Origin of the sequence: Rickettsia endosymbiont of Orchestes rusci (genome assembly GCF_964030945.1) — a bacterium.
Taxonomy (GTDB): Bacteria; Pseudomonadota; Alphaproteobacteria; order Rickettsiales; family Rickettsiaceae; genus Rickettsia.
The window spans coordinates 115,344-171,299 of record NZ_CAXIQG010000002.1; the positions used below are offsets into that span (position 1 = coordinate 115,344).

A 55,956-nucleotide genomic window follows, 5' to 3' on the forward strand; every position below is an offset into this window, starting at 1 on the left:
ACCTGCGTTGTTGCATGGATACCCAAAACGTCTTCGGTGTTATTCCCTCGAAAGCGTTGTTGCATGGATGGTTAAAATCGCTTAAAACTTGTCATATCGTGGCTTGACCCACTACTGTACGAATGTTGAAAAAAGGCTGTGTCATTCCGTGGCTACGACCACGGAATCCAGCTTATAATATCATAAAAAGATTCTAAAATAAGTCTAATATGGCTTTATTTTCCTGGATGCCGTGATCAAGTCACGGCATGACACAGCCTTTTTTCAACATTCGTACAGTAGTGGGCTTGACCACGGTATCCAGAAAAAATTAAAAAGCCTGACTGGATGCCGTGGTCAAGCCACGGCATGACATCGCGGTACTTTTTTCGATCCATGCAACAACGCCTTCGCTCGCTCGCAATGACGATACAACTATTGACACAGTATTACCTAAATTTGAATATTCCTATACGGCAGGTATAAATTTTTTACTTCCTGCGATAAGCCAACCGAGTTTTGCCCCTGACGATCATACATTTCGGCAATATGCAGCATAATTCCATGTTTTACCGAATGAGGAATATTGTTATCGTCAAAGCCGCTAATATATTCTACGGTCAGCTCCTTACTCGCCAATTCCTGCTTTAACCTTAAAATACCATTATCAAAAAAATAGCTACTAGCCTCTTGCTCTTTCCCTTGTATTGTTACCTTCAATATTTCTTTTATAGGCTGATATTTTAGAGCAAAATTATTTTTACCTTGAATGTTACAAATAAATTTTACATATTTTGAGATAAAATTTAGCTTAGTAAAATTTTCTGCTGCCGTGATTGCTGCATCAATTAGCCCTAATATTAAATCATCGTCATAACCGCCTTCAATTCGCATATAATTTTTTACTTGTTCTAAACTCCATATTTTTTGCGGAAATATTTTAATAATTTGAAAATTATTTTTGTGAAACATAGCGAATTCAACTCCTCCTTTGATGATGTCATTCCCGCGTAGCAATAGCTTTGTTGCATGGCTCGATAAAAGCAGCAGTATGTCATTCTAGCTAAAAGCGGGAATCTAGAAAAAACACTTTTAAGTCATTCTGAATTTATTTCAGGATCTCTTTTAATAGATGCTGAAACAAGTTCAGCATGACAAAAGAAAGCCTGGATTCCCGCTTTCGCGGGAATGACATCAAGAGCGGTTTTAACCATCCACGCAACAATGCCGCCACGGGGTGACAATTTAACCAAACAACCCAAGCTTAATAGCCTCAGGATTTACTACGTCGCCCCCTACTCTTTTTACTGCATAAAATTTAACAAAAGGCTTTTCAGTATAAGGATCACGCATAATATTAATGCCGCTGCGATCGACTATTTTATACGCTGCTTTAAAATCACCGATCGCAATAGCGCATGTATCTTTGCCGATCGGTTTCATATCCGAACAGCAAATAACCGGCACACCGAAAATAGTTTGTTTAAACGAATCGGAAAGTGATTGCTGCCAAATAAAATGCCCGTTATTATCTTTTAGTTTTTGTATTTCCGATAATGTCACACGATTCATTAACAACGTCGCATTCGCTAAATATTCTTCCTTAAGAGAATTAATAAAATCTAATAATTTTTCCAGAGTGACTTTGTTACCCATCTTAAATTTTTCTATTTTGTTATGGTCAGGCGATAAGATGCCTTTCGGTTTTTTTACTCCGTCACCGTTAATAAAAGCGTCATTCTCCATTTTGACAAAACTATCACGCAAACGCTCCGTTAGCCAATTTTCTACCCTAATCGTTGCATCGTCAAGCAATGCTTGGCTTGCTTTCGGCTGCGCATAAAGCTCATGCACAAAAATTCTTTGTTGTTTTAATTTTGCTGACGACGTTTCTTCTCTTAACTCCACATCACCGACCCAGCCACTGGTGAATTTGCCGTTTTCGCTTATCACGTCAAGGGCACTGGTAGAAATTGTTTCAATTGAAGCTATTTGCCTCATCGGCGAACGAGCATTAATCTCGCTAATAATGCTATTATATAAAGTTTGCAATATTAGCACGCCGCCTTCTTCGGCATTACTATTTAAAGATGATGATTTTTGCATTAGCAAGTCTTCGTTTCCTTTGCGTATATAATCAATAAAAGCAGTTTTATACTCGGTATCTTCGATATTTAAGCCGGTCGGTCTTGCTAGAAAATTTTGTATATTATGCATTTTTTCTTGCAACTCATTAATTTTCCGGGCATTAATTTGATCGGTGATTACATCTTTGGTTACTATATTTTGCTCCATATTATCCTCTTGTTTAGTGATATATAAAATTTTAGCATTATGGTTGGCAGGAAAAGTTACGATACTTACCTCCACAAGCTCCGCTTCGGTAATTACTCGTTGCTTTACTTCCTTATAATTTGACATTTTCACGTAAAACCCAATAGATAAGCCGTCTATTGCTCCTTGCTTTATTAACTCTATTGCTTCACTACCGGCTTTGACTTTATTGTTAATTACGGCTTCCATCTTTAGACCGTAATCATCTTCCGATAGATACGTAATAACCCCTATCGGTTTTTTGCTATCATGCTGCCAAAGAAATCTAACATTACTATGATTTACTGAAGCAAAAGCTCCTTTAACGATTAAATCGTTATGATGATCCGCAAGATTATAAACGCTTGCATAACCGACAATTACCACTTCATTATCGGTAGCCGACTTTATTATCATATTTTGGAAAGTTTGATTGCTATATATTATTTTTTTCATATATTACCTTTAATTGTAAAAGTGGCGTTGTTGCATGGCTCAAATTTTTGCAAAGTGTTTCGGTGTCATACCGTGGCTTGACCCACTACTGTACGAACGTTGAAAAAAGGCTGTGTCATGCCGTGACTTGATCACGGCATCCAGGAAAATAAAGCCATATTAGACTTATTTTAGAATCTTTTTATGATATTATAAGCTGGATTCCGTGGTCGTAGCCACGGAATGACAGAATTTTTACCTCTTTATTTAAACGTTCGTACAGTAGTGGGCTTGACCACGGTATCCAGAAAAATCTTAATAAAAAGACTGGATGCCGTGGTCAAGCCACGGCATGACACCGTACTTATAATAACCATAATACGGTAAATTATTAGCCATGCAACAAGGCTTGCAGCGGCTCGCAATGACGGATTTAGGTATTTTCTGAGCCATACAAAAAAAACCGTAAAAGCTAAAGATAATATATATGAAAAATGGATAGCACTAAGTGGTACAAGCAAAATACGTAAAAAATAGTTTGTACTTTGATATATTACATTATATTAATGGTATATACTGCTAATAAATGAAGGGTTAGAAATGTCACCCCGTGGCTTGACCACGGGATCCAGCCTTTTTATTAAAGGTTTTTCTGGATTCCCTGATCAAGTCGGCGTTGTTGCATGGCTGTTGTAAAGATGATTAGGAGTTTGTAAAAAAGGAAGAAAAAGAGAAGAGAGATTGAAAGAGTATAAAAGAGGTTGAAAGAGTAGAGTAGTTGCGCTATTAAGAAAGTATGATGAAAAAGTACAGACAACAGCGCAACTGGTCGTTATATAACCAGAAATTAAAGAAAATAGCAAGAATAGAATTTTTTATTTCCGAAGAGGCAATCGAAGGATGGCATTATAGAGGATATCGGAAGCCTGGAGGTAAAATAATATATAGCAAGCATGTAATAGAGTTATGCTTGTTAATGAAAGAATTTTATAAGCTAGCTTATAGGCAAACGGAAGGATTTGTAGAGTCAGTGTTAGAGAAGCTGGAAGTAAAATTAGCAATACCCGACTATACGACACTATCAAGAAGAGCTGGGAGTCTAAAGGTAAAAATACGAGACAAGAAGCAGCTAATAAATAGTAGAAAAGAAAGTATAACGGTAGCAATAGATTCAACAGGATTATCATTATATTGGTCGAGCGAATGGAGAAGGTTGAAACATAAAGAGAAGAAGCCCGGCTATGAGAAATGGCGGAAGCTGCATGTAGCAATTAATGTAGAAACTGGTGAGATATTAGAAGGGAAATATACAAAATCAACGGTTAATGATTGTGTAGAACTAGCGTCTCTTTTAGAAGCAATAGAAGAAGATATAACGGCAGTATGTGGGGATATGGCATATGATAGTGTGGACTGTCGGAAGGCAATTAAGCAATCAGGAGCAAGGCAGCTGATACCTCCAAAAAGAACAGCTAGAATATCTAGTAAGAATCGAAATATTAAGAAGGAAGATAGAGAAAAATTACAGGAAAGAGATGAAGCAATTAATTACATAAATTATAATAGTATAAACGGAGACAAGAGCCTTGCTCGCAAGTCTTGGAAGGAGAAAAGCGGTTATCATGCTCGCTCGTTGGTGGAGACTACGATGTGGCAAATCAAGAGTCATTGCCGCGATCGTTTAACCAATAAACGTGAAGATAGTAGGGCAACTCAGGCTAAAATTAAGTGCAAAGTTATCAATTTTATTAACGCCGCTTAACTTTTAGCGCCTCTTCCTTAACGAAGAGACTACTCTACTTGCGAGCCATGCAACAAAGCCGATCAAGTCACGGAATGACATCGAAGAAACTCTTAAACTCAAAACGCCCCTTAATAAAAAATCAAAACAATGCTCCTAAAGAAAATTTTTAAAGATTATCGATTATTTGAAATATTAATTTTAGGAGTAATTAGCGGGATGCCTATTGCTATAATTTTTTCTACGCTGGGAGTATGGCTTAAAGAGTCGGGAATCGACATTGCCGTTATTACCACCTTTGCCGTTGCAAGATTATCATATTCTTTAAAAGTATTTTGGTCGCCTTTAATCGATAGTTTTAAAGTGCCTTTGTTAAGTAAATTCGGTCACAGAAAAGGCTGGCTTATATTATGCAGTAGCCTAATCGCCCTAGTGTTAATTACTATGAGCAGCGTTAAACCCTCGGCTTCTTTAACTTTACTATATTTTTTAACGATAGCACTAGGATTTTTATCCGCCACATTTGATATTGCCGTTGATGCTCTTCGTATTGATAAGTTTGATCAAGAAACACAAAGTTTAGCGAGCGCAACTGCCGTACTCGGTTACCGAATCGGTATGCTTATTACCGGTGCCGGTGCTTTATATTTTACAGAAATAACCGGTGATGATTGGCAAGCAACATTTCTTGGGATGGGTATCATTTTTGCTATTGCAACAATTTTTATAATAACCGTAAAAGAAAAAGAATTGTTAAGAGAAAAAATTAATATTATTTCTTTTACGTCCTGGGTATACGCGGTAATTAATCCTTTTAAAGAATTTTTTACTCGAAAATTTGCGGTAACTATCCTCTTAGCGGTAATATTTTTTAAACTAGGCGATGCGATGCTTGGCGCTGTTGCCTCGCCCTTTTACATAGAACTAGGCTATACAAAAGGACAAATAGCCGTAATTGTTAAATTTTACGGACTGCTTGCAACGCTAATCGGCGGTTTTGCCGGCGGGATTGTAATGTATCGCCTTGGAAATTTCAAAGGGTTAATTATTACCGGCATAGCCCAAAGTCTTACACATTTTGCATTTATCTGGCTTAATCACCAAACGCCGTCTTTTGAAGCATTACTAGTTGCTATTTCTATAGAAAATTTTGCTTGTGCTATGGGAACTACTGCATTAACTGGCTATATCGGCAATTTATGTAATAAAAAATATTCCGCTACACAATATGCATTACTTAGTAGTGCTGCCTCTTTATGTAACAATACGGTCACTATTTATGCCGGCAAATTAGTAAATATACTAGGATGGGACGGGTTTTTTATATTAACTATAATTTTAGCCTTGCCTGGGCTTGCTATATTAGTTTATCTTAATAAGAAAGTAGAGTTGAGTTAATGTCATTCTAGTTCCTTGATCACGGCATCCAGTCTTGTCATGCTGAACTTGTTTCAGCATCTAATTAAAATATCCTGAAATAAATTCAGGATGACTATAATTTTTTACAAAAAAAAATTCTATGTTAAAAAAAACTTTATTATCTTTTATTGTTTTTATCGTAACTTTTATTGCGCCGATAAGCGAAGCGAAAAAAACTATCAAAATTTCGCCGAAACCCCCTATTCAAACTAGCTTAGTAGTTGATGCAAAAACCGGCAAGGTTTTACATGCTCAAAATGCTCAAATCAGAATTTATCCCGCTTCTCTAACAAAGCTTATGACTTTGTACTTAATGTTTGAAGCAATCGAAACCGGCAAGTTATCTCTAAATAAAAAATTAGTCGTATCAAAAAAAGCTGAAAACATGGCTCCGTGTAAACTTGGGTTAAAAGCCGGTGAGACTATTACCGTAAAAGAGGCAATTATAGCTTTAATCGTGAAATCCGCTAATGACGTCGCAGTAGCCGTAGCGGAGAATATGAAAGGCTCAGAAAAAGATTTCGCTCATTTAATGAATGTTCGCGCACATCAATTGGGCATGAAAGATACTTATTTTAAAAATGCTTCCGGCTGGCATGATCCTTTGCAAAAAACTACGGCCAGAGATCTTGCAAAATTAGCATTGGCATTACAAAAAAATTATCCTTCATTCTATCCTTTATTTTCAAAAACCAGTTTTGTTTTTAGAGGTAATACGGTATATGGTCATAATAAAATTACTCAAAATTATCAGGGTGCCAACGGATTAAAAACGGGTTATCATACCCCTGCCGGTTTTAATTTAGTAACTACTGCCTCTAGAAACGGCAAATCTTTAATCGCCGTAGTTACCGGCAGGAAAACTGCCCTTTCTCGAGATAAACAAATGATCGGGTTGTTAGATCAACATTTTAACGTTGCTCCATCTAAGCCTTCTATTAAACTTGCCTCTAATAATAAATCCAAAGCTAAGAAACTAGGAAAGAAAAAAGTTATACGTAGTTAAAAGTGTATTAGCACCTAGAACTGTGTCACCCCGTGGCTTGACCGGCGTTGCTGCATGGCTTGATCTTCCCCCGTCATTGCGAGGAGGGCATTGTTGCGTGGATGGTTAAAATCACTTAAAACTTGTCATCTAGTTGCTTGACCCACTACTGTACGAACGTTTAAATAAAGAGGTAAAAATTCTGTCATTCCGTGGCTACGACCACGGAATCCAGCTTATAATATCATAAAAAGATTCTAAAATAAGTCTAATATGGCTTTATTTTCCTGGATGCCGTGATCAAGTCACGGCATGACACAGCCTTTTTTCAACGTTCGTACAGTAGTGGGCTTAACCACGGTATCCAGAAAAAATTAAAAAGCCTAACCGGATACCGTGGTCAAGCAACTAGATGACAGTTTTAACCTTTTTCACAACAAATTCTTTATTTGTTCTTGTTGCAATTTTTCTTCTTGCTCCAATTTATCTAAAAATTTTTTATAAAAATTATCCGTTACATATGTAAGTTCCATATCAAAGCTAATCTCCGGGGCTTCAAGTATTATTGAACAATCACCGTCCGTAAAAGCAGCGCTTTTACTTCCTTCCGGCTTTATATCTTTTTTTATTAACGTATATTTACTTGTTAAAGCAGTATAAAATTCTTCAAATTTATTTTTATCGATTGTTAAAATTACGGCTTCTACAATGTTAAAATCATTACATATTACTAAAACCTGCGATATCTTTTCTAAATTAATATCTTTAATATCTATAAAATAATTATATCCTTGCCAATAATTAGATTCTTTTTTAGTAATTTTATATTTTTTCATTATGTCGGTTATCGTTGCTTTATTTAATTCGAGTCCGATAGGAACAGGTATTGCATAAGAATTTATATAAAAAAATATAACAAATACAAAAAATGAAATTTTAACAAACATGTGCATAATAGACTTATTTTATGCACCTTAAATAACATAAGTAATAGTAATTTACAATTAAAAATTGCTTAAAGAGTAATAATTAAAATTATTATTAATGAAAAAATGAAATTTTTGGTTATTATAAGTAGGTGTTGTTGCATGGATCAATTTCACTTCGTCATTGCGAGGAGGGACAAAGTCCCGACATGGCAATCTGGTTTTTGTCATGCTGAACTTGGTTCGGCGTTGTTGCATGGATGGTTAAAAACGCTCTCGGTGTTATTCCCGCGCAGGCGGGAATCCAGAAAAATACTTTTAAAGTCATCCTGAATTTATTTCAGAATATCTTTTAGTAGATGCTGAAACAAGTTCAGCATGACAAAAATGGATTCCCGCCTGCGCGGGAATGACATACTGCTGCTTTTATCGAGCCACGCAACAACGCCTTATAAGTATGACTCCGGATAAAACTTAATAAGCAGCCTATAAATATTATTTGCTATTTTTACTAAGATTCAGTAGGTTCTCTGACGGTTATAGATCATTTGATACAGCTAAATTCAGAAAGCTTCAGACAAGAGGAATTTAAGGGAGAGCTAAGCTACCGTACTAGAGTACGTGAGCACAGGCGAATCCAGAAAAATTCGCTTGTATCAAGCGATCGAGATGACGCTGTAGTTATTTTTGGCTTTTTTCATGATAATCTTTAGTATAGTTTTCTTTAAAACCATTTCCGTATTGCTAAGCGTAGTAATAGGCTTTTTAGCAGGTAAATACTCAAATGTTGAGAAAGATAGTATTTCTTCTTTATTATTCTATTTTATCTCACCTATAGTATTTTTTACCATTCCAGCTAGTACTACCCTTACACTTTCTGCCTTAAGCGTTACGGTCGTGACGTTTATCATTGCTACTTTGCTATCGCTATTTTCTTATTATTTCTTCGGTAAATTCTGGCAAGATCATACACGTAACATTATAGCATTATCGGCAGGCACGGCAAATGGAGGTTATTTTATGCTGCCGATAGCTGCCGCTCTATTTGACGATTATACTTTATAGGTATCTATATGATGGCGGTAATAGGCGTGAATATTTATGAATCTTCGATTGGGTTTTATATTTGCATGCGAAGTTTTGCTAATACTACGGATAGTATTTTAAAAGTAATAAAACTTCCTATTTTAAACGCTTTTTTATTAGGATGCTTATTTAGTTTTTGCGGTCTTACTTTACCGGATTTTTTAGATGATTTTTTGTATAATATGAGAGGGGCCTTTTCTATACTAGGCATGGTTATGGTCGGTCTTGCCCTATCAAGCCTTAAAAAATTTGAAATAGATATAAAATTTACTCTTGCTACTTTCACGGCAAAATTTTTATTTTATCCACTCGGCGTAGGTATTTTTATTTTATTTGATCATTTTATTACCGGATGGTATAATAATGATCATTATAATGCTTTAAAGCTGCTTTCTACGGCACCGCTTGCCGCGAACACTATAGTTATAGCCAACTTACAAAAATTTTATCCCGAGAAAGTGGCAGCTACAGTTTTTTTATCTCTACTTTTCGTAGTAATATATATGCCGACTATGGTAAGTATATTTTTAAATAATTTAAATTAACCTTTTAAAATAAGATTTTAAAAATATCGGTAGCATAAATGCAAACAAATTCAATCAAAATCGGTCCTTATATTAATTGGCTATCTGCGCAATATATTCCGCCGCACAAAATTTCTTATCTTGAATTCGGTAACCATAAAAACCCTAACATAATAGTGTGCGCACATGGTTTAACTAGAAATGCTCATGATTTCGATAAAATTGCCGAAGGGTTAAGTAATAACTTTAGAGTGATTGCTTTAAGTTATCCGGGACGCGGCGATAGCGAAAATTTTGAAATGAATAAGCATTATAATTATCATGTCTATGTTAAAGATACTTTGCTTTTTCTAAAAAAATTAAATATCAAAAGACCTATTTGGCTTGGCACCTCAATGGGTGGTATAATCGGTATGGTACTTGCAAGTAAATATAAGAATATTTTTAAAGCTATGATATTAAACGATATCGGTCCGTTTATTTCTTCAGCTCCTTTGGTTAAAATCGGCAAATATGCTAAAAAAACTGTTATTTTTGATGATTTAGATAGTGCAAAACAACATTTAAAGGTTATTTATTCCCAAATCGGCATTAATAACGAAGAAGATTGGAATTATCTAACTAAATATAGTGTTATCCCTACACTCGGCGGCAAATATAAAATGAATTACGATTCCGGCATAGTTCATAGCATGGCAATTGATGATACTAAATCAAAAGATGTTAATATGTGGATGATATGGCACAGAATAGTATGCAAATTACTAGTTATTCATGGAGTAAAATCTGATATTTTGACCAAATCCACTATTGAAGAAATGCAAAAAACAAAAAACTTTGATCTTTATGAAGTAAGCTATGCAGGTCATACTCCTTCTTTAATGAATGTTGATCAAATTAATTATATAAAATCATGGTTGGAAAAGGTTTAGTATACTCTATGGTTATTATAATATGGTTGTTACAAGTACGGCGTCATACCGTGGTCAAGCCCACTATTGTACGAACGTTGAAAAAAGGCTGTGTCATGCCGTGACTTGATCACGGTATCCAGGAAAATAAAGCCATATTAGACTTATTTTAGAATCTTTTTATGATATTATAAGCCGGATTCCGTGGTCGTAGCCGGCGTTGTTGCATGGATCGAAAATTGCCATGAAAAGGGTGTCATTCCCGCGTAGGCGGGAATCCAGCTTTTTTTGTCATGCTGAACTTGTTTCAGCATCTATTGAAAAAGATCCTGAAATAAATTCAGGATGACTATAATTTTCTGGATTCCCGCCTGCGCGGGAATGACACCGAGGGCGTTTTTAACCGTCCATGCAACAACGCCGTCGTAGCCACGGAATGACAGAATTTTTACCTCTTTATTTAAACGTTCGTACAGTAGTGGGTCAAGCCACGGTATGACACCAAACGTTTTACAAAAATTCAAGCCATACAACAATCCTAATAAAACAACAAAATACATATTATGACAATTACAACTAAAATATTAATAATAGGTTCAGGACCTGCAGGACTTAGCGCAGCAATTTATACGGCAAGGGCAGCCTTAAAACCGATATTAATCCACGGCAGTCAACCTGGCGGGCAGCTTACTATTACTACCGATGTTGAAAATTATCCAGGCTTTGCGGAAAGCGTGCAAGGACCGTGGCTTATGGAACAAATGACGCTGCAGGCAAAGAATGTCGGTACTGAGATTATAACCGATTATGTTGCAAAAGTTGATTTATCGAAAAGACCTTTTTTAGTTTTTACCGGCTCAGGCACGGAATACGAAGCAGAGAGTATAATTATTTGTACCGGTGCGGAAGCGAGATGGCTTAATATTCCTTCAGAAAAAAAATTTCAAGGATTTGGCGTATCGGCTTGTGCTACTTGTGACGGGTTTTTCTTTAAAAAGCAGGAAGTAATAGTAGTAGGCGGAGGCAATAGTGCCGTTGAAGAAGCATTATATTTAACTAACCATGCAAGTAAAGTTACCGTAATACATCGCCGTAACAATTTTAGAGCCGAAAAAATATTACAAGAAAGGTTATTTCAAAATCCAAAAATATCGGTGATTTGGGATCATATCGCCCATGAAATAATCGGTAGCGAAAATCCAAATGCGGTCACGGGTGTAAAAATTCAAAATGTTCATACTAAAGAGATAAGCTTAATTAATTGTAGCGGGGTATTTATAGCTATCGGTCATAAACCTAATACTAATTTATTCAAAGGACAAATTGAAATGGATAGCGATGATTATATTATCACTAAACCGAATTCAACTAAGACTAATATAGAAGGAGTTTTTGCCGCCGGCGACGTACAAGATAAAATTTTTAGGCAAGCGGTTACCGCCGCAGGAACCGGTTGTATGGCTGCCCTTGAAGCAGAAAAATTTTTAAATAGGTGATGTTATTTTCGTATAATATTGGTGTGTGGATACCCCAAACGTCATTGCCGCGCTCCTTTTAGTCGCGGCGTTGTTGCATGGCTCGAAAATTAATAAAAAACCCGTCATTGCGAAGCCACGAAGCGGCTGCGGCAATCCAGGCTATCCCGAATGTAATGAGGGATTTAATTAGAATACTAAACAAGTTTAGTATAAAAATATGTTTATACTTGATTGCCACGTCGGCATAAATGCCTCCTCGCAATGACGATTCTGGTAGCCATGCAACAACGCCTTTAGTCGCTCGCAATGACGATTTTGGGTATTATGAAGATAACAAAGACTAATTTTGAAAGTAAAAATATAAAATGGCACGCAATAAAGTTAATAATGAATCAAAAATAGTAAATCTTTCTAATAAGGAGGAAGATAAAGCCCTACCTGTACCTAGAACTTTACCGTCAAATGTTCAAGCCGAACAAATGCTACTCGGAGCAATTTTAACTAATCACGATTCTTTAAACTACGTATCGGAATTTTTGCGCGTCGAACATTTCTTAGAGCCTATTCATCAAAAAATTTATAATGCAATTGAAGTAATTACCGAAAAAGGCTTAATAGCCACTCCTATAACTCTTCGTAGCATGCTACACCAAGATGTTTTATTTCAAGAAATAGCAGGAGTCGAATATCTTACCAAGCTAGTGACCCTGGCGATGATGGTAATAAATCCGTTAGATTACGGCAAAATAATATATGATTTGGCGTTAAGACGTAACTTAATCCAAATCGGTGAAGAAGTAGTAAATAACGCTTATAATGCTTCTTTAGATTTGGATGCGCCTCAGCAAATTGAACATGCGGAAGTAAAGCTTTATAATTTAGCAAGTGAAGGAATAAATGAAAAAAGCTTTATAAAAATAGGTACGCCTATTTCTGAGTCGTTAGCTAGTATTAATAGAGCTATGAAAAATAGCGATCACGTAATAGGCGTCCCTACCGGTTTGAGTGATTTAGATCAAACATTATCAGGGTTTCATAATTCAGATCTTATAATTCTTGCCGGTCGCCCTTCAATGGGTAAAACGGCATTTGCCGTAAATCTAGCAATTAATGCCTGCAAAGCAATGCAGTTAAAAAATACCAAACAACAGGAAGAAATGCAGTCCGTAGGTTTTTTCTCGTTGGAAATGTCTTCGGAACAACTTACCACGCGTTTGCTGTCAATGCATACGGAAATTAATTCTTCTGCGCTACGTACCGGACATCTTAACGAAGAGAATTATAATAATCTCCGCACTGAGGCGGCAAAATTATCTGAATTACCGTTTTTTATCGATGATAGCGCAGCTTTGTCAATTTCCGCTATTCGCACACGCGCAAGGAAAATGAAACGAAAGCATAATCTTGGAATATTATTTATAGATTACCTGCAATTAATTAGAGGAGTCGGTAAATCCGAAAATAGGGTAAACGAAATTTCAGAGATTACCCAAGGTTTAAAAGCAATAGCCAAGGAGTTAAATATACCGGTTATCGCTTTATCTCAACTATCGAGAGCCGTGGAGCTTAGAGAAGATAAAAGACCGATGTTATCAGACCTTAGAGAATCAGGAACGATTGAACAAGATTCGGATATAGTAATGTTTATTTACCGTGAAGAATATTATTTAACAAGAAAAGAACCGTCTGTAGGTGATGTAAAACACCTTGAATGGCAAGAGAAACTTAATAAAGTTTATAATATTGCCGATATTATAATAGCCAAACATCGTAACGGCAGAGTCGGCAATGTGCAGCTTCATTATGATAGCCAATATTCTAAATTCAGTAATTTAGCAAAAAATCTTTAAGCACTATTATTTAAATCTTGGAAACTAACGTAAGTTGCCGGTTAGACTTTCGCTGTCATTCCCGCGCAGGGGCGTTGTTGCATGGATCGAATTTTTGATGTCATTCCCGTAAAAACGGGAATCTAGCCTTTCTTTTGTCATGCTGAACTTGTTTCAGCATCTTATTGTAATTAAGTAGAAGCGAGCATCAAGAGATTCATGGGATAGGCTCAGTATTTAAAGAAATATTTGGTAAATAAAAGAGGTGAAATTATGGAAAAATATGATTATTTAAAGAAATATATAACAAATGAAGATAATAATAGTGAAGCTAATACATTTTATATTATTTCAAAAGAAGAAGTACAAAAAGAAGAAATAAGAATAGGCTTTAGATTTCCGGATGCTTTAAAAGATTTTTGGTATGCAGTAGGATATGGGTTTTTAACTGCATCAATTAACAATGATCATACTTCAGACTATATTAATAGAATATCTTCCCCCGATCAAATAGCCTCAATAATTCTTGAGGAAGAAGATGCACCAATAATTCCTGGGGTTTCTGAATATTTTGAAGAAGGAGATATACCATTTTTTGAGATAATGATCTGTCAACAGTTTTCCGGACAGTTTTTTACGCACATTTTTGTATTTTTTCGTATTGTACTGGTGATAGATAATCGTTAGCAGAATGCATTCTTATACGATTATAAAATACCTCTATATATTCAAATATAGCATGTTTTGCTTCCTCCCTAGTTTTAAATTTATGTTGATAAATTAATTCTGTTTTTATAGTATGAAAAAAGCTTTCAGCAACAGCATTATCCCAGCAATTTCCTTTACGACTCATACTCTGTATAATACCATGTTGTTTTATAAGTTTTAAATGATTATCAGAACAATATTGGCTACCTCTATCAGTATGCCAAATAAGCTTTTTAGGTGGTTTACGTTGCCATATTGCCATTAGCAAAGCATTATTAACTAAATCAGCTTTCATATTACTATTCATTGACCAGCCTATTACTTTTCTAGAAAATAGATCAATAACTGTTGCTAAATATAACCATCCTTCTCCAGTTGGGATATAGGTGATATCACCAACCCAATAACAATTAACATTAGAAACTTTAAACTGTCTATCCAATAAATTAGGAGCAACTTGCTTATTATGCTTAGAATCAGTAGTTGCTTTAAATTTATACTTAGTTTTACATACTAAGCCAGCTTCATTCATTAGTCTTGTAATTCTCCTACGACTAACAATTATGCCTTGCCTCAACAAAGCCTTTTTAATGGGTCTAGATCCATAATTTCGTCTACCTTCCTGAAAAATAGCTCTAACCTTACAGGTTAATTCTCTATTTTCTTTATCCCTATTGCATCCAGGGTTATTTAACCACTCATAATAACCGCTACGTGATACCTTCATACATTTGCACATAATTGCAATTGAGAAATCATCTTGATGCTTCTTTATCCATGCATACCTTACAGGGACTCTTTTGCAAAGTACGCTGCAGCCTTTTTTAGTATATCACGCTCCTGTGTTACTATCACCAGCTCTTTCTTTAATCTTTTTAATTCATCATACAGATGTTCATCTGTTCTTGTTATTGATTCTTCAAATTGTTTAGAATATTTATCTATCCAACTATATAAAGTATTCTTACTGATACCTAATTCTTTTGCAGTCTGAATAACAGGTCGCTTCGATTCAGTTGCCAATTTAACTGCTGATTCTTTAAATTCACTAGAATACATTTTTGTTTTTGTCATACTGTATTTCCTTTCTGTTAATATTGTCTCATACTAACTGTCCGGAATACTATAGCCACATCAATAATGAATAGTTCCTGTTTTTTAGTTATGAAGAGAGATACTGATAAACCGGATATGGTATATGATATGTTGGGCGGTGAAATAGACCATTTTGAGAAATTTATTTGGCGATTATATCATGAATCTCCTATTTATTATGAAGCAATAATAAGTAAAAACTTAGATAATTTAGAGAAAAAAAGTTAGTACTCCACAATGCAGAGGGATTGAAAAAAGAGAATATATTGATGAATACGCAGTCAGGTCAAGAGCCTTATGGTCTGGCGATAAAGCTAGTTGAGATTTCCGGTCCTGTGAGCTTTAATAATAGCGGCATAATAGATCCTGAAATAAATTCAGGATGACGTTAAAAGTATTTTTCCGGATTCCCGTTTTCACGAGAATGACATAGAATATGCTTTAACCTATCCACGCAACAATGCCTCCTCGCAATGACGATGTTTTTGTAACGATTCCAATCTACTCAACAAGGCTGAACTAAAATAACATCGAAAGTAATTCTAAGCGGTAACTCACATTAAACTAATTTTCTTGCACAAATTTATTATTTGCTCACTATATTTTTGTTTACGTAAATATCGACTTTTTAGCTTTAGATTCTTAAAATCTTCTGCCGTTACCGGCAATGCTTGACAAAGCTTTATTAAATCTTCATCTATAATAAAATGTCTACGAGGAATATTTATTTGCTTTACTTGCTCTTCACGATATCTAGCAAGAATTTGCATTTTAGCAATAAATTCGCTTGATTCTCTTCTAAATCTAACTTTTTGCCAAGCATCTGCAGGTTTGACAAAATAGTTTTTAATATTAAGTAAATATTGCAGTTGAGTATTATATTCTTTTATTAAATTATTTTCGGTAATTATCTTATATAATTCTTTATAAATTACCTCCAGATATTCTAAATCCTGCATTGCGTAATTTAACATTTCTTCTTTTATCGGACGTTTTAACCAATTGGATTTTTGACAAGTTTTATCGATTTTTACATCATAAATTTTATAGCAAAGATCATCATAGCTTAGTTGCTTACCGAAACCGCAAATATCGGCGGCAATTTGAATATCAAAGATATTACAAGGCAACACCCCGAATAAATAATAAAAAATCTCCAAATCTTCGCGAGGAGCATGAAATAATTTAAGGATTTTATCGTTAATTAATATCTGATTAAAAACGGCAAGGTCTAGGTTACTTAAGCCGTCAATTATAGCGCTATAACTTCCGGCTTTAACTTGAATAATACTTAACTTAGCATAATAAGTATTACGGCGTGAGAATTCCGTATCAATACTTATTATATCAATATTAGACAGCCTAGCGCAAAACTCATCTAATATTTTTTGATTATCAATAATCAGCATAAATTTGGGAATTTATTAAGAATCGGTATTGCGTGAAACCGAGAGGATTTGAACCTCCGACCTAGCGATTAGGAATCGCTCGCTCTATCCAACTGAGCTACGGCTTCTTACACACATTTTATAACATAGGCAGTAGAGTCAAACAAGGGATATTTGTTAATAATAAATATATTCGTTATTTTGCATATTTTAGCTTGCTTTTTAGTTAGTTGTTTTTTATATTCAAGTTTCGCTTATTATTTAAGTTAAGCGGGTGTAGCTCAGGGGTAGAGCGCTACCTTGCCAAGGTCGAAGTCGAGGGTTCAAATCCCTTCACCCGCTCCAGATATTTATTTAGTTCGTATTATAATTATTATAAGGTGTCAAGCCACGGCATGACACCGAGCCATATAAGCCACCTATCCCTTTCCTATGTAAAATTTTCGTTTATTTTCCCTTGCATAAAAACTATTCAGAAGCTATTTTTAACATACTAAAATTTAAAATATGTAGAGGGAAATATGTCGTCTAACGAAACTAATACAGCAAATAATAGCGATATAATAGAAATACAGGAAACGGAAGTCGTGCCGGTAGAAACGGCACAAGCTCCGTCAGGATGGACTAGCTTGATCCCGATGGTGTTAATTTTCGCGGTATTTTATTTTTTATTACTTCGCCCGCAAGAAAAACGCCGCCGTCAAAGAGAAAGTTTAGTTAGCGACGTAAAAAAAGGTGAAGAGATTTTAACAAATAGCGGTATTTTCGGAACAGTCAGTAAAGTTAACGATACGGATAATAAAATTGAAGTTGAAATAGCTAAAGACGTCCATATTAAAATCTTAAAAAGCGCAATTGTTGATATTACCAGTCGCCCGAAAGAAATTAAAACCAACAAGAAAGATATTAATAAAAAAGATAAGAAGGTAATCAGTGCAAAATCTTCCTAAAGGGAAAATTTTTCTTTCTATTATATGTACAATAATTGCGATTATCTGCGCTTTGCCTAATTTTATAGCGGTAAATTCTAGATTTTTACCGCATAATACGGTGAATTTAGGACTCGATCTCCGAGGCGGAGCGCATCTATTATTAGACGTAGATTTTGATAGTTATTTAAACGACTCGATGGATAATTTAGCCGATACTTTACGAAAATCTTTTCGAGAAGATAAAATAGGTTATAAAAATCTTACAATTAGACAAAATATTCTGCAATTAGAATTGCGTAACTCTGAAGAATTGAAACTAGTCAAAAACATCGTTAATAAAATCGATTCTGAAATTACTATTGACTATGAAGATAATAAACTTAAGCTTAGCTATAGCGATGCAAAATTAGATCATCTTCTTAATGAAGTAGTCGATCAATCTATTGAGGTTGTTCGGATGCGGGTTGACAGTACCGGCACAAAAGAACCTACCTTGCATAGACAAGGCGATAAGCATATATTATTGCAAGTACCGGGCGAGGAAGACCCGACTCACTTAAAAAATATCTTAGGCAAAACGGCAAAACTAACTTTTCATTTAGTCGATGAAACGGCAAATATAGAAGAAGCGGTTAAGGGGCATGTGCCTAGCGGCTCGATTTTAGTGAAAGGAGAAAGCGAGAATAATCAAGAATATTATGTAGTTATCAAGAAAAAAGCTATTTTAGGCGGTGATCAACTGACTAATGCTTCAGCCTCTTTTAATCAAAATTCACAGCCGGTGGTGGCTTTTTCCTTCAATAATTTAGGTAGTAAATTATTCGGCGAAATAACTAAAAATAATGCCGGTAAACGTTTGGCTATCGTGCTGGATAATAAATTACTTAGCGCACCGGTAATAAATGAGCCGATTTTAGGCGGTAACGGCATAATTTCCGGTAATTTCACCGTCGAATCGGCAAATGAATTATCCTTATTACTTAGAGCCGGTTCACTCCCTGCCCCGCTAAAAATAATAGAAGAAAGAAGTATCGGTCCGAATCTCGGCGCTGATTCTATCGAAGCCGGTAAAAAAGCCGGGATTATCGGCTTTATTGCCGTAGTAATATTTATGATTTGGTCATACGGTGTGTTAGGACTGTTTGCTAATATTGCCTTAAGCATTGCAATGCTATATATTTTAGCATTATTGTCTCTTTTTCAGGCAACATTAACGTTACCCGGAATTGCCGGCATAATATTAACGATCGGCATGGCAGTTGATGCTAACGTATTAATTTATGAAAGAATCAAAGAAGAGCTACGCAAAGGAGCTTCAAATCTTTATTCAATCAAAATAGGTTTTGAATCTGCTTTTGCTACTATTCTTGATTCCAATATTACGACCTTGATCGTCGCCTTTTTACTTTACATATTCGGTGTCGGAGCAATAAAAGGCTTCGCGGTTACGCTAACAATCGGTATTATTTCTTCGATGTTCTCGGCAATTATTATTACCAAATTACTAGTAGATATTTGGGTTAAATATTATAAGCCTCGAAAATTAGGGTTGTAATTTATACTGTATAACTTGCAGGATTTGGACTGATGTCATTCCTACGCGACAATAGCCTTGTTGCATGGCTCATAATTTACCGCATTATAGTTATTACAAGTATGGTGTCATACCGAGGCCCCTCCCACGGTATCCGGAAAAAGCCTTAATAAAAAGACTGGATGCCGTGGTCAAGCCGGCGTTGTTGCATGGATCGAAAATTGCTATATTTTGGGTATTCTTTAAAAGTACCGCGATGTCATGCCGTGGCTTGACCACGGCATCCAGTCAGGCTTTTTAATTTTTTCTGGATACCGTGGTCAAGCCACGGTATGACAAGTTTTAAGCGTTTTTAACCATCCATGCAACAACGCGCCTGCGCAGGAATGACACCGAGGGCGTTTTTAACCATCCATGCAACAAAGCCGGTCAAGCAACTAGATGACACCGCGGTACTTTTAAAGAATACCGAAATATAGCAATTTTCGTTCCACGCAACAATACCGCGTAGAAATAACTTCAGAAAAAAATCATAGATATGCAACGTTGCGGATGGGCTAAAAGTGAATTAGATATTCTTTATCATGATTTAGAATGGGGGAATCCTGTCTATTATGATCAAAAGTTATTTGAGTTTATTATACTTGAAACTGCTCAAGCCGGTCTTAGCTGGTCAACTATTTTAAAAAAGCAAGAAAATTATCGCAACGCCTATGATAATTTCGATTTTGTTAAAGTAGCCGCTTACAACGATACAAAAAAACATTTATTATTACAAAATTCCGGTATTATACGGAATAAGCTGAAAATTGAAGCATCAATTAGTAATGCGCAAGTTTTTCTACAAATTAGAAATGAATTTAAAAGCTTTAGTAATTATATTTGGCACTTTACACAGGGTGAAGTTATTTATAATAATTTTAATATGCTATCGGATATTCCGACTCAAACAGACCTATCTTTAATAATTAGCAAAGACTTAAAAGCTAGAGGCTTTAAGTTTTTTGGTCCTGTTACTTGCTACGCATTTTTGCAAGCAATCGGTGTAGTTAACGATCATATTACTTCTTGTTTCCGATTTTTAAAACCATAAGAGAAAAGATAATGTCTAATAAATCACAGTTTAAAGGATGGAAGTTTTTAAAAGGTAAAGAAGGAGGAGCTAACGAATCCGGAGAGTATGGCGGTGTGTATGAAAGCATAGACGGCGAAACCAAAGCCATGATAAAAAAAGAGGGCTTACCTGCAAAAAATATATCGGAATTTTTAGGCTCAAAAATTTTTGAAGCAATAAGCCCGGGTAACGGCGCACAAGTTTCTATCATTGCTCCGAATCGGTTAGAAGATAAAATATCTCGCGGAGAAAAATCAAAAAATACCGATTCTAATATCTATGTAAAATCTGAATTCTTTAAAAATTATAGCAACGACATGCATGTTGACATGGATAAATATATGTCTCCTGCAACTAAACCAAATTCTTGGTTTAGAAAAGACGGCGGCAGACCTCTTTTTATGGGAACAAGAAACTTAGTACATAGAACTTATGACAAAGCATTTGAACAACTTAAATATCAAGGTTTTGAAAAAGTTATGCCGGCAAGTTTATTAATCGGTGATTTTGATATCCATGCCGGTAATATAGGAATTATTAGAGATACTAAAACCTCTAACCTTTTACCCCAAATGGTGCGAATAGATTTTGCCGGCAGCCTTGATAAATTAACAAATAAGATTCATCCTAATTCCAGAATGAAACACCTGCCCGGCTTTGGTCCTACCAACCATTTTAGAGAATTTCCGTCATATCTCCGAAGCAATAACCCTAAATTTGCCGATAGTTTGCTAGCAGCTTCCAAAAATAATCTAGATAGCACTATAGATAAAAGTTTTGAAGAAATGTCTAAATATTATAGCAACGACGCCCTAGTTGCTTGGGCAAAACAAGCAATGCCTAAAATATTTAACGATAAAAAACCACAAGAAGTTACGCCGGAAGAAATTAAAAATTCCTTTAAAACTATTATTAAAAAGAGACAAGAATCATTAAAAGAATACGGCTTAGAAGTTAAATTAAGCACTTTAATAACTAAAAAATTTACTTCTCCTTACTATCAAATAGATGAAAAACAGTTAAAAATATTAATTCAAGAATATCCCGACCATTTTGAGAAAATTATTAATTATGAAAAAGGAAAAAAAGGCGGGAAAAAACTTAAATTAAGTGATAAATCCCTTCGAGGTATTTTTCTTAAAAAAAGTAGTGTCGAGAAGCATTTAATAGAAAAAATTGCCGATTTAAGAAAATCTATTAAAACAGAAATAATATTAAACTTAACTAGAAAAATTGAAGAACTAGAAGGAAAACTAAAACAAAGAGTAACAGAAGACAATAAAGTTACTACATCCAAAATTTCTAAGCTAAGTCGAGATATTATTAATCAGAAAGCAAATAATCTCCTTAGCGTATTACAAGAAAATATTTTAAATAAGCAGCAAGCAATATTAGCTGCTTTTCAAAAAAAATTCGGTGAGAATAAAATAAAAGACAATTATCTTATACAAAAAGATTTTGAGAATAAAATCAATAGCTTAGAGATATCAGGATATAAAAAACTTCTTGCGGCAGCTGATTTCCGGCCCATAAATTGGGATAGAGTAAAAACCACAAATAAAGAATCTATTAAAACAAAAACCATAAAAAAAGATGATAAAGAATTATTTACTTTAACTGAAACAGCTATAAATATTCCAATTAATATTACCGAGAATGATGAAGAAAAAACTATCTTTATTCATAGAAAAATAGATTTTCCTATAAATATCGATTCTCCTGAAACCTCTATTAATCTTTCTTTAGTTTTGCAGGATCATCACGGTCAAAATATGCTGCTAAGTAAAGCAGTTTACTTTACCGTTCATTACAATGAGCAAGGGCAGCTTATAAAGTTAAGTAATCCACTTGGTTTAAAATTTTCCGGCACAGATAAAAATGCAATAGGTTATATTGAGCGAGAAGGTAATATTTATACTTTACCGGTAACTAAAGGTAAATATGAAGAAATGAAGAGAGAAATTGAAAAAAATAAAAACATTAATAAGGACATCAAAAAATCAATAGAGCCTTTATCGGTAGATTTTCTTTCTACAACCGATTTAGAAATTATACAAAAAGTAAGCGACACTATTACTGCAAAGAAAAATAATACCTACTCTTCTACAATATCTATGACACCTAACAAAAAGGCAAATAGGGGCAAAGGATAAAATATAATCCTTACCCTAAAAGCCACCAATTCTTCAAACCGGCGGTATAGGTGTAAACAAAGATGAACTCCATAATTGCCAAATCAATACAATAAATACCGATAGTATGGCGACTTATCCATTTTAAGTTTATTATAGTTTTTTGAGTAAAATCTCTTGTTACCATCAATATATAGACAGTGATTGATAAAATAATCGTCAAAATAATATAAGCGTCGGACAAATTAAAACCGGTCACCGTATGCAATAACGAAATCACTAGCGAGACAAAAACACAAAGCCGCAAATTCAACGGATCATGTTTGGCAATATACCCCAGCACCATAACAGCAATCACGACGGTACCGTAGTCAATAAGAAACCAGCTAACGCACCATAACATCGCAAGCACTACGGCATGACAATAACCGCAATAAAAGAAGTTATTTAAGTCATTGCGAAAATAGTAAAGATACCATTGCCCTAAATAAATAGGAATTAAAATATTGGCGGTAAGAAATTGGTTAAATAATATAGTAGTATATATCTGTAACAAAACACCGAATATTATTATTTTATGTTTTGGCTTATCATGAAAATTATATCCGGCAAAAAAGCAAAAAACCGGCATACTTATCCGCCCGATAACTCTCATAACCGTCACTTCAGGATATAAGTAAAGCCCCGCATGATCGATGATCATCGCTATAATAGCCAAGCTCTTTAACAAATCTTGGTAATTTGATTCATTTTTATTGGTTGTAATCATTTTAGTTATCTTTCTTAAGTGAGCGGTATAATTGTGGATCGAAACCACATTTAAAAAAATCGTCATTGCGAGGAGGCATAGGCGTTGTTGCATGGCTAATAATTTACCGTATTATGGTTATTATAAGTACGGTGTCATGCCGTGGTCAAGCCCACTACTGTACGAACGTTTAAATAAAGAGGTAAAAATTCTGTCATTCCGTGGCTACGACCACGGAATCCAGCTTTATAATATCATAAAAAGATTCTAAAATAAGTCTAATATGGCTTTATTTTCCTGGATGCCGTGATCAAGTCACGGCATGACACAGCCTTTTTTCAACGTTCGTACAGTAGTGGGTCAAGCCACGGCATGACACCGAAACACTTTGCAAAAATTCGAGCCATGCAGCAAAGCCTACGGCTCCTTGCAATGACTATCCCCGGAGTAATGTAACTTAAATAAAAAAGCCAAACCGAAAAAAACAGTTATGCCGGCTAAAATAGTTCCGCCTAAAGCAAAAATTTTAACTAATAAATATTCAGAATAAAAATATTCTTGATAACAAGATTTTATTAGCCAAATTACTAAAATCATTATTAAACAATTAGCTAAGATTTTATAACAAAAAATTTTTACTTCAGACTCTATATAAAATTTATTTTGTTTTTTACTATAACTATATAATAGCCATAAATTATACCATGCCGCTACGGAAGTTCCAACAGCAATCCCGATATGTTTTAAAGGAACCATTAAAATGATATTAAGCAATGTGTTAACGATAAGTGAGTATAAAGTTATCTTAAGCGGAGTTTTAGTATCTCCGTTAGCATAAAAAATAGGAGTCAAAATTTTTGCTAAGATAAAAGCCGGAAGACCCAGCGCAAAAGCAGAAATCGCCTCTGCGGTATAAATTGTATCTTGCGGGGTAAAAAGCCCTCGCTCATAAATTATATGAATTATAGGATGCGATAAAATAATAATACCGAAAGTAGCAGGCAGGGATAGTAACAACCCCATTTTAATTGCGTTATTTTGAATTTTGACAGCTGCCTTAAAATCATTTAACTTATAGACTCTGGATAATTCCGGCAATAATATAGTAGCAAAACTAGTACCTATTATCGACAGTGGGAATTGATATATTCTATCGGCATATGATAATATGGAAATTGCTCCTTCGATAAAACTAGCGAGAGACTGAGAAATAAAAAGATTTAATTGTTGAACGCCTGAGCTAATAGCCGCCGGTCCCATATTAATTAAAAACTTTTTTACATCCTTATCTTGGGGTTTAAAAACTAACGGAAAAACTAAGCCGGCTCTTTTTACACAAATAAACATAAACGAAACTTGTAATATACCCGCAATTATTAAAGACATACTTATTGCTATTACGGATTCTAAATAATTATCTAGCCATAAAGTACAAATTATTACGCAGATGCTTAGAATGCTAGGGACAAAAGCAAAGGCGGCAAATTTCTTTACCGAATTTAAAATTCCGCCAAACAAAGCAGTTATAGAGATAAATATCAAATACGGCATAGTAATACGGCACAGCAAAACCGTCAGAGTAAATTTTTCCGCGTTGCCGTGAAAGCCGGGAGCGATAATAAACATTAGCGAGGGCATAAAAATTTGCATTAATACTATTAAAATTATTAAAGTTAATAATAAAATAGTAAAAACCTCACCGGTAAAATAGCTAGCAGCCTTTTTTGAGGTTAACATTTTCTCGTTAAAGATCGGAACAAATACGTTTGAAAGCGCTCCTTCGGCAAAAATTCGTCTAAATAAATTTGGAAGTTTAAAAGCCACGTTAACGCCGTCGGCAATATTTGTCGAACCGAATAATGAAGCAATAAATAACTCCCGCGCTAGACCGAAAATACGAGAAATTAACGTAAAAAAAGCTACTATAATCCCTGAACGAAATAAGCTCACTGTGTGTTTCTCATAAGTAGCTTAACTCTTGACGTGTAACCTTATTTTGTTCTATCTCGTTTATAGCTTTATTTAAGCACTTAAAATTGGGGGGACCGGCCATTAAATAAGCTGTTTCTTCATATGATTTGAAATCTTCCAAAGAAATAATTACCGACGGTTTACCTTTTTGACGAGTAACGATTATAGGAGAATGATTTTCGTTTACTTTATCAAAAATACTAGCAAGATTGCCACGAAGCACAGAGTAATTTATAGTATCCATAATAAACCTTTATTTAGACAATAATATTTCTATAGTTTTAATCGGTAAGTATAAAGATTTTGGTTTATTATGAAAATTTATAAAACCAAAATGCTCATAAAATAATTTAGCTTTGTCATTCTTAGCTTCTACTATTACCGCATAGATACCAAAAACATTTTTACTAGCAATATATATTCTTTTCAGGGCATCTATAAGAAGCTCTGAACCGATACCCAAACCTTGATATTTCATATCTACTGCCAACTTTCCGATTAATATCCCGGGTAAAGGATAATACGGTACAGCGTCATTCAGAAAGCTTGATACAAGCGAATTTTTCTGGATTCGCCTGTGCTCACGTATTATTATACGCTGCGCAGGCTCACCTTTAAATTCACATTGTCTAAATCTTTCTGAATTTAGCTGTAACTTCTTTTGTTCAGATAACGATAAATTATCTCTTTGAAATGAAGTAGGACTTAATGTATAAAAACCTGAAAGTTGATTATTTTGCTCCAAAGAGACAAAAACCTTATTCAGCTTACTCCTCATATCTTGTATGGAGTATTTTTTTAAATATTCATCAAGCTCATCAACACCACATAAAAATGTTGATCTATCATGTTCACTTTTATTTAATAGTATAAATCTACGCATGACCTGCAGATTTACGATATTTTTTTAATGCATTTTTTAAATTTTCATTAGGTAAAGGAGGATTCTCTAAGACTTCTAAAAATTTACTCCAATCATCTTTTGATAAATATATATTTTCATGTTCATTTATAATTTCTTTTGCTTTTATTAAAGAAACATTTTTAATAAAACTGCTTAAAGTTTCATGTGAGAAAGAAGCAGCTTGCTTTAAAATGTTATAAGAATCAAAGTCTATTCTTATTTGCATTCTTTCACTTTTAAGAGAATTTTTATTATTATGAGTTACTTGCATAATTTTATTTTTCTTTTATTGTACTCCAATTAAGCTCACATGTCAAAAGTATTGTATTATTTTCTTGCTCTATCAATCCCTTCTTCAATCAAAGCTTGAGCTTTCACTGCATTTTCCCATCCGGTAACTTTCACCCATTTACCTTTTTCTAAATCTTTATAATGCTCAAAAAAATGTACGATTCGTTGTTTGAGCATGTCCGATATATCTTCTAATTCTTTTATATTATCAAAAGTAATATCAAGCTTAGAGGCAGGCACCGCAATAATTTTTTCATCTAAGCCCGACTCGTCTTCCATCATTAATACTCCGATAGAGCGACATTTAATAACGCAGCCCGGTATCACCGGATAAGGCGCTATAACAAGCACGTCTACCGGATCGCCGTCATTGGAAAGCGTGTGCGGAATAAAGCCGTAATTACAAGGATAGCTCATCGAGGTTTGCATAAATCTATCAACAAAAATTGCTCCCGATTCTTTATCAAATTCGTATTTAACCGGCTTATCATTCATCGGAATTTCAATAATTACGTTTATTTCCTCGGCGTTTGCTTTTGCTTTAATTTTATTGATTAACATATTTACTCTTTTTTTGTATTGTTTTGTATTGTCGGTGGATAGTAATTTTCATCATGTTTGGTTAATAATTGCCGAGCAATAAATTTATTATTTGATAATTTTCCTATAGCTATTATACCTTGATTTTCACGAAATAGAGCAGGAAGTACACCTTTATAAAATATTTCTAAATCTTTAATATTGTCGGTGATAATAAAACTAATTTTATCTGCCTCGATTTTATTTATTGAAGCTACTTTTACAAGCCCCCCTACTCTAAATTCTTTGGTATTATCAATTTCATTAATTTTAGACGGCGGCAGAAAAAAAATTATATTTTTCTCTAAATTATATAATATAATACATATACCTGATGCTGCTAAGAACAAACAAATTATTATTGCTATTAATCTATTTTTTACCCCTTTTTGCATCAAAACTCTTTTGAAAATTTACTTCTTTTTATAGTTAAGCCACGTTTTAATTAAAATTAACGCAAGAACTAAAAAAGTAAATAAATATGATAATAGTAAATAATTGTCCATTTAATTTTTTCTATTTGCGGAATTAATTACTCTTAAAAAATCTATTATTTCATTAGGAGGAGAATCTAAATAAAAATGCTTCAAATATTTACCTTCTGCATCCATTAAATAAACAAAAGATGAGTGATCAATCATATAACTTGACTTATCACTATCATGATTTGCGACAGCATAATATACTTTAAATTTATCAGCCGTCTCTTTAATTTGTTCTTCACTGCCGGTAAGACCGATAAATTTAGGAGAAAAATGTTTTAAATATTCTTTAAGAACAACAGGAGTATCGCGCCTTGGGTCAATAGTAATAAATACCGGCGTAACATCCACGTCGTATTTATCAAGGCTATTTACAACTTCTGTTATTTTTTGCAAGGAAGTCGGGCAAATATCGGGACAGTAAGTAAAACCAAAGTAAATTAAACTTAATTTTCCTTTTAGGCTATTACTGTTAAATATTTTCCCGCCTTGATCTATCAACTCAAAATTGCCGCCGATCTGAACTTCACCGTCATGCATATTACCATACATATTTCCCTGACCGGCAAGAGGTTTTTTAGGCATTTCTATTGATAATAACAAATATAAGGAAATTACTCCTATTACTAAACCGATACCGATAATTATTTTAATAATATTCGTTTGCTTTTGTTTATTCATAATTATTGTTCTTTGTTTTTAGGTTCTAAATTATTTTGTATTATTACCTTCTTAAGGTCATCTAGTATGGCGATGTTTGAAGCATCATTGCGAGGAGGCGTTGCGTGGATACTCGAATCGTCATTGCGAGGAGGCACAAAGTGCCGACGCGGCAATCCAGAAAAATTATAGTCATCCTGAATTTATTTCAGGATCTTTTGCAAGAGATGCTGAACCAAGTTCAGCATGACAAAAACTAGATTGCCACGTCGGGACTACGCCCCTCCTCGCAATGACGGGGTAAGATCGAGCCACACAACAACGCTTACAGCGGCTCGCAATGACGTTTAGGGTATCCACGCAACAACGCCTCCTCGCAATGACAAACTCTATTTTTATTCCCTAAACTGCCATCTATGCGTGTCTGCATGGAAATAACATAATATAATACATCATTTCCTTATATTCAATATTTGCGCAGCCTCAAGCGCTGCATAAGTAAAGATGGCACTTGCGCCGGCTCGTTTAAAACTTATTAACGATTCTAATAAACTTTTATGCCACTCGATCGCTCCGGCTTGTGCTGCGAATTTTAGCATGGCATATTCACCGCTAACCTGATAGGCAAAAATTTTGGTATTAAAATTATTTGCCGCCTCACGAATAACATCCAAAAACGGCATACCCGGCTTGATCATGACTATATCAGCTCCTTCGGCGATATCATGTTCTATTTCCAGCATCGCCTCTTTTATATTGCGTATATCCATTTGATAGCTAGACTTATCTAAATAATTTTTTTTATTACTACCTAACCCATCTCGAAAAGGTCCATAAAAACTTGAGGCATATTTAGCGGCATAAGCAAGAATATTAACATTTATAAAACCTGCATGATCTAAATACTCCCTGATAGCCATAATCCGCCCGTCCATCATATCGGAAGGAGCAACAATATCGGCACCTGCTTTAGCAAGGACTAATGCTTGATTGCAAAGGGCTTTAACTGATCTATCATTATCTACCTCACCGTTATGTAAAATACCGTCATGCGAGTGAGTAGTATAAGGGTCTAACGCCACATCGCAGATAATACCTATATCAATATCGGCATTCCTGATGCTGCGTATCGTTCGACAAATTAAATTATCCAAATTGTAAGCTTCATCGGCATTATCACTTTTCAATTCCTCATCAATACAAGGAAATAAAGCAATAGCATTAATGCCCATTTTATATGCTTGTTTCGCAGTCTCTATTACTTGGTCGATAGATAAACGATATATACCGGGCATGGTTTTAATTTCTTGCCTTTCATTATGACCTTCAACAATAAATAACGGCAATATTAAATCATTTACCGTTAAACGATTTTCTGCGAGCATCTCGCGAAGCCAAAAGGTTTTTCTATTTCTTCTTAGCCTTACTAATGGATACATAAATTTAATCTTTTTAATTTTCCTTTCATTTTAATATTATATCCAAATAATTTCAAGTATTCTATAGCATTTCTAGCTAGAGATGGCGTTATTGCGTGGATTATAATTATTATTTTCCGTTCCGCGCAACAATACTAAACGAGAATGACATTAAGCTTTAATAAAAACTTTTAGGATCAATATCAATTTTCACCTGACAGCTAGCCGGAATTTTCATTAAACTTAGCCAAAATTTTAAATATTTTTGCAAATTAAATTTTTTATCGACTATTATGAGTATTCGGTAGCGATATTTACCGGCAAGTTTCGACATTAAAGAGCTAGCGGGACCAAGAATTTTTGCCCTACTGCTTGGCGCAATCCTTACCAAATTTTTAGCTATTTCAAGTATTTTATGCTCATCGGTACCGGATAAAATTATTGAAGCCATTTTTGTAAATGGCGGCATATCGGCAGTTTTTCTTGTTTGCAACTCATATTGAAAAAATGCATCTTCATCGGGGTTTTTAATATAGGCAAAAATCATATTATCGGGATAATAACTTTGCATTAACACTGTCCCTTTTGCCTCTCCTCTCCCTGCTCTGCCTCCTACTTGATGAAGCAGCTGGTAAGTCCGCTCACTTGATCGCAAATCGGCGTTACTACTTCCGAGATCGGCATCTATTACACCCACTAAAGTAAGATTCGGGAAGTTATAACCTTTTGTTATTACTTGCGTCCCTATCAAAATATCAATCTCCAAATGCTCCATTTTATGCAGTAACTCGGCTATTTTTTCCGGCTTCCCCGCGTGATCTTTACTAATTATCGCAATTACACTATTTGGGAAAAGTGCTTTTGCCTCTTCCTCTATTCTCTCTATTCCGGGTCCGCAAATTGTTAATGAATCCTCCTCTTTGCATTCCGGACAGCTAGTATAAATTTTGCTTTGATAACCGCAATGATGACATTCGAGTTTTTTGGTTCGTTTATGCACCACCAACCAAGCAGAACAAGATTTGCAAGTAAAACGATGACCGCAAAGCTTGCATAGCATTAAAGGTGCGTAGCCTCTGCGATTAAGGAATAATAATATTTGCTTATTATTGTTTAAATTTTCGTGAATAGCTGTTATTAAAGGTTTCGATAAATAAGAATTTTTTGCTAAATTTTCTTTTTTCATATCAATTATTTGCATTGTCGGCAGAGCAGCATCTTTATACCTAGAAGCCAAAGTAATTAACCGATATTTCCCTTGAATTACATTATATATTGTTTCGATAGAAGGAGTAGCGGAGCATAAAACGATTTGCGCCTTATCAAATCCTGCCCTTATTATTGCCGTATCTCGTGCATTATATAATATGCCGTCATCTTGTTTATAAGAATCGTCATGCTCCTCATCAATAACGATTAAACCAAGATTTGTGTACGGCAGAAAAAGGCTACTTCGCGCGCCGATTACTATTTTAATTTTATTACTTAATATCCCCCGCAAAATCATTTTCTTTTGAGCTTTAGATACGGAAGAATTCCATATTACCGGCGCAAAACCGAAACGCTCGGTGAAACGATTAATAATTTGCATACTAAGAGCAATCTCCGGCAGCATGATCAACGCTTGCTTTCCTTGATGTAAATAATCGGCGATTAAATTAAAATATACTTCCGTTTTACCGGAGCCGGTAACTCCTTTGATTATGATAGGTTTATCGGTTTGCTTTATTAACTTGATTGCCTGCTGCTGTTCGTTAGATAAATCAGGCAACGTAAAATCTGCATTTATTATTTGTTCTTTAACTTTAATCGGTTTCTCGGCAATATCTATAGTCAGCACTAATTTAGCAACCCCTCCTAGTTCACTTAAATAATACTCACTCATCCATTTTATTAATTCTAAAATTTCTAAATTAAGCCTAAATTCCAACGGTACTTTTTCTATTACCGCTTTAAGTTTTTCCTTATCTGTTGTAACCTCTAATTCCCATACTATCCCCGTTACCTCTTTATTTCTAAAAGGCACTATTACCAAATCCCCTAAATGTAAATCTAGATGAGTCGGGACTATATAATCTAACGGAAATAATTTCGGCAGCGGTAATAATATTTTAGCAATTTGCATAATTAGGTATGACGAATTAATGGCCTTGTTGCATGGATGGTTAAAAACGCTCTTGATGTCATTCCTAGCTCAAGGCGGCGTTGTTGCATGGCTCGAAAATTAATAAAAAAACTCGTCATTGCGAAGCCGCGAAGTGGCTGCGGCAATCCAGGCTATCCCGAATGTAATGAGGGATTTAATTAGAATACTAAACAAGTTTAGTATAAAAATATGTTTAACTGGATTGCCGCGTCGGCATAAATGCCTCCTCGCAATGACGATTCCGGTAGCCATGCAACAACGCCGCTCAAGGCGGGAATATAGAAAATACTTAAAACAAGCAAAATTTATATAATAAATCTACTATTTAATTTGCTTATATGACTTCCCGGATTCCCGCCTTGAGCTAGGAATGACAACCTTTTTGCAACAACTTCCGATCCATGCAACAACGCTCGAATTAATAGAAGTGGAGTTGAGGAATTTTTAGACAAAGTGCAAGCTATACATTTTATTTAAATTATTAATCTAGGGTTCTAGTACATTTTTCAAAAGGCGTGTTTAACCCCTCAATAATTGAGTCGCTTAATTTTTTATTAGAAGCTACAAATAAGGTTTCTTCTATATCTTCCCAATCATCAATTAATTTATATAAGCTTTTTCTAGATTCACTAACAATTAAATATGTCATAATTTATCCTCTTAATTCCCTTACCTATAATGGTACTACATGAAATACTGTTAATCAACAAATATCAGACTCAATTAACGAGCATTGCTAAATAATTCCCTTCACAGAACCTAATGCTAATCAATTTATTATAGTTCTAAAAATACTATTGGATACTATAACTTTCTTATGATAAATTATTATTATATACTATTTTAAATACATATAGAATTAATTATGACATGCAGAGCAAAAGGGGAAACTATACCTCCTTTAAGATTTATTCTAAAAAAAGCTCGTAATACAGTTAATAAATATCATTCTTCTGAAGAAAGCTTGGTAGATAAATTAATTGAGCAGCGCAGAAAAGAAGCTAAAGATGAATAATGTAAATATTGTAGTAATAAGATAAGGTTTTTATTTAAAATGGATCAAAAGAAAAAACTAATTATAGCGATTTCCGGCGCATCGGGAGCTATCTACGGCATTCGGCTACTCGAAATATTAAAAGAGCAAAATATCGAAACTCATTTAGTTATTTCAAACGCCGCCCACCTTACTATTACTGCTGAAACTAAATATTCAGTAAAAGAAGTTAAACACCTTGCCGATCATTATTATAATATTATGGATATGGGGGCCGCTATTTCAAGCGGTTCGTTTAAAACGCTAGGCATGATAATAGCACCTTGTAGCATGAAGACCGTAGCATCGATTGCCCATTCATTTGAAGATAATTTAATTAGCAGAGCAGCGGGAGTAGTGTTAAAAGACAAAAGAAAACTTATTTTAATGGTTAGGGAAAGCCCGCTTCATACGGGATATTTGGAGAATATGCTAAAAATATCGAATTACGGCGGAATAATCGCCCCGCCGGTACCGGCTTTTTATAGCAATCCTGAAAAAATAGGCGATATAATTAACCATTCAGTTACTCGGGTATTAGATTTTTTCGATATCGATACTAAGTTAATCAAACGCTGGCACGGGCTATAAATATAAATTACAATAAAATTTTTAAAATTCTTGAAAATAGATTGCAGACTATTTCCATAAGCATTTCATAATAAGTATCGCTCCGGATAAGATTAAGGTTATTGTTTCTGTTATAATAAGCGGAAATGAATTAATCAGAATACCGTAAATAAGCCATAATACTACACTAGTACAATATATAACATACATAGATAATGAAATATTTTGAGTAGAACGAGATTGATAAGTTTTAATTACTTGCGGGACAAAAGCAATCGTAGTTAATATACCGGCAATATATCCCATAATTTCCGTATAATCTGACATGTGGGTTTTTATATAATTGTGTAAATTTTATAGTGCTATTAATGTAAATGCCTAAAAAACTTTTCTAAAATAATTCTTTTTTAGATTCTTTAAGATTCTGTCTTAATGTCTTAACATCAGGAAAGTTCTTAATGCCTTTAAATTCCATAATAAGTTTTGACCATTCTTTTCTCTCATGACTATCAATCCAATCTTTTATTGCTTCTCTGATCATTAACTACATCTCTCATATTATAATATGCCGGGAGATCAAATTAAGCTATATATTAAATAATTTATTATATTTTGTGAAGAAAATTAAAAAAAGAAAAACAAGGGGACAAACTAAATTAGGGCTTCCGCCTGAGTATAAAAAATTCCCTGAATATTTTGATGCTTATAATATCTGTGATGATACCGAAGCCACAAATAATATAGCGTTGTTGCATGACTCGAGTTTTCGAGGAGGTCATTCCTGCAAAAGCAGGAATCCAGAAAAAAAATAGCAAAAATGCTATGGAAATTATTATTTTATTTTCTGGATTGCTACAGCCACGCAGTTCGCTCAGCTCAGACGTTTGAGGTATCCGCACAACGTTACGATTCAACTTCTTGAAATTCTAAAATATCACCGGGTTGACAGTTGAGATACTGGCAAATATTTTCAAGGGTTGAAAAACGTATAGCTTTAGCTTTACCGGTTTTTAAAATCGATAAATTTTGAACCGTGATCCCCACCGCTTCAGCTAAATCTTGAAGTTTTACTTTCCTTTTAGCAAGCATTACGTCTAGATTTACAACAATACTCATTGAAATATTTTTTTAAATAGTAAATTTATATTCGGTTTGTATTTTGCTTGCCTCAAGCATTACCCACGAAATCACAATAACTAATATTCCAAAAAAGATATCTTGTAAATTTGGCGTTCCAAAAGACAAAGCAATATAACGTTGCCCGACAGGATTAGACATAGTCACTGCAAAAGTTAGTAACATATCACTTAGGGGCTTTATCAAAACAGCACTTAAGAAAAATATCCAAGCAATATTATTGTAATATTTGGCATTTAAAACATTAAATATTTCACCTACGGAATAATTTATAAAAATCTTTTTTAAATAATATAAATTAAATAATAAAGGTAATACTCCGAAAGTATAAGCACTAAACCCTAAAAATTTTGAGAATATCGTCCATTTTATTAAACTAAAATTAGTATAAACTCCGTCATGAGAATAAGAAATTGCCACAATACCTCTATTAGTTAAATTTTTCATGATTTCTGAATCTATAAAAATCCAACTTAATAGTAAAAAACTTGGAATCGCAATAATTAATGAGTTAAGAAGCCAAGAAACGTAATAACTTACTTTCTGAATTTTATTCATGTGGGTACCTCTATGAAATGAAAAGTTGGTATACGAAGATCAACTTCAAAAAGAGCAAGGAGTCTAAAGCCCTCGGAGCACAGCGTATACTTAATACGTGAGTACCGCAGAGCTTATTAAGACGACAAAAGCCAAGAACAATTTGATTTTGACAGATGAATTTTAAAGCGAGTCTGCGCAAGTGTATAAATATACATGCGTAAAGGCGAGCTTTACAAAATTCGCTGTCAAAATTAAATTGGCGAAGGCTAGGCAATTTTTGAAGTTCATCGAGTATAGCTCGTATAATTCTTAAATAGAAATATATTACGAGATAACTTGTTTGTCAATAATTATTTATCGTTTTTCAATAAATAATTATTGTAATTCAAATAAATAAAATTCAATAGGTATGATAGCTAAATTACTGGTAATGTTTCTAAAATATAGTGAATGCAATTGAATTTTATAACAGGTGCAAGAAGTGAAGCCTGTTATTATAAGTATCTGACAAGTAGCATCATCAGCCAATTCAATTTACTATAACAATTACTGCTTAAATAATGCATAATATAGAATATAAAACCAACCGCAAAAACCGTGAATTATTGCCCATAATATTGATTTGTTTGCATTATACGATACAATTATTGCTAATACCGTTCCAAAGGATACGCCACCATAACCTAAATAATTCATATATTTATCCTAATGTTTTAATTTTATAATATTATTTTAAAGATATAATTTGATTATTTAAACCATTTATTATTTTTTAGTTAAAAAATAATAAATATAAGATATAGACATTGCAAAACAAAGAATGATAGAGAGGATAAAAAGAGATATTCAAAGGTATAAATGGAATATTGTAAAGAATGCGAAGCGTTGTTGCGTGGCTCGAAAATTAATAAAAACCCGTCATGGCGAGCGGGCATTGTTGCGTGGCTCAAAAAACGCATTCAGTGTCATACCGTGGCTTGACCCACTACTGTACGAACGTTGAAAAAAGGCTGTGTCATGCCGTGACTTGATCACAGCATCCAGGAAAATAAAGCCATATTAGACTTATTTTAGAATCTTTTTATGATATTATAAGCTGGATTCCGTGGTCGTAGCCACGGAATGACAGAATTTTTACCTCTTTATTTAAACGTTCGTACACTAGTGGGCTTGACCACGGTATCCAGAAAAACAACTTACAATGGTAATTGTTTTAGATTTTTAACTGGCTCTAGTTCATAAATCACGGGATGACATCCGTTAGAAGTATCCACGCAACAATGCCTAGCGAGCGAACTGCGTGCCTGTGACACCATCCGCTATCCCGAATATAATGAGGGATTTAAATATGACCCCTTTAGAATTATAGACCTAATAATAATCAATTTTATTTAAGTTAGCAACCTCTATTTGAGAATCTAGTAGGCATTTCCTAAAGAGGATTGCTAAGGGGTAACTAAATTTTTTTAGAAATATTCACGGAGCCTAGAACTTAGAACTTATTTTTGAGTAAAAATCTCTTCTTTTTTCTTTTCAAAAGGACGAGCATCATAAAATAATTCTATACAAGAAATAAGCCCTTCGTTAAATGTTAAGAATGAAGAACCTCGAAAAGCTCCTATTGGTTCAGGGCAATCAAACTCAAGTACCAACATAACTTTATTTCCAGAATTAAATTTCTCTCTAATTGTAAGATTCTTAAAAAACATAGCAAAATTTTTAGCAGCCTCTACAACTGATTCTTTGCCATCCAAAATTGATAAAGGACCTATAAAATGAATATTAGGATGTAAGCATGAAGCCATTTCGTCAAAATTTTTATGCTGCATTGCCATGTAGTAAGATACTGCTTTATTCAGGTTTTCATCGATCATATATACACTATTTTATTTTATACGGCTGTACAACGTATTTCATAAAGCTTGATACAAGCGAATTTTTCAGGACTCGCCTGTGCTCACGTACTTTTGTACGCTGCGCAGGCTCGCCTTTAAATTCATCTTGTCTGAAGCCTTCTGAAATACGCTGTATAATATATGCTGAAGTGGCTTAAATCAAGTGTTTTAATTAGTGGTTGATTGGCATTGCAAAATAAGAGTTGATATCGTCATTGCGAGGAAATTACGAAGTGATTGACGAAGCAATCCAGCTAAAAGTTAGCATTTTTTGTTATTTTTTATGGATTGCCACGCTCCTTACAGTCGCTCGCAATGACGATATCTATCTTTATTTTGCAATGCCGTTGATTACAATTTTACCGTATAGCTTTAACCATTATGGTCTATACCTTAATGCTTTTTGCTATACGTTTATACGTATAACTATAAACTATCTTTTACTGTGGATTTAACTAGATAATTCTATAAAGGAACTGAAGATAAGAAAGAGGGGTAATAGATTTTTTAAATCGTAAATAATTAGTTAAAGATAGTGACAGCAAAAATCGGACTTTGATATACTCTTCGTCTTTATTAAAATTGGACGTCGTCGTCTGCATGAATTCGTACTTCGTTACGTATCTAAATACGCTCCTCATACTCATCATTTGTCTCCTAGCCAATTTTAAAAATACTTTGAGTATATTTTTTGTAGTATATTCCTTACCAAAGTAAGCAATATACTAAGTTAGTCTTTAAAGGAGGTAATCCAGCCGCAGGTTCCCCTACGGCTACCTTGTTACGACTTCACCCCAGTCGCTAATTTTACCGTGGTTGGCTGCCTCTTGCGTTAGCTCACCACCTTCAGGTAGAACCAACTCCCATGGCGTGACGGGCAGTGTGTACAAGGCCCGAGAACGTATTCACCGCGGCATGCTGATCCGCGATTACTAGCGATTCCAACTTCATGCTCTCGAGTTGCAGAGAACAATCCGAACTGAGATGTCTTTTAGGGATTTGCTCCACGTCGCCGTATTGCTTCCCTCTGTAAACACCATTGTAGCACGCGTGTAGCCCAACCCATAAGGGCCATGATGACTTGACGTCGTCCCCACCTTCCTCCGGCTTATCACCGGCAGTTTTCTTATAGTTCCCGGCATTACCCGCTGGCAAATAAGAATGAGGGTTGCGCTCGTTGCGGGACTTAACCCAACATCTCACGACACGAGCTGACGACAGCCATGCAACACCTGTGTGTGGTCCAGCCGAACTGAAGGAAAGCATCTCTGCGATCCGCGACCACCATGTCAAGGGTTGGTAAGGTTTTTCGCGTAACATCGAATTAAACCGCATGCTCCACCGCTTGTGCGAGCCCCCGTCAATTCCTTTGAGTTTTAATCTTGCGACCGTACTCCCCAGGCGGAGTGCTTAATGCGTTAGCTACGAAACCGAAAGAAATTCCTCCGATATCTAGCACTCATCGTTTACGGCGTGGACTACCAGGGTATCTAATCCTGTTTGCTCCCCACGCTTTCGTGCATCAGTGTCAGTTGTAGCCCAGATGACCGCCTTCGCCACCGGTGTTCCTCCTAATATCTAAGAATTTCACCTCTACACTAGGAATTCCATCATCCCCTACTACACTCTAGATTAGTAGTTTTGAAAGCTATTCCGAGGTTAAGCCCCGGGCTTTCACTTCCAACTTACTAAACCACCTACGCACTCTTTACGCCCAGTAATTCCGAACAACGCTAGCCCCCTCCGTCTTACCGCGGCTGCTGGCACGGAGTTAGCCGGGGCTTTTTCTGCAGGTAACGTCATTATCTTCCCTGCTAAAAGAGCTTTACAACCCTAAGGCCTTCGTCACTCACTCGGTATTGCTGGATCAGGCTTTCGCCCATTGTCCAATATTCCCCACTGCTGCCTCCCGTAGGAGTCTGGGCCGTGTCTCAGTCCCAGTGTGGCTGATCATCCTCTCAGACCAGCTACAGATCGTAGGCTTGGTAGGCCATTACCCCACCAACTACCTAATCTGACGCGGGCTCATCCATCAGCGATAAATCTTTCCTCCGTAGAGAATATACGGTATTAGCTTTTATTTCTAAAAGTTATTCCGTACTGATGGGCAGATTCCCACGTGTTACTCACCCGTCTGCCACTAATTAATTAGAGCAAGCCCTAATTAACTCGTTCGACTTGCATGTGTTAAGCATACCGATAGCGTTCGTTCTGAGCCAGGATCAAACTCTCAAGTTTGATTCTGTCTATTTTTACTTCAAAAAATTGACAGGTTTAATTAATCACTTAAAGTGATATGTACATTTCGCTGTCACTATCTATATCTAATTATTTACTTTTAAAACAGCTGCGAAACCTTTGTAAGTCATCGCCTTCGTAGGAGTAGTTATAAGCAAGATATCGCCCCTTGTCAACTACATTTTTTAAATTATTTCTATTTTTTTTATTTTATTTTAAATCGTCATTGCGGAAAGTCGTAGGTGTTGTTGCATGGTTTGAGAAATTAATAAAAATCCGTCATGGCGAAGCCACGAAGTGGCTGTGGCCATCTAGGAAAATAATAGTCGTCCTGAATTTATTTCAGTATCTACAAAAAAGATGCTGAAACAAGTTCAGCATGACAAAAACTGGATGGCCACGGCGCCAAGAGGCGCCTCGCCATGACGATTCCGGGAGCCGACGATTTAGTTATTCACGAAAACACTACACTTTCAAGCGTTTAATTTTGCTCGCTAGTTCTTCGGTATTAAATTCTATATTAATTACTGCCCCGCCTTGTTTTCTGTTAGCTATATCTAAGGTAGCACAATGTTCTTGGGCTATTTTCTTAACGATAGCAAGCCCTACCCCCATACCTTTATTCCGAGTAGTTACGTAAGCTTCCGCTGCTCTACCGATTAGCTCCGGCGGAAAGCCGATGCCGTTATCTATTACGGATATAGTAACTATCGAAGATGAAGATGCTATAGCAACCGAAATATTACCTTTTGTTGCATTTTTTGTAGACTCTATGGATTCTTCAGCATTTTTTAACAAGTTAATCATTATTTGATTTATTTGCGTAGCATCACAGACAAAATCAATCGAATTAACATCACTATTAAAAACATATGATATTTTGTCATTTATTAATTTACGCGATTTGACTATTTCTTTTATAAACAAGACTAAATCGCAATGAGCAAAACTAGGAGCGGGGAGCCTTGCAAAAAGCACAAACTCAGAAACAATCTTTTTTATATCGTTAGTATGACGGATAATCATGTACAAATAATTCTCAAATTCTACCTTGTCTTTTACGTCATTACTAAATTTTTTAAGCAATCTTTCCGAAGCAAGTAAAATAGGAGTTAACGGATTTTTAATTTCATGCGCTACTTTCTTTGCAACATCCGACCAGGCAAGCGCGCGCTGGGCAATAACTAAATCTCTTTGTTGACGGCTAAGCTGTTTAATCATTCTATTAAATGCCGAATAGAGTGCGCCTATTTCATCTTTGTCGACTTCATCTTCAGAAACTTGAATAGTTAAATCACCGTCTTTTACTTTATCCGTGGCGTTAACTAATTTTTTTATAGGATTTACTATTTTAGCGGTAAACATCACGCCGAAACTTATCGCCACTAACAAAAGCAATAAGGCAATGAAAATAAAAATTATCGAAAATTTAATTTGCATGCCTGAAACTTGATTTTTAAGACGATAATACTCTCCTGCCGCACCGTTAGTTTTATCGATATGATCAATAATTTTATTGTCAATTAATCTCCCGACTAATAAATATACGTCATTATATTCTTTGAGCTTAATCAACATACGGATTTTAGTAGGATCGGACTTTACTTCCACTATCTCACCTAAATCCGCTTTTTTTATTAAATGCGCCGGTATAGTTGCAAAGGATAATGAAAAGCTTAAAAAAGTATTAGCAATAATAGTATTAGTAGATTTGTTCAAAACTATTGCTTCATCTAGTGAGCGCATCTCGGCTTCGGTATTTAGCGTTTTGGTAAATAAAGCGGGATTATGCACCAAGTCGTAATACATATCGCTTAAATCCTCGGCAACGGATAAAACGGTTTCTTTTAGCTGTAATTTATGTTCGTCAATATAAGATTCGGCGACTATTATGGATTGATCTAAAACGGCCGAAATTTTTTTATCAAACCAAACTTGAATACCGAAATTAAAGAAATAAGCGGAAAACACCGAAACAATAATAGTCGGAACGGTAGCAACCAAACTAAAAGCAATAATAATGCGATTCTGTAACTTGGAAACATTTTGATCGTCACCCTTAGTAAAAAAGCTTTGAAAGAATTTGCGAGCGAGTAATATACCTAAAATTAAAAAAATTACTAAATCGACTAATATAAATCCTATAACTTTACTAGGGTCTAGCCCGCCTTTTCTTGACTCTACCGACATTACGTAATAAGTAGCACAAGCTAAAATAGTCGCAACGATCATTAAAATAAAAATTATTGTTCTACTGTGAAGATACTGACTATGAAGATATTTTTGTAATAGCGGTTTAAAATAATTTGGCATAATGATTAATTACTATGAGTGTTGTCTCTGGATGCGGCAAGAACTTAGTAAAATTAAAGTCATGTACGGTGTCATACCGTGGCTTGACCCTGTGTTGTTACATGGCTCGAAAAAAGTGCTGTATGTCATTCCCGCGAAGGCGGAAATCCAGAAGAATTAAACAAATGTAACGATAACTTACAGTTATATAGAAAAAAGCCTTACAAGCTAAGGCTTTTTAGCCTGGATTCCTGCCTTCGCAGGAAGGCATTGTTGCATGGATCGAAAAACGCATTCGGTGTCATACCGTGGCTTGACCACGGTATCCAGTCTTTTTATCATGAGTTTTCTGGATACCGTGGTCAAGCCACGGTATGACACCGGTTTGCTTTGCAAATTCTTAAACAAATTCTAATAATACTTGCCCTCTTAATACATGATCTTTTTCATTAACAAAAACTTTGGCTATTTTTCCGTCTCTTTCTGCTAGAATTATATTTTCCATTTTCATAGCGGTTAGTATCATGATTTCCTGCCCTGCTATTACTTCTTCACCTTCTTTTACTTTAATTGCGGCAATTTGTCCCGTTAGAGGAGCTTGTAGTTCCGAGCTTTCTTCTTTAACGATTTTTGCAATCATTAATGCCTCAAGCTCCGATATACGCGGGGAACGGACAAAGGCTTTTACGCTAATACCGGCATGCGATAAAATATAGCCGGTCGGTATATTTTCAATTCTAACATTAGCTTTTTTACCGTTAACTAAGCATGAAAAAAGATCACTACCTAAATGCCAACTACTACGAATATATAACCGATCACTCTCATGGCGTATATTATAACCGTTTTCAACCGGCGTAATTAACACCGGAAATAATTTATCGTCAATTGATACTACCCATCTAGTACCGATTTTATTACTTTGGTTATTAATATTGCCGGAAATTGACGAAGCACGTTTTTGTTCCGAAATATAAATAAAAATAGCGGTGGCAACAAATACGCCGGTAACTTCAGAAGTTAAGCTGGCACCTGAAAAGCCGTCCGGATATTCTTCTTCTATAAAGGCAGTATTAATATCACCGCTGACAAAACGCGGATGTAACATTACCGCTTCTAAAAAACTTATATTGTGAGAAATACCGTTAATTATATATGAGCTTAAAGCCGATCTCATAACTTCGATTGCCTGCTCTCTAGTCTCGCCGTAAGTGCATAATTTTGCAATCATCGAGTCATAAAACATGCTTACCTCACCGCCGAGTCCGATACCGGTATCTATACGAATATTAGAATTTTTCGCAGGTTCGGAATAGGCGGTAATCCTACCGCTAGATGAGAGAAATCCTCGACTTGGATTTTCTGCGCAAATTCGTGATTCAAACGCCCAACCTTTTAACTGCACATCCTCTTGAGAAAATGAAAGTTTCTCGCCGGCGGCAATTCTTATCATCTCTGCAACTATATCTATGCCGGTAATCAGCTCGGTAACGGGATGCTCTACCTGCAGCCTAGTATTCATCTCTAAAAAGTAAAAATTTTTCTCGCTATCTACTATAAACTCAACAGTACCGGCTGAATAATATCCGACCTTTTTGGCTAAAGATATTACTTGGCTGTACATTTGTTGCCTGATCTCTTCGGTAATAAAGGAACTCGGAGCTTCTTCAATTACTTTTTGATGATGACGCTGGATAGAGCATTCCCGCTCCCCTAAACAAACGTTATTGCCGTGCTGATCGGCAAGTAATTGAATTTCAATATGCCTAGGCGATTGGATTAATTTTTCAATAAATAATCTACCGTCGCTAAAACTATTTACCGCTTCAAGCTTAGCCGATTCAAAAGCACTAGCCATTTCTTCTTGATCTTTTACTACTCTCATACCGCGCCCGCCGCCGCCGGCAGTCGCTTTAACTATTACGGGGAAACCTATTTCATTGGCAATATCGATTGCTTGCTTAACATTACTGATTGTTCCCATATAACCCGGAACGGTACTAACTCCTGCTTCAATCGCAATTTTTTTTGCCTCAATTTTATCGCCCATTTTTTTAATAGCCGTAGCACTCGGGCCGATTAAAGTAACGCCTTCCCTCTTTAAAATATTAGCAAAATTCGGATTTTCGGACAAAAATCCGTAGCCGGGATGCACGGCACCCGCCCCGCTCTCACGAATAGCCGAGATAATATTCTTGGTGGATAAATAACTTTCTGTTGCCGGAGAATTACCGATATAATAAGCCTCATCCGCATATTGCACATGCATTGAGCTGGTATCTGCTTCAGAATATACCGCAACTGATTTAATGCCCATTTTCCTTAGGGTACGGATTATTCTCAAGGCAATTTCACCGCGATTAGCGATTAAAACTTTATCAAATAATGGTTTAGTCATAATTTATGTATTATTAATTTTTTTAATATCGTTTTCGCATAAAATGCCGCATCGTCATTGCGAGCGAAGCGAAGCAATCCAGGCTCTCCCGAATGGAATGAGGGATTTAATCAGAATGCTAAATAAATTTAGCATAAAAATATGTTCAACTGGATTGCCACGTCGGGACTTCGTCCCTCCTCGCAATGACGGTTTCGGATGTTATACTAATCCCCACAACAATGCCCGCTCGCAATGGCGTTATAACCTATAACGGCAAATTATCGTGCTTTTTCCAAGGTAATTCGACTTTTTTAGTACGCAGGAAATTTAACGCCTTACATATCCGCCATCTAGTATTTTGCGGTTTTATAATATCGTCTAAATACCCCCTAGAAGCCGCAACAAACGGCGATGTTACCGTATCTTTATATTCAGCGATTTTCTGCTTTTTTGCTTCCGGGTCTTTACATTCTTCTTTAAATATTATTTCTGCCGCTCCTTCGGCTCCCATAACGGCAATTTCCGAATTAAACCACGCATAATTTATATCACCTCGCAAATGCTTTGAATTCATAACTATATAAGCTCCTCCGTAAGCTTTGCGGGTAATTACGGTAATTTTAGGAACGGTTGCCTCGGCATAAGCGTATAAAAGTTTAGCTCCGTGCTTAATAATACCGTCATGCTCCTGAGCGGTACCGGGTAAAAAGCCGGGTACGTCGACCAAACTAACGATCGGAATATTAAAAGCATCGCAAAAACGGATAAATCTTGCCGCCTTTCTTGAGGCGTTAATATCTAAGCATCCAGCTAAATGCAACGGCTGATTAGCTACAAAACCGATCGGATACCCTTCCATATAACCAAAACCGATAATAATATTTTTAGCAAAATCCGGCTGTAATTCAAAAAATTCTCCTTCATCGACAATACGCTCTATTAATTCCTTCATATCATAAGGTTTATTAGGGGTAACGGGTATTAAGGTACTTAAAGACATATCCACCCTATCGGCCGGATCGACTGTACAGCGCACAGGCATAGGACTACGATTAGATAAAGGCAGGAAATTAAAGAATTTACGGACTTCTAAAAGAGCTTCCACGTCATTTTTAAATGCCAAATCGGCGACACCGCTTTTAGTCGTATGCATATGCGCACCACCGAGTTTTTCTTGGCTTACTTCTTCACCGGTAACGGTTTTAACTACGTCCGGACCGGTGACAAACATATAAGAAGTATTTTTAACCATAAATATAAAATCGGTTAAAGCCGGAGAATATACGGCACCGCCGGCGCAAGGCCCCATAATTAAAGTAATTTGCGGAATAACTCCCGAAGCCAAAACATTTCGCTGAAATATTTCGCCGTAACCGGCAAGCGCGTCTACGCCTTCTTGAATTCTAGCGCCCCCTGAATCATTAATACCGATAACCGGCGCACCGCTAGCTATAGCAGCGTCGATAATGTTACAGATTTTTTTAGCATGATGCTCACCGAGCGAACCGCCAAACACCGTAAAATCCTGACTATAAATAAAAACTAACCTACCGTTTATAGTGCCGTGACCGGTTACTACCCCGTCACCTAAAAATTTTTTATCTTTCATGCCGAAATTATCGCATCTATGTGATACATACATACCCGTCTCGGTAAAGCTACTAGGGTCTAACAATATTTCTATTCGTTCCCTACTTGTTAGTTTACTTTTTTTATGTTGCAAGTTAATTTTTTCTTCACCGCCTCCTTGCCTCGCAATATTTCGCTTTTCATCAAGTAACTCAGAAGAATGTATATTAAATTGACTCATATGTACTTTTATCTGTTTAATGATTGATGTATACTATATAATAAAATTGTGAAAAGCCTAGTAGAAATTTTTATTGCGGCTTTAAAACCCTAGTTTATAAGGCAATAACTAAGTAACGGTAATATCAAGTGACTATAACAAAAGAAAATTCAGAAAAACCCGTAAAACCCAAATCAAAAACAAAATTCGATAATTTATCAAGTGCGTTAAAAGAAAATTTACAAAGACGTAAGAAAATCCGTCAGCATTGTGAGGAGGTGCGCAAACAAACGACGCAGCAGTAAAAAACTTGATTGTTGCATGTTTACACGCTGCCGTGAGTATCAAAAGGATTAAATATTCGTATATCAAACATACTATAATGCTTAATATTCCTAGTCACTAATATTATATTTCTTTGCTTTGCTTGTGCAGCTATCAAACTATCAATAGCATTTGTACTATCTATGCTCATCAATTCTGCCCATTCTTCACAAATTTCTAGGTTAACCCCAATAATCTTCTCAGCATAATCTATTATTAAACTATCTAGCCATTTCATCAATCCTAAGCTTGTTGCTTTATCCTTTTTAGCTATTTTCAATACTCCAATTTTTATTTCTCCTATAGTTAAACAACTCAAATATAACTGACTAGGATGAATATTTGAAAACCATTCCATTACTCTAATATCAGGAGTTTTTTTACGTAATTCCGATATAATATTAGTATCTAACAAATATTTCATAATTCAACCTCTCTAGACTTACCTCTTGCTCTCTCAATTTCTAAATCGTCAAATTTTGGACCGCTTAATAAGAATTCACTAAAATTAAGTTTTTGCTTTATAAGCTTTTCATAATCATTTATTCCTATGATTATTACTGCATCTTCTCCTCTTTTAGTAATACATTGCGGTTTGCCGTGCATTGCCGTATCAATAATGTTACTCAACTTATTTTTTGCTTCATGTAATTGCCATTTATCCATACTAATAACCTCCTAATAATGCCTAGCTTTTAATTATAGCTAGACCGTCTAGATTAGAATAACATAATAATCTAACTATGTAAACAAATTAAAGCTATACGTGAGCACAAGCGAGACTTGCAAAATTTGGTGTATAGACCTTAATGCTTGAAGCTATATATTTGACATGCTGGGATAAATTGCATAATATACCTCATATTTTTAAAATGAGTATTATGGAATCAGATAAATTATATCTTTTTAAAGATAAGCGTTTTTTACCGAATTTTATAGTACAATTTTGCGGTTGCCTTAATGATAATATATTAAAAAACGCTCTTATTATTCTGATAACTTACGGCTTATCAAATCATTTAAGCGAATATAGTAATATGCTGGTGTTAGCCGCAAATACTATCTTCGTATTACCTTTTATAATATTTGCCAGTATTGCCGGGCAAGTTGCCGATAAATATGAACGATCCACTTTAGTTAAAATCATTAAAAGCTGCGAAATTGCTATAATCGGTGTTGCTATTTACGGCTTTCTTCATAATAGCCTGCTAATCCTTTTCTTCTCCATTTGTTTTATGGGAATTCATTCAACATTTTTCGGTCCTATAAAATATAGCGTTTTACCGGATCATTTAAATAAAGATGAGTTACTAGGCGCTAACGGTTTTGTCGAAGCGGGAACTTTTATTAGTATTTTTATCGGTACTATAATAGGTAGTTATTATACTATCAGCAGCAATTTCATTATCCTAGCCTTAGTTATAGTTGCTATTTTGGGATTTATTACTAGTTTTTTTACACCGAAATCAAATAATGCTAATCCGGGTATTAAGATAAATTTTAATATCATAAGCGAAAGCTTAAACATGCTAAAATATGCTAAAGCTAAGAAACAAGTATATTTAGCGATACTCGGCATCTCATGGTTTTGGTTTATCGGGGCTGCAATAATTGCTCAAATTCCTCTGCTTGCTAAAGAAACTTTCGGTGCCGATGAAAATGTCGCTAATTTATTTTTAGCAATTTTTTCACTTGGGGTAGGAGCAGGATCATTTTGGTGTAGCAAGATTTTTGAAAATGAAATTACTTCCAAATATGTTTTTATTTCGGCACTCGGAATTAGCATATTCGGTATCGATCTGTTTTTTGCCAGCAGAATAAGCGCAATTCACTATGAACCTGAACAACTAAAAAGCATTTTGGTATTTTTATCGAAAAAGCATAATTGGCGTATCGTTATAGATTTATTTTTTATTGCAGCTATCGGTGGCTTATATATCGTACCGCTTTTTGCGGTATTGCAATATTTCACAAGCCCCGCTCATCGCAGCCGCATTATAGCCGTAAATAATTTAATCAATTCAATTTTTATGGCGGCCTCTACTATAATATTATCATTATTATTTTACCTAAATTTCTCAATTCCGTTCGTTATATTGGTGGTAAGCTTACTTAATATAAGTGTTGCTTTTTATATTTATCGTTTAATGCCGGAAGTTAAGATTATTCCGTTTAGCGTGATAAAAAGTATCTTTCAAGCATTTTTTGACTTAATGTATAAAGTTGAAGTTAAAGGAATCGAGAATTTTTATAAAGCCGGAAAAAGAGCCGTAATTATAGCTAATCATATTTCTTATCTTGATCCGCCGCTACTTGCAACTTACTTGCCGGAGCAAATGACTTTTGCTATCAATACTGAAATAGAAAAAGTATGGTGGATTAAGCCTTTCTTAAAAATGGTAAAAACTTTGTCGGTTGATCCGACTAACGCCATGGCTATAAAAACTTTAATAAAAGAAATTCAAAAAGATAAGAAAATAGCTATTTTTCCTGAAGGAAGAATAAGCATGACCGGTTCTTTAATGAAAATTTACGAAGGTCCCGGCATGATTGCCGATAAAGCCGACGCAGTAATTTTACCGGTTAGAATAGACGGAACACAATTTACACATTTCTCCAAACTAAAAAATATATTAAAAAGAAAAATATTCCCCAAAATTACTATTACCGTTTTACCGCCGGTAAAGTTTTCACCTCAAGAAATAATGGATAATAGAGAAAGACGTAAATATATCGGGCAAGCTCTGTATGATATCATGGCCGATATGATGTTTGAAAGCTCCGATTATAAGAATACTTTATTTCAATCTCTTATTGAATCTGCTAAAATTCACGGTTTTAATAAAAAAATAATTGACGATATCGAGAATAATTCAGCTACTTATCGGCAGTTATTATTTAAATCTTTTATTTTAGCCGATTTAATTAAAAAAAATACTGCTTTAAATGAACATGTAGGGCTAATGCTGCCTAATATGTCCACAACAATTATTACTTTTTATGCTACGCAATTTTGTCAGCGTATACCCGCCATGATTAACTGGGTAGGCGGCGCAAGTACCATTGTCGCCTCATGCAAAACGGCTGCAGTTGCAACAATTTATAGCTCTCGAAAATTTATTGAAAAAGCCGCTTTACAGGAAGTAATAGCTAAGCTTCTTGAGGCTAATATAAAAATAATTTACCTTGAAGACGTGAAAGACGATATCGATTTATGGCTAAAAATAAAATCGTATGTCGGTAGTTTTTTTCCACAAAGCTATTATAATCACTTATGCAGTAATCCGAGCGACAAAGATGCGGCTGTTATCCTCTTTACTTCAGGTACTGAAGGCACGCCTAAAGCCGTAGCATTATCTCATCAAAATTTACAAGCTAATAGATATCAAATATCCGCGAAAATACATTTTAGTCCTGAGGATTTAGCTTTTATTGCGCTGCCCATGTTTCATTGTTTCGGTCTTACCGGCACGGTTATTATGACGCTTAACGGTATAAAATCATTTTTCTATCCTTCACCGCTGCATTACCGTGCTATACCCGAAACAATATATGATGTCGGAGCGACTATTTTAATCGGTACCGATACGTTTTTAAACGGCTATGCCTGCTATGCTCATCCTTATGATTTTTATTCCGTACGTTATATATTTGCCGGCGCAGAAAAACTTCAAGAGAAAACCAGACAATTATGGCTTAATAAATACGGCATCAGAATTTTTGAAGGATACGGCATTACCGAAACCGCACCGGTTATCGCCTGTAACACTCCTATGCACAATAAACAAGGGACAGTCGGAAGATTACTATCTAAAATCGAATATAATATTAAACCGGTGGAAGGAATAAAAGAAGGCGGGCGTTTATTCGTCAAAGGACCGAATATTATGCTTGGCTATTTAAACCTAGATAAGCCCGGCACTATTCAATCGGTAGCGTCACAGGAAAAAGGTTGGTATGATACGGGCGATATCGTAAAAATCGATTCGGAAGGCTATATAACTATCATCGGAAGAGTTAAACGCTTTGCCAAAATAGCCGGCGAGATGATTTCGCTGGCAGCTATAGAGGAATTAGCAACACGAATAGATTCAGATCCTAACAGTATAAATGCCGTCATTTATTTAGCTGACGAAAAAAAAGGCGAGCAGATTTTACTTTTTACCACTAGCCCTATTATTACTAAAGAAAGCTTTATAAACATAATAGACAAAGTCATGGTTTCAGCAATGCATTTGCCTAAATTTATTATTAACGTTCCAGAAATACCGATATTCCCGACCGGTAAAGTTAATTACCCAGAAGTGATTAAAATGGCGCGGGAATATGTGCAAAGCTGAGGAGGTATTTAGGAAATGAATAGTCATTTAATAAAAATTATATTAGATATAGTTATTTTCTTAGAATTTTCTAATGAAGATATTATAAATGACGACTCTGCTATTCAAATGATGGAGAGCATAGCTTATGAATTGCAGAAAATGGAAGAATCACATAAAAATGATTTTATAAAAAAAATAAATGAGTTAGCTAATGAATATAAAGACGAACAAAAAGTATTTGTACAAACATTCGCTTACAATTGGGGGCTTATTGAAAAGTAAATATTTATATAGTCTTTTGATTTAAATGTATTTTTAAAAAAACTGCGTCGGCTACATTTCTGCAGAGGCGTTATTACGTGGATCGATTCTACTCTGTTATTGCGAAGAGGTGTTCGTGGATGGTTAAAAGCGCTTAAAACTTGTCATCTAGTTGCTTGACCGGCGTTGCCCGCGTGGCTCAAAAATTAATAAAAATCCGTCATGGCGAAGCCGCGTAGTGGCTGTGGCCATCCAGGCTATCCCGAATATATGAGGGATTTAATTAGAATACCAAAAAATTTATATAGGTGGCAAGTTTAGTATAAAAATATGTTTATACTTAGATGGCCACGGCGCCAAGAGGCGCCTCGCCATGACGGTTTGGGTATCCACGTAACAATGCTGCGCGGGAATGACATCGAAAATTCGAGCCACGCGGGCATTGCCACTCACACTATCTATCTTCTTCTAGAACTAGAACGATGATCAACCTTTTTCAGTTGATGTTTTTTTATTGCGTTCGCTAATTCTTGTTTATGATCATTTTGCTCGCCGCTTTTAGTAGGTTCTTGCTTAATTACCTCTCCGGCCTTAATCACCTGTTGTTGTATATTAATAGGAATTTCCGATTTATTTACGACTGATTGTTGTTGCGGTTTCCATCCAACAGGAGGTAGAGGCGGAGGTGGAGGCATTGGAGTAGCGCTAGGTGATAGCAGCGATTTAGAAGGTTGGCGCGGTTCATTACTTACTACTCCCGATATTTGCTGTTTTTGTTTCTCTACCTCTTCTTTTTTACGCTTTATCGCGGCCATAGCTCCTTGAGCCTGTCTCTCTACAGCTGTCGGTTCTGATTTTGTAGCCTTATTACTACTGTTTTTATTATTAAACTGCTCTGCTCTTTTGGCAGTATCCTTTATAGTATTTATTTCTTTTTCACAACTTTTTAACGTAGCCTCAGCCTCCGGTATAATTTTATTATTAATCTCTCTCATGCGTTCGTTAATATTATTTATTATTGCTTTACTTGGAGCCTTTTCTTTGCTTGCTCTCAATTTTTTTAGTTCGGCTTCAGCATCTTTTTTTGATTTCTGCGCTACTATTTGCTTTTGTTTTAACTCTTCTAAACGTTTTTCATGATTATTTATTTTCTCTTCAGAAGATTTTACTTGAGAGGATGAAGTCCTAACAGTAGCATCTTGTTTCTTGCTAACGGCAAATTTTGTTGCAAGTTCTTCTGCAAGAGTAAGTGCTTTCTTCTCGGTTACTTTGCTAATTTTATTATCTGATGATTTATCTCCTAAGTCTGCTGTTTCAAGATCATTAAATTTTGCTTCAGGTGATAACTGCTTATCTTTAACTTTTTGTAATTCCGGCTCTTCCTTTTGCACCTTCCGTGTTGTCTCTTTTAACAAATTATGAAGCTGTGTGGTAGTGCTGACAATAGGAGTTTTTACCTGATCAGGAAATCGCAAAATTTTATAAGCTTTTTCTAAGTCTTCTTTTAAATAATCATAAGTCGCTTTAATACCGATTACGTCCGTATCAAAACTTGCAGCAATTTGAGCAGCTAAATTGACAGCCTCCGGTGTCGGTTGCTTTCCCTCCTCACATAAAGGTTGTATTATAACTTTAGATTTTCCCCCCAACAACCATTGTGAGAAAATATTCGGCTCATAAATTTGTATTTGAACTTCCGCACCTTTTATATCTTGGATTTTTATCTCTCCTTCGTAACCCGTAAATTTATTTAACCAAAATTTTGGTTGATTTAGCTCAGTTTTTAATCCATCAATATCTTTTAACTTAGGAAAAATATTTTTTATATCATTATCGTTACTCTTAAGAAAATTATTTAAATTCTTAAAAACCGTATCATTCTGATAATTTACATTGTTTATCTCATAACCGACGGCATTTTCCGTAAAATTTAATTCAAACGGCTCTGCTTTTATTTTATTATATAATTTTTTTAAAAATTCTTCATTAAAATCTCTATTATCATTTGTACCGCGCAAATTTTTCTTCAACTCTTCAAAAGTCATTTTTCGAGAAGCGGCAATACTAGAACTATGCAGATCGGTATTAAGCATGATTGTTTGAAACGCTAATATATATGCCGCATCTTTACTTTTTATTTCCCCGTCAGGGTTTTGTTCACAATATTTTTTTCCGAAAGCTTCAACTAATCTATCTATTTTTTGAGCTTCACCCGGCAACTTAAATGTTTTTAAATAATCCCGCAAACTTTCTAAAAAAAACTTTTCTTTAAAATCAAATTGTTTAACAAAACTTTTTAATATTTTTTGGTTATCTTCTCCGCGGGTTCCTAGGTAATCTCCTACCGATTCTAAATTTAAATTTCTTTTTTCTTCACAAAAAAACTTAGCGATTTCTTCTACAAAATCTTTATTTTGCTGCAAACATAAATCTTTAATTTTTTTTATACCATCTTTAGAATGATTATTAAAAAAATTAATTATTTCTTTTTTATTTTTTTCAGAGAAAGGCATAATATTCCCTCTTAAGTTAATTAATTTTAATCTTTATATATATCTTTATACATATAAAGTTATTTTAATTCAAATACTTTATATATTTTATTAAATTAACTAGGCCTTGTTGCACGGCTACCGGAATCGTCATTACGAGCGACTGGATACCTTGGCGACTGGATACCTTGTTGCATGGCTTGAATTTTCGATGTCATTCCCGCGCAGGCGGGAATCCAGAAAATATTTAAAATAAGCAAAATTATATAATAAATTACTATGTTAATTTGCTCATATTAACTTTCTGGATTCCCGCCTTTAGCTAGAATGACATACGACACTTTTTTAGAGCCATGCGGGCAACGCTAATTAACTACTAAAAGCTGCTTCAATACAAGCAAAAGTTGCAATTTTTAATATATCATTAGCAGTAGCACCGGTTTGTAAGATTTGAACAGGATATTCAAAACCGTTAATTATTGGACCGATAAAGGCATTAGAAGAAAATTCCTGTAATAATTCGGTAGAGATAGCGGCGGAATTTAAACCAGGCATAATTAGCACATTAGCCGGTCCCGATAACCGACAAAATTTATATAATTTACGTAAATTAGAGTTCAGAGCTACATTTACCGACATTTCACCGTCATATTCAAAATCTAACTTCATATTATTGAGTTCCGACTCCTCATCTTCCCGCAAACTATCTAATATTTTTACCGCTTCACGAATACGAGCGGTTTTTTCTTTGGTAGCATTACCGAAATTGGAGAATGAAAGAAGTGCAACCCGCGGTATCATGCCCATATTTTTAGCAATTTCTGCGGTCTGCACGGCAATTTGAGCAAGCTCCCAGCTATTTGGAAATTCAGTGATACTATTATCGGCAATAATTATGTTCTGTTCCTTAGCGATCATAATAGAATAGCCTAAAATTCTACGCTTCCGTTTTACCGGGATTACCTTCATTATATCTTCAAGGCTATCTGCATAACTCTTGGTAATCCCTGTTAGAACCGCATCGGCATCTTTGCACGCTACCATACAGCTTGCGAAAATATTTTTATCTGTTTTGACAAGTTTTGCACAATCTCGGTAGAGATACCCTTTCCGTTGCAACCTTTCATATAAATAATCAATATATTTATCAAGATTCTCATTGATAGACGCATTCATTATTTCTATGCCGTCTAAATTAGTATCATGACCTATTTTTTTTAAAGTAGCTTCTATTTTTTCACGACGTCCTACTATAATAGGATAACCTAGTTTATCGTTACGCATCATAATAGCCGCCATAATTACTTCCTCTTCTTCACCTTCGGCAAACACGATTCTTTTAATAGATGCATTATGTATTTTTTCACAGAGTAAGCTCATATAATTAGAAGTAGGGTTTAATCTACTTTCTAATTCTTTTTTGTACTTGCTAATATTAAAATCAAGGATTTTAGCGACTTTGCTATCTATGGCAGCTTTGGCAACAGCGAGGGGAATAGTGGTAATTAATCTTGGATCAAAAGGCACGGGAATGATGTAATCAGCTCCGAAAACCATTTTACGCCCGAAATAAGCTTTATATACTTCTTCCGGTACAGGCTTTCTAGCAAGTTCGGCTATTGCACGGGCGGCCGCTATTTTCATTTCTTGATTAATAGTTCTAGCTCGGACGTCCAAGGCTCCGCGAAAGATATACGGAAATCCCATAACGTTATTTATTTGGTTATTATAATCCGAGCGACCGGTTGCAATAATTGCATCATCTCGAACTAGTTTTATTTCTTCAGGCGTAATTTCCGGATCGGGGTTAGCCATGGCAAAAATAATCGGGTTTTTAGCCATTTTTGCTACCATTTCTTTTGATACCGCACCTTTAGAAGATAACCCTAAAAATACGTTAGCCGATTCCATAACCTCCGAAAGAGTACGTAAATTTGTCTCTTGCGCATATATCTCTTTCCACTTATTCGTGCCGCTAGCACGACCTTTATATATTACTCCCTTCGTATCGCATAAAATTATATTTGACTTATCCGCTCCTAGAGCTATTAACAACTCAATACAGGCAATCGCTGCCGCTCCTGCGCCGTTTACGACAATTTTAAGATCACTAAACGAGCGGTTAGTAAGATATGAGGCATTCATAAGCCCTGCAGCAATAATAATTGCCGTACCGTGCTGATCGTCATGAAATACCGGTATATCCATGCAGCTTTTTAACTTTTCTTCAATTATAAAACATTCAGGGGCTTTAATATCTTCAAGGTTAATACCCCCGAAACTATAATTAAGATATTTTACCGCATTAATAAATTCCTCAGGATCTTCCGTATTAACCTCCAAATCTATAGCATCGATATCGGCAAAGTTTTTGAATAATACCGCCTTCCCTTCCATTACGGGCTTTGAGGCAGCAGCACCTAAATTACCTAGTCCCAAAACTGCGGTACCGTTAGATATTACCGCAACCAAATTCCCCCTTGCAGTATATTTGTAAATATCATCGATATTTTTAGCAATCTCAAGACAAGGAGCAGCCACGCCGGGAGAATAAGCAAGCGACAAATCTTGCTGCGTAACTAATGGTTTCGTCGGAGAAATAGCAAGCTTTCCCGCCTTACCTTTGCTATGATATTCTAACGCTTCAGCGTAATTAATTTTATTCATCTCATCCATGATAATTTATATTTATATTATTTGGTTGTAATTTATAACTTATAGCTTCTTAGATCAAGAAATTATTGATAGGTTTTTGCACACAACCTAAATTAGCAACAGAAATATTTACCAAAAATATTATATAATTAAAAACTTAAGAGAATATTAATTATTTAATTGATTTATTAAGAATAATCATCTATAATAGCGCTCTAATTAATAATTACTTAACAATTAAATTAAGGAAAATAGATATGCCTAAATTAACAATAAAAGGAAACGCTTTAAATCCCAGTG

The 55,956-nt window shown here is 35.1% G+C and carries 66 protein-coding genes, 2 tRNA genes, 1 rRNA gene and 3 pseudogenes (1 of these 72 cut by a window edge); 34 read left to right on the forward strand and 38 right to left on the reverse strand.

Annotated elements, in window-relative coordinates; all coding sequences use genetic code 11:
* Window positions 1-432: 432 nt before the first annotated feature.
* The 3 genes from AAHM91_RS01935 to AAHM91_RS01945 form a co-directional block, all read right to left on the reverse strand.
* A complete protein-coding gene (locus AAHM91_RS01935) occupies window positions 433-951 on the reverse strand; it encodes a head-tail connector protein (RefSeq protein WP_341793001.1) in 519 nt (172 codons plus the stop codon).
* Window positions 952-1,076: 125 nt separating this feature from the next.
* Window positions 1,077-1,241 (reverse strand): hypothetical protein, encoded by a 165-nt coding sequence (locus AAHM91_RS01940; protein WP_342269690.1) that lies wholly within the window; start codon window positions 1,239-1,241, stop codon window positions 1,077-1,079.
* Window positions 1,225-2,748, reverse strand: a complete 1,524-nt coding sequence (locus AAHM91_RS01945; protein WP_342269691.1) for a phage major capsid protein — start codon at window positions 2,746-2,748, stop codon at window positions 1,225-1,227. Before AAHM91_RS01945 ends, AAHM91_RS01940 begins: the two co-directional genes overlap by 17 nt.
* A gap of 222 nt (window positions 2,749-2,970) precedes the next feature.
* Between AAHM91_RS01945 and AAHM91_RS01950 the strand changes: the two genes are divergently transcribed.
* The 4 genes from AAHM91_RS01950 to AAHM91_RS01965 all read left to right on the forward strand — a co-directional run bounded on the left by AAHM91_RS01950 (window position 2,971) and on the right by AAHM91_RS01965 (window position 6,893).
* Entirely contained in the window at window positions 2,971-3,114 is a 144-nt protein-coding gene (locus tag AAHM91_RS01950) for a palindromic element RPE4 domain-containing protein (protein WP_342269692.1), read from the forward strand.
* Between the two features lie 409 nt (window positions 3,115-3,523).
* On the forward strand, window positions 3,524-4,489 hold the full coding sequence (locus tag AAHM91_RS01955; protein ID WP_342269693.1) for an IS5 family transposase: 966 nt from the start codon (window positions 3,524-3,526) through the stop codon (window positions 4,487-4,489).
* A 129-nt stretch (window positions 4,490-4,618) separates the two neighbouring features.
* Window positions 4,619-5,866, forward strand: coding sequence for an AmpG family muropeptide MFS transporter (locus AAHM91_RS01960; RefSeq protein WP_342269694.1), 1,248 nt, complete (start codon window positions 4,619-4,621; stop codon window positions 5,864-5,866).
* Window positions 5,867-5,987: 121 nt separating this feature from the next.
* Complete coding sequence (locus AAHM91_RS01965; protein ID WP_341793004.1) at window positions 5,988-6,893, forward strand: D-alanyl-D-alanine carboxypeptidase family protein; 906 nt, start codon at window positions 5,988-5,990, stop codon at window positions 6,891-6,893.
* A gap of 410 nt (window positions 6,894-7,303) precedes the next feature.
* Here AAHM91_RS01965 and AAHM91_RS01970 read toward each other — a convergent pair whose 3' ends face one another.
* Complete coding sequence (locus AAHM91_RS01970; protein WP_342269695.1) at window positions 7,304-7,819, reverse strand: hypothetical protein; 516 nt, start codon at window positions 7,817-7,819, stop codon at window positions 7,304-7,306.
* Between the two features lie 141 nt (window positions 7,820-7,960).
* Between AAHM91_RS01970 and AAHM91_RS01975 the strand changes: the two genes are divergently transcribed.
* From AAHM91_RS01975 to AAHM91_RS01990, 4 genes and pseudogenes are all read left to right on the forward strand, one after another.
* A complete protein-coding gene (locus tag AAHM91_RS01975; protein ID WP_342269696.1) occupies window positions 7,961-8,131 on the forward strand; it encodes a hypothetical protein in 171 nt (56 codons plus the stop codon).
* A 218-nt stretch (window positions 8,132-8,349) separates the two neighbouring features.
* Window positions 8,350-8,478, forward strand: a pseudogene (locus AAHM91_RS01980) (palindromic element RPE3 domain-containing protein); the annotation flags it as partial.
* A gap of 19 nt (window positions 8,479-8,497) precedes the next feature.
* Window positions 8,498-9,429 (forward strand): annotated as a pseudogene (locus tag AAHM91_RS01985) (AEC family transporter).
* 38 nt (window positions 9,430-9,467) lie between these two features.
* The gene (locus tag AAHM91_RS01990; protein WP_253308557.1) at window positions 9,468-10,340 is read left to right on the forward strand and encodes an alpha/beta fold hydrolase; all 873 of its coding nucleotides are present in this window, start codon (window positions 9,468-9,470) and stop codon (window positions 10,338-10,340) included.
* Between the two features lie 167 nt (window positions 10,341-10,507).
* On the opposite strand, the gene AAHM91_RS01995 is transcribed toward AAHM91_RS01990, so the two are convergent.
* Window positions 10,508-10,633: a hypothetical protein gene (locus AAHM91_RS01995; RefSeq protein ID WP_342269697.1), complete on the reverse strand. Its 126-nt coding sequence runs from the start codon at window positions 10,631-10,633 to the stop codon at window positions 10,508-10,510.
* The gene (locus AAHM91_RS02000; protein ID WP_342269698.1) at window positions 10,634-10,852 is read right to left on the reverse strand and encodes a hypothetical protein; all 219 of its coding nucleotides are present in this window, start codon (window positions 10,850-10,852) and stop codon (window positions 10,634-10,636) included. It abuts the gene before it with no gap.
* 30 nt (window positions 10,853-10,882) lie between these two features.
* On the opposite strand from AAHM91_RS02000, the gene trxB reads away from it, so the two are divergent.
* The 4 genes from trxB (at window position 10,883) to AAHM91_RS02020 (ending at window position 14,313) form a co-directional block, all read left to right on the forward strand.
* On the forward strand, window positions 10,883-11,815 hold the full coding sequence (trxB, locus tag AAHM91_RS02005) for a thioredoxin-disulfide reductase (RefSeq protein WP_253308556.1): 933 nt from the start codon (window positions 10,883-10,885) through the stop codon (window positions 11,813-11,815).
* 77 nt (window positions 11,816-11,892) lie between these two features.
* Window positions 11,893-12,045, forward strand: coding sequence for a hypothetical protein (locus tag AAHM91_RS02010; protein ID WP_342269699.1), 153 nt, complete (start codon window positions 11,893-11,895; stop codon window positions 12,043-12,045).
* A gap of 117 nt (window positions 12,046-12,162) precedes the next feature.
* Window positions 12,163-13,647 (forward strand): replicative DNA helicase, encoded by a 1,485-nt coding sequence (locus AAHM91_RS02015; RefSeq protein ID WP_341793010.1) that lies wholly within the window; start codon window positions 12,163-12,165, stop codon window positions 13,645-13,647.
* 252 nt (window positions 13,648-13,899) lie between these two features.
* Window positions 13,900-14,313, forward strand: a complete 414-nt coding sequence (locus AAHM91_RS02020; RefSeq protein WP_342269700.1) for a hypothetical protein — start codon at window positions 13,900-13,902, stop codon at window positions 14,311-14,313.
* Here the strand turns inward: AAHM91_RS02020 and AAHM91_RS02025 are convergent.
* Window positions 14,261-15,408 (reverse strand): IS3 family transposase gene (locus AAHM91_RS02025; RefSeq protein ID WP_410526146.1). Its coding sequence is split into 2 segments (ribosomal slippage): window positions 14,261-15,162 and window positions 15,162-15,408, totalling 1,149 coding nucleotides; the frame shifts between segments, so codons are not numbered across the junction. The two genes, AAHM91_RS02020 and AAHM91_RS02025, sit on opposite strands and share 53 nt — an antisense overlap.
* A gap of 90 nt (window positions 15,409-15,498) precedes the next feature.
* Between AAHM91_RS02025 and AAHM91_RS02030 the strand changes: the two genes are divergently transcribed.
* Both AAHM91_RS02030 and AAHM91_RS02035 read left to right on the forward strand, forming a co-directional pair.
* Complete coding sequence (locus AAHM91_RS02030; protein WP_342269701.1) at window positions 15,499-15,657, forward strand: hypothetical protein; 159 nt, start codon at window positions 15,499-15,501, stop codon at window positions 15,655-15,657.
* Between the two features lie 20 nt (window positions 15,658-15,677).
* Complete coding sequence (locus AAHM91_RS02035; RefSeq protein WP_342269702.1) at window positions 15,678-15,815, forward strand: hypothetical protein; 138 nt, start codon at window positions 15,678-15,680, stop codon at window positions 15,813-15,815.
* A 168-nt stretch (window positions 15,816-15,983) separates the two neighbouring features.
* On the opposite strand, the gene AAHM91_RS02040 is transcribed toward AAHM91_RS02035, so the two are convergent.
* Window positions 15,984-16,838, reverse strand: a complete 855-nt coding sequence (locus AAHM91_RS02040) for a ribonuclease D (protein ID WP_342269703.1) — start codon at window positions 16,836-16,838, stop codon at window positions 15,984-15,986.
* 33 nt (window positions 16,839-16,871) lie between these two features.
* Window positions 16,872-16,945: transfer RNA gene (locus tag AAHM91_RS02045), tRNA-Arg, on the reverse strand.
* 142 nt (window positions 16,946-17,087) lie between these two features.
* Here AAHM91_RS02045 and AAHM91_RS02050 point away from each other — a divergent pair.
* The 6 genes from AAHM91_RS02050 (at window position 17,088) to AAHM91_RS02075 (ending at window position 22,550) form a co-directional block, all read left to right on the forward strand.
* Window positions 17,088-17,162: transfer RNA gene (locus AAHM91_RS02050), tRNA-Gly, on the forward strand.
* A 176-nt stretch (window positions 17,163-17,338) separates the two neighbouring features.
* Window positions 17,339-17,767 carry a preprotein translocase subunit YajC gene (gene yajC / locus AAHM91_RS02055; protein WP_253308553.1) on the forward strand — a complete coding sequence of 143 codons (429 nt, stop codon included), beginning with the start codon at window positions 17,339-17,341 and terminating at the stop codon, window positions 17,765-17,767.
* On the forward strand, window positions 17,751-19,304 hold the full coding sequence (gene secD / locus AAHM91_RS02060) for a protein translocase subunit SecD (RefSeq protein WP_342269704.1): 1,554 nt from the start codon (window positions 17,751-17,753) through the stop codon (window positions 19,302-19,304). The genes yajC and secD overlap by 17 nt, the downstream gene beginning before the upstream one ends.
* A 64-nt stretch (window positions 19,305-19,368) precedes the next feature.
* Window positions 19,369-19,584 carry a hypothetical protein gene (locus AAHM91_RS02065; RefSeq protein ID WP_342269705.1) on the forward strand — a complete coding sequence of 72 codons (216 nt, stop codon included), beginning with the start codon at window positions 19,369-19,371 and terminating at the stop codon, window positions 19,582-19,584.
* Window positions 19,585-19,821: 237 nt separating this feature from the next.
* A complete protein-coding gene (locus tag AAHM91_RS02070; protein WP_342269706.1) occupies window positions 19,822-20,376 on the forward strand; it encodes a DNA-3-methyladenine glycosylase I in 555 nt (184 codons plus the stop codon).
* 11 nt (window positions 20,377-20,387) lie between these two features.
* Complete coding sequence (locus tag AAHM91_RS02075) at window positions 20,388-22,550, forward strand: Sca4 family protein (protein WP_342269707.1); 2,163 nt, start codon at window positions 20,388-20,390, stop codon at window positions 22,548-22,550.
* A gap of 10 nt (window positions 22,551-22,560) precedes the next feature.
* Here AAHM91_RS02075 and AAHM91_RS02080 read toward each other — a convergent pair whose 3' ends face one another.
* On the reverse strand, window positions 22,561-23,298 hold the full coding sequence (locus AAHM91_RS02080; RefSeq protein ID WP_253308549.1) for a TraX family protein: 738 nt from the start codon (window positions 23,296-23,298) through the stop codon (window positions 22,561-22,563).
* Window positions 23,299-23,389: 91 nt separating this feature from the next.
* Here AAHM91_RS02080 and AAHM91_RS02085 point away from each other — a divergent pair, with 91 nt between their 5' ends.
* Together AAHM91_RS02085 and AAHM91_RS02090 are read left to right on the forward strand one after the other, a co-directional pair.
* The gene (locus AAHM91_RS02085) at window positions 23,390-23,548 is read left to right on the forward strand and encodes a hypothetical protein (protein ID WP_342269708.1); all 159 of its coding nucleotides are present in this window, start codon (window positions 23,390-23,392) and stop codon (window positions 23,546-23,548) included.
* A gap of 35 nt (window positions 23,549-23,583) precedes the next feature.
* Window positions 23,584-23,733: a hypothetical protein gene (locus AAHM91_RS02090; RefSeq protein ID WP_342257069.1), complete on the forward strand. Its 150-nt coding sequence runs from the start codon at window positions 23,584-23,586 to the stop codon at window positions 23,731-23,733.
* Here the strand turns inward: AAHM91_RS02090 and murJ are convergent.
* The 11 genes from murJ to AAHM91_RS02150 form a co-directional block, all read right to left on the reverse strand.
* On the reverse strand, window positions 23,695-25,227 hold the full coding sequence (gene murJ, locus AAHM91_RS02095) for a murein biosynthesis integral membrane protein MurJ (RefSeq protein WP_342269709.1): 1,533 nt from the start codon (window positions 25,225-25,227) through the stop codon (window positions 23,695-23,697). The two genes, AAHM91_RS02090 and murJ, sit on opposite strands and share 39 nt — an antisense overlap.
* Window positions 25,228-25,237: 10 nt before the next feature.
* Window positions 25,238-25,492 carry a type II toxin-antitoxin system Phd/YefM family antitoxin gene (locus AAHM91_RS02100; RefSeq protein WP_342269710.1) on the reverse strand — a complete coding sequence of 85 codons (255 nt, stop codon included), beginning with the start codon at window positions 25,490-25,492 and terminating at the stop codon, window positions 25,238-25,240.
* A gap of 9 nt (window positions 25,493-25,501) precedes the next feature.
* Entirely contained in the window at window positions 25,502-26,131 is a 630-nt protein-coding gene (locus tag AAHM91_RS10920; protein WP_410526152.1) for a GNAT family N-acetyltransferase, read from the reverse strand.
* Window positions 26,124-26,423, reverse strand: a complete 300-nt coding sequence (locus AAHM91_RS02115; RefSeq protein ID WP_253308545.1) for a type II toxin-antitoxin system TacA family antitoxin — start codon at window positions 26,421-26,423, stop codon at window positions 26,124-26,126. Before AAHM91_RS02115 ends, AAHM91_RS10920 begins: the two co-directional genes overlap by 8 nt.
* 56 nt (window positions 26,424-26,479) lie before the next feature.
* Window positions 26,480-27,004, reverse strand: coding sequence for an inorganic diphosphatase (gene ppa / locus AAHM91_RS02120; RefSeq protein WP_253308544.1), 525 nt, complete (start codon window positions 27,002-27,004; stop codon window positions 26,480-26,482).
* 2 nt (window positions 27,005-27,006) lie between these two features.
* Window positions 27,007-27,417, reverse strand: coding sequence for a cytochrome c maturation protein CcmE (ccmE, locus tag AAHM91_RS02125; protein WP_253308543.1), 411 nt, complete (start codon window positions 27,415-27,417; stop codon window positions 27,007-27,009).
* A gap of 111 nt (window positions 27,418-27,528) precedes the next feature.
* Window positions 27,529-28,185 (reverse strand): SCO family protein, encoded by a 657-nt coding sequence (locus AAHM91_RS02130; RefSeq protein ID WP_341793019.1) that lies wholly within the window; start codon window positions 28,183-28,185, stop codon window positions 27,529-27,531.
* A 2-nt stretch (window positions 28,186-28,187) separates the two neighbouring features.
* Window positions 28,188-28,340 (reverse strand): hypothetical protein, encoded by a 153-nt coding sequence (locus tag AAHM91_RS02135; RefSeq protein ID WP_342269711.1) that lies wholly within the window; start codon window positions 28,338-28,340, stop codon window positions 28,188-28,190.
* A gap of 16 nt (window positions 28,341-28,356) precedes the next feature.
* A complete protein-coding gene (locus tag AAHM91_RS02140) occupies window positions 28,357-28,524 on the reverse strand; it encodes a hypothetical protein (RefSeq protein WP_342269712.1) in 168 nt (55 codons plus the stop codon).
* A gap of 92 nt (window positions 28,525-28,616) precedes the next feature.
* Window positions 28,617-29,603, reverse strand: coding sequence for a porphobilinogen synthase (gene hemB, locus AAHM91_RS02145; RefSeq protein ID WP_253308539.1), 987 nt, complete (start codon window positions 29,601-29,603; stop codon window positions 28,617-28,619).
* Window positions 29,604-29,760: 157 nt separating this feature from the next.
* Complete coding sequence (locus AAHM91_RS02150) at window positions 29,761-31,707, reverse strand: primosomal protein N' (RefSeq protein WP_342269713.1); 1,947 nt, start codon at window positions 31,705-31,707, stop codon at window positions 29,761-29,763.
* A gap of 118 nt (window positions 31,708-31,825) precedes the next feature.
* On the opposite strand from AAHM91_RS02150, the gene AAHM91_RS02155 reads away from it, so the two are divergent.
* The gene (locus tag AAHM91_RS02155) at window positions 31,826-32,041 is read left to right on the forward strand and encodes a hypothetical protein (protein ID WP_342257070.1); all 216 of its coding nucleotides are present in this window, start codon (window positions 31,826-31,828) and stop codon (window positions 32,039-32,041) included.
* Here AAHM91_RS02155 and AAHM91_RS02160 read toward each other — a convergent pair.
* The gene (locus tag AAHM91_RS02160) at window positions 32,034-32,180 is read right to left on the reverse strand and encodes a hypothetical protein (RefSeq protein WP_342269714.1); all 147 of its coding nucleotides are present in this window, start codon (window positions 32,178-32,180) and stop codon (window positions 32,034-32,036) included. The two genes, AAHM91_RS02155 and AAHM91_RS02160, sit on opposite strands and share 8 nt — an antisense overlap.
* 29 nt (window positions 32,181-32,209) lie before the next feature.
* Complete coding sequence (locus AAHM91_RS02165; protein ID WP_253308537.1) at window positions 32,210-32,377, reverse strand: hypothetical protein; 168 nt, start codon at window positions 32,375-32,377, stop codon at window positions 32,210-32,212.
* Between the two features lie 216 nt (window positions 32,378-32,593).
* On the opposite strand from AAHM91_RS02165, the gene AAHM91_RS02170 reads away from it, so the two are divergent.
* Together AAHM91_RS02170 and AAHM91_RS02175 are read left to right on the forward strand one after the other, a co-directional pair.
* Window positions 32,594-32,743: a hypothetical protein gene (locus tag AAHM91_RS02170; protein WP_342269715.1), complete on the forward strand. Its 150-nt coding sequence runs from the start codon at window positions 32,594-32,596 to the stop codon at window positions 32,741-32,743.
* Between the two features lie 39 nt (window positions 32,744-32,782).
* Complete coding sequence (locus tag AAHM91_RS02175; RefSeq protein WP_253308535.1) at window positions 32,783-33,352, forward strand: UbiX family flavin prenyltransferase; 570 nt, start codon at window positions 32,783-32,785, stop codon at window positions 33,350-33,352.
* A gap of 48 nt (window positions 33,353-33,400) precedes the next feature.
* On the opposite strand, the gene AAHM91_RS02180 is transcribed toward AAHM91_RS02175, so the two are convergent.
* On the reverse strand, window positions 33,401-33,658 hold the full coding sequence (locus tag AAHM91_RS02180; RefSeq protein WP_253308534.1) for a SemiSWEET transporter: 258 nt from the start codon (window positions 33,656-33,658) through the stop codon (window positions 33,401-33,403).
* A 64-nt stretch (window positions 33,659-33,722) separates the two neighbouring features.
* Window positions 33,723-33,872: a hypothetical protein gene (locus AAHM91_RS02185; protein WP_342269716.1), complete on the reverse strand. Its 150-nt coding sequence runs from the start codon at window positions 33,870-33,872 to the stop codon at window positions 33,723-33,725.
* Window positions 33,873-34,084: 212 nt separating this feature from the next.
* Here AAHM91_RS02185 and AAHM91_RS02190 point away from each other — a divergent pair, with 212 nt between their 5' ends.
* Window positions 34,085-34,219: a hypothetical protein gene (locus AAHM91_RS02190; protein WP_342269717.1), complete on the forward strand. Its 135-nt coding sequence runs from the start codon at window positions 34,085-34,087 to the stop codon at window positions 34,217-34,219.
* Window positions 34,220-34,234: 15 nt separating this feature from the next.
* Here AAHM91_RS02190 and AAHM91_RS02195 read toward each other — a convergent pair whose 3' ends face one another.
* The 6 genes and pseudogenes from AAHM91_RS02195 to AAHM91_RS02220 form a co-directional block, all read right to left on the reverse strand.
* Window positions 34,235-34,447, reverse strand: a complete 213-nt coding sequence (locus AAHM91_RS02195) for a helix-turn-helix domain-containing protein (RefSeq protein ID WP_341793029.1) — start codon at window positions 34,445-34,447, stop codon at window positions 34,235-34,237.
* A 12-nt stretch (window positions 34,448-34,459) separates the two neighbouring features.
* The gene (locus AAHM91_RS02200; RefSeq protein WP_342269718.1) at window positions 34,460-35,026 is read right to left on the reverse strand and encodes a DUF2975 domain-containing protein; all 567 of its coding nucleotides are present in this window, start codon (window positions 35,024-35,026) and stop codon (window positions 34,460-34,462) included.
* Window positions 35,027-36,507: 1,481 nt separating this feature from the next.
* Window positions 36,508-36,882 carry a nuclear transport factor 2 family protein gene (locus tag AAHM91_RS02205; RefSeq protein WP_342269719.1) on the reverse strand — a complete coding sequence of 125 codons (375 nt, stop codon included), beginning with the start codon at window positions 36,880-36,882 and terminating at the stop codon, window positions 36,508-36,510.
* Window positions 36,883-36,910: 28 nt separating this feature from the next.
* A pseudogene (locus AAHM91_RS02210) lies at window positions 36,911-37,042 on the reverse strand (palindromic element RPE3 domain-containing protein); the annotation flags it as partial.
* Window positions 37,043-37,642: 600 nt separating this feature from the next.
* A 16S ribosomal RNA gene (locus AAHM91_RS02215) occupies window positions 37,643-39,141 on the reverse strand.
* Between the two features lie 465 nt (window positions 39,142-39,606).
* Window positions 39,607-41,454 carry a sensor histidine kinase NtrY-like gene (locus AAHM91_RS02220; protein ID WP_342269720.1) on the reverse strand — a complete coding sequence of 616 codons (1,848 nt, stop codon included), beginning with the start codon at window positions 41,452-41,454 and terminating at the stop codon, window positions 39,607-39,609.
* A gap of 1 nt (window position 41,455) precedes the next feature.
* On the opposite strand from AAHM91_RS02220, the gene AAHM91_RS02225 reads away from it, so the two are divergent.
* Window positions 41,456-41,614 carry a hypothetical protein gene (locus AAHM91_RS02225; protein WP_342269721.1) on the forward strand — a complete coding sequence of 53 codons (159 nt, stop codon included), beginning with the start codon at window positions 41,456-41,458 and terminating at the stop codon, window positions 41,612-41,614.
* 47 nt (window positions 41,615-41,661) lie between these two features.
* Here AAHM91_RS02225 and AAHM91_RS02230 read toward each other — a convergent pair whose 3' ends face one another.
* Window positions 41,662-41,841 (reverse strand): palindromic element RPE4 domain-containing protein, encoded by a 180-nt coding sequence (locus AAHM91_RS02230; protein ID WP_342269722.1) that lies wholly within the window; start codon window positions 41,839-41,841, stop codon window positions 41,662-41,664.
* On the reverse strand, window positions 41,834-43,831 hold the full coding sequence (locus AAHM91_RS02235) for an acetyl/propionyl/methylcrotonyl-CoA carboxylase subunit alpha (protein ID WP_342269723.1): 1,998 nt from the start codon (window positions 43,829-43,831) through the stop codon (window positions 41,834-41,836). Before AAHM91_RS02235 ends, AAHM91_RS02230 begins: the two co-directional genes overlap by 8 nt.
* Window positions 43,832-43,874: 43 nt before the next feature.
* Between AAHM91_RS02235 and AAHM91_RS02240 the strand changes: the two genes are divergently transcribed.
* Window positions 43,875-44,084, forward strand: coding sequence for a hypothetical protein (locus AAHM91_RS02240; RefSeq protein ID WP_342269724.1), 210 nt, complete (start codon window positions 43,875-43,877; stop codon window positions 44,082-44,084).
* Here the strand turns inward: AAHM91_RS02240 and AAHM91_RS02245 are convergent.
* Window positions 44,079-45,623, reverse strand: coding sequence for an acyl-CoA carboxylase subunit beta (locus tag AAHM91_RS02245; RefSeq protein ID WP_342269725.1), 1,545 nt, complete (start codon window positions 45,621-45,623; stop codon window positions 44,079-44,081). The two genes, AAHM91_RS02240 and AAHM91_RS02245, sit on opposite strands and share 6 nt — an antisense overlap.
* A gap of 128 nt (window positions 45,624-45,751) precedes the next feature.
* On the opposite strand from AAHM91_RS02245, the gene AAHM91_RS02250 reads away from it, so the two are divergent.
* Window positions 45,752-45,907 carry a hypothetical protein gene (locus AAHM91_RS02250; protein ID WP_342269726.1) on the forward strand — a complete coding sequence of 52 codons (156 nt, stop codon included), beginning with the start codon at window positions 45,752-45,754 and terminating at the stop codon, window positions 45,905-45,907.
* Between the two features lie 20 nt (window positions 45,908-45,927).
* Here AAHM91_RS02250 and AAHM91_RS02255 read toward each other — a convergent pair whose 3' ends face one another.
* Together AAHM91_RS02255 and AAHM91_RS02260 are read right to left on the reverse strand one after the other, a co-directional pair.
* The gene (locus AAHM91_RS02255; protein ID WP_342269727.1) at window positions 45,928-46,350 is read right to left on the reverse strand and encodes a type II toxin-antitoxin system VapC family toxin; all 423 of its coding nucleotides are present in this window, start codon (window positions 46,348-46,350) and stop codon (window positions 45,928-45,930) included.
* Window positions 46,347-46,592: a type II toxin-antitoxin system Phd/YefM family antitoxin gene (locus tag AAHM91_RS02260; protein WP_342269728.1), complete on the reverse strand. Its 246-nt coding sequence runs from the start codon at window positions 46,590-46,592 to the stop codon at window positions 46,347-46,349. Before AAHM91_RS02260 ends, AAHM91_RS02255 begins: the two co-directional genes overlap by 4 nt.
* 215 nt (window positions 46,593-46,807) lie before the next feature.
* Here AAHM91_RS02260 and AAHM91_RS02265 point away from each other — a divergent pair, with 215 nt between their 5' ends.
* From AAHM91_RS02265 to AAHM91_RS02275, 3 genes are all read left to right on the forward strand, one after another.
* Complete coding sequence (locus AAHM91_RS02265; protein ID WP_342269829.1) at window positions 46,808-50,266, forward strand: acyl-[ACP]--phospholipid O-acyltransferase; 3,459 nt, start codon at window positions 46,808-46,810, stop codon at window positions 50,264-50,266.
* A gap of 15 nt (window positions 50,267-50,281) precedes the next feature.
* A complete protein-coding gene (locus tag AAHM91_RS02270; RefSeq protein ID WP_342269729.1) occupies window positions 50,282-50,530 on the forward strand; it encodes a hypothetical protein in 249 nt (82 codons plus the stop codon).
* Between the two features lie 309 nt (window positions 50,531-50,839).
* Window positions 50,840-50,995: a hypothetical protein gene (locus tag AAHM91_RS02275; RefSeq protein WP_341793042.1), complete on the forward strand. Its 156-nt coding sequence runs from the start codon at window positions 50,840-50,842 to the stop codon at window positions 50,993-50,995.
* Here AAHM91_RS02275 and ralF read toward each other — a convergent pair.
* Complete coding sequence (gene ralF, locus AAHM91_RS02280; protein WP_342269730.1) at window positions 50,968-53,022, reverse strand: T4SS guanine nucleotide exchange effector RalF; 2,055 nt, start codon at window positions 53,020-53,022, stop codon at window positions 50,968-50,970. The genes AAHM91_RS02275 and ralF overlap by 28 nt on opposite strands.
* 109 nt (window positions 53,023-53,131) lie before the next feature.
* On the opposite strand from ralF, the gene AAHM91_RS02285 reads away from it, so the two are divergent.
* Window positions 53,132-53,257: a hypothetical protein gene (locus AAHM91_RS02285; protein ID WP_341793044.1), complete on the forward strand. Its 126-nt coding sequence runs from the start codon at window positions 53,132-53,134 to the stop codon at window positions 53,255-53,257.
* Window positions 53,258-53,370: 113 nt separating this feature from the next.
* On the opposite strand, the gene AAHM91_RS02290 is transcribed toward AAHM91_RS02285, so the two are convergent.
* Window positions 53,371-55,677 (reverse strand): NADP-dependent malic enzyme, encoded by a 2,307-nt coding sequence (locus AAHM91_RS02290; RefSeq protein ID WP_342269731.1) that lies wholly within the window; start codon window positions 55,675-55,677, stop codon window positions 53,371-53,373.
* 236 nt (window positions 55,678-55,913) lie between these two features.
* On the opposite strand from AAHM91_RS02290, the gene AAHM91_RS02295 reads away from it, so the two are divergent.
* Window positions 55,914-55,956, forward strand: partial view of a hypothetical protein gene (locus AAHM91_RS02295; RefSeq protein ID WP_342269732.1) — the start only. The gene runs 785 nt beyond the window's last position; 43 of the gene's 828 nt are visible here — the first part of the coding sequence; its start codon is at window positions 55,914-55,916; its stop codon lies beyond the right edge, outside the window.

Coding starts and splice junctions, on each gene's coding strand:
- AAHM91_RS02020 (WP_342269700.1), top strand. CDS start 13,900: ATGGAAAAATATGATTATTTAAAGAAATATATAACAAATGAAGATAAT.
- AAHM91_RS02175 (WP_253308535.1), top strand. CDS start 32,783: ATGGATCAAAAGAAAAAACTAATTATAGCGATTTCCGGCGCATCGGGA.
- AAHM91_RS02260 (WP_342269728.1), bottom strand. CDS start 46,592: ATGGATAAATGGCAATTACATGAAGCAAAAAATAAGTTGAGTAACATT.
- AAHM91_RS02170 (WP_342269715.1), top strand. CDS start 32,594: ATGACATGCAGAGCAAAAGGGGAAACTATACCTCCTTTAAGATTTATT.
- AAHM91_RS01965 (WP_341793004.1), top strand. CDS start 5,988: ATGTTAAAAAAAACTTTATTATCTTTTATTGTTTTTATCGTAACTTTT.
- AAHM91_RS01995 (WP_342269697.1), bottom strand. CDS start 10,633: ATGCTGAAACAAGTTCAGCATGACAAAAAAAGCTGGATTCCCGCCTAC.
- AAHM91_RS02070 (WP_342269706.1), top strand. CDS start 19,822: ATGCAACGTTGCGGATGGGCTAAAAGTGAATTAGATATTCTTTATCAT.
- AAHM91_RS02220 (WP_342269720.1), bottom strand. CDS start 41,454: ATGCCAAATTATTTTAAACCGCTATTACAAAAATATCTTCATAGTCAG.
- AAHM91_RS02290 (WP_342269731.1), bottom strand. CDS start 55,677: ATGGATGAGATGAATAAAATTAATTACGCTGAAGCGTTAGAATATCAT.
- AAHM91_RS01975 (WP_342269696.1), top strand. CDS start 7,961: ATGGATCAATTTCACTTCGTCATTGCGAGGAGGGACAAAGTCCCGACA.
- ralF (WP_342269730.1), bottom strand. CDS start 53,022: ATGCCTTTCTCTGAAAAAAATAAAAAAGAAATAATTAATTTTTTTAAT.
- AAHM91_RS02185 (WP_342269716.1), bottom strand. CDS start 33,872: ATGATCAGAGAAGCAATAAAAGATTGGATTGATAGTCATGAGAGAAAA.
- AAHM91_RS02255 (WP_342269727.1), bottom strand. CDS start 46,350: ATGAAATATTTGTTAGATACTAATATTATATCGGAATTACGTAAAAAA.
- AAHM91_RS02195 (WP_341793029.1), bottom strand. CDS start 34,447: ATGAGTATTGTTGTAAATCTAGACGTAATGCTTGCTAAAAGGAAAGTA.
- AAHM91_RS02080 (WP_253308549.1), bottom strand. CDS start 23,298: ATGATTACAACCAATAAAAATGAATCAAATTACCAAGATTTGTTAAAG.
- AAHM91_RS02115 (WP_253308545.1), bottom strand. CDS start 26,423: ATGCAAGTAACTCATAATAATAAAAATTCTCTTAAAAGTGAAAGAATG.
- AAHM91_RS02130 (WP_341793019.1), bottom strand. CDS start 28,185: ATGAATAAACAAAAGCAAACGAATATTATTAAAATAATTATCGGTATC.
- AAHM91_RS02240 (WP_342269724.1), top strand. CDS start 43,875: ATGCCGCATCGTCATTGCGAGCGAAGCGAAGCAATCCAGGCTCTCCCG.
- AAHM91_RS02190 (WP_342269717.1), top strand. CDS start 34,085: ATGACTCGAGTTTTCGAGGAGGTCATTCCTGCAAAAGCAGGAATCCAG.
- yajC (WP_253308553.1), top strand. CDS start 17,339: ATGTCGTCTAACGAAACTAATACAGCAAATAATAGCGATATAATAGAA.
- AAHM91_RS01945 (WP_342269691.1), bottom strand. CDS start 2,748: ATGAAAAAAATAATATATAGCAATCAAACTTTCCAAAATATGATAATA.
- AAHM91_RS02270 (WP_342269729.1), top strand. CDS start 50,282: ATGAATAGTCATTTAATAAAAATTATATTAGATATAGTTATTTTCTTA.
- AAHM91_RS01970 (WP_342269695.1), bottom strand. CDS start 7,819: ATGTTTGTTAAAATTTCATTTTTTGTATTTGTTATATTTTTTTATATA.
- AAHM91_RS02030 (WP_342269701.1), top strand. CDS start 15,499: ATGAAGAGAGATACTGATAAACCGGATATGGTATATGATATGTTGGGC.
- ppa (WP_253308544.1), bottom strand. CDS start 27,004: ATGTTAATCAATAAAATTAAAGCAAAAGCAAACGCCGAGGAAATAAAC.
- AAHM91_RS02015 (WP_341793010.1), top strand. CDS start 12,163: ATGGCACGCAATAAAGTTAATAATGAATCAAAAATAGTAAATCTTTCT.
- AAHM91_RS02275 (WP_341793042.1), top strand. CDS start 50,840: ATGTTTATACTTAGATGGCCACGGCGCCAAGAGGCGCCTCGCCATGAC.
- AAHM91_RS02200 (WP_342269718.1), bottom strand. CDS start 35,026: ATGAATAAAATTCAGAAAGTAAGTTATTACGTTTCTTGGCTTCTTAAC.
- AAHM91_RS02040 (WP_342269703.1), bottom strand. CDS start 16,838: ATGCTGATTATTGATAATCAAAAAATATTAGATGAGTTTTGCGCTAGG.
- AAHM91_RS02150 (WP_342269713.1), bottom strand. CDS start 31,707: ATGCAAATTGCTAAAATATTATTACCGCTGCCGAAATTATTTCCGTTA.
- AAHM91_RS02205 (WP_342269719.1), bottom strand. CDS start 36,882: ATGATCGATGAAAACCTGAATAAAGCAGTATCTTACTACATGGCAATG.
- AAHM91_RS02245 (WP_342269725.1), bottom strand. CDS start 45,623: ATGAGTCAATTTAATATACATTCTTCTGAGTTACTTGATGAAAAGCGA.
- AAHM91_RS01990 (WP_253308557.1), top strand. CDS start 9,468: ATGCAAACAAATTCAATCAAAATCGGTCCTTATATTAATTGGCTATCT.
- AAHM91_RS02225 (WP_342269721.1), top strand. CDS start 41,456: ATGATTAATTACTATGAGTGTTGTCTCTGGATGCGGCAAGAACTTAGT.
- AAHM91_RS02180 (WP_253308534.1), bottom strand. CDS start 33,658: ATGTCAGATTATACGGAAATTATGGGATATATTGCCGGTATATTAACT.
- AAHM91_RS02085 (WP_342269708.1), top strand. CDS start 23,390: ATGGCTAATAATTTACCGTATTATGGTTATTATAAGTACGGTGTCATG.
- AAHM91_RS02165 (WP_253308537.1), bottom strand. CDS start 32,377: ATGACATATTTAATTGTTAGTGAATCTAGAAAAAGCTTATATAAATTA.
- AAHM91_RS02075 (WP_342269707.1), top strand. CDS start 20,388: ATGTCTAATAAATCACAGTTTAAAGGATGGAAGTTTTTAAAAGGTAAA.
- AAHM91_RS02010 (WP_342269699.1), top strand. CDS start 11,893: ATGGCTCGAAAATTAATAAAAAACCCGTCATTGCGAAGCCACGAAGCG.
- trxB (WP_253308556.1), top strand. CDS start 10,883: ATGACAATTACAACTAAAATATTAATAATAGGTTCAGGACCTGCAGGA.
- AAHM91_RS01955 (WP_342269693.1), top strand. CDS start 3,524: ATGATGAAAAAGTACAGACAACAGCGCAACTGGTCGTTATATAACCAG.
- AAHM91_RS01960 (WP_342269694.1), top strand. CDS start 4,619: ATGCTCCTAAAGAAAATTTTTAAAGATTATCGATTATTTGAAATATTA.
- AAHM91_RS10920 (WP_410526152.1), bottom strand. CDS start 26,131: ATGCGTAGATTTATACTATTAAATAAAAGTGAACATGATAGATCAACA.
- AAHM91_RS01935 (WP_341793001.1), bottom strand. CDS start 951: ATGTTTCACAAAAATAATTTTCAAATTATTAAAATATTTCCGCAAAAA.
- AAHM91_RS02265 (WP_342269829.1), top strand. CDS start 46,808: ATGGAATCAGATAAATTATATCTTTTTAAAGATAAGCGTTTTTTACCG.
- AAHM91_RS02235 (WP_342269723.1), bottom strand. CDS start 43,831: ATGACTAAACCATTATTTGATAAAGTTTTAATCGCTAATCGCGGTGAA.
- hemB (WP_253308539.1), bottom strand. CDS start 29,603: ATGTATCCATTAGTAAGGCTAAGAAGAAATAGAAAAACCTTTTGGCTT.
- ccmE (WP_253308543.1), bottom strand. CDS start 27,417: ATGCAAAAAGGGGTAAAAAATAGATTAATAGCAATAATAATTTGTTTG.
- AAHM91_RS01950 (WP_342269692.1), top strand. CDS start 2,971: ATGACAGAATTTTTACCTCTTTATTTAAACGTTCGTACAGTAGTGGGC.
- AAHM91_RS02100 (WP_342269710.1), bottom strand. CDS start 25,492: ATGGATACTATAAATTACTCTGTGCTTCGTGGCAATCTTGCTAGTATT.
- AAHM91_RS02065 (WP_342269705.1), top strand. CDS start 19,369: ATGGCTCATAATTTACCGCATTATAGTTATTACAAGTATGGTGTCATA.